Raw genomic sequence first — 54328 nt, forward strand, 5'->3', positions numbered from 1 at the left:
GAAGCGTGCCTCGGCCATCGTCACCAACCGGGGTGGCCGTACCTGCCACGCCGCCATCATCGCGCGCGAGCTCGGCATCCCGGCCGTCGTGGGCTGCGGTGAAGCCACCGACATCCTGAAAGAAGGCCAGAACGTCACGGTCTCGTGCGCCGAGGGCGACGAAGGCCGCATCTATGACGGCCTGATCGAGACCGAAGTGGAAGAAGTGCGCCGCGGCGCCATGCCCCCGATCGACGTCAAGATCATGATGAACGTCGGCAACCCGCAACTGGCCTTCGACTTCGCCCAGATCCCCAATTCGGGCGTGGGCCTGGCTCGTCTCGAGTTCATCATCAACAACAACATCGGCATTCACCCGAAGGCCGTGCTCGACTACCCGAACGTCGACGGCGAGCTCAAGAAGGCGGTCGAATCGGCCGCCCGTGGCTACGCCAGCCCGCGCGCCTTCTTCGTCGAGAAGCTGGCCGAAGGCATCGCCACCATCGGCGCCGCGTTCTATCCCAAGTCGGTGATCGTGCGCATGTCCGACTTCAAGTCGAACGAGTACCGCAAGCTGGTCGGCGGTTCGCGCTACGAGCCCGAGGAAGAGAACCCCATGCTGGGCTTCCGCGGCGCGTCGCGCTACATCGCCGAAGACTTCGCCGAGTGCTTCCGCATGGAATGCGAAGCGCTGAAGAAGGTGCGCGACGAAATGGGCCTGACCAACGTCGAGATCATGGTGCCGTTCGTGCGCACCGTGGGCCAGGCCAAGCGCGTGGTCGACCTGCTGGCCAAGCACGGCCTCAAGCGCGGCGAAAACGGCCTGAAGCTCATCATGATGTGCGAAGTGCCGTCCAACGCCATCCTGGCCGAGCAGTTCCTGGAGCACTTCGACGGCTTCTCGATCGGCTCGAACGACATGACCCAGCTCACGCTCGGCCTCGACCGTGACTCGGGCATGGAGCTGCTGGCCGCCGACTTCGACGAGCGCGACGACGCCGTCAAGTTCATGCTGCGCCGTGCGATCCAGGCCTGCCTGGCGGCCAACAAGTACGTCGGCATCTGCGGCCAGGGCCCCAGCGACCATCCCGACTTCGCCCAGTGGCTCAAGGACGAGGGCATCCTGTCGATGTCGCTCAACCCGGACACCGTGGTCGAGACCTGGCAGAACCTCGCCAAGTAAGGCATCGCCATCGGGCCCGCGCAGCGCGCGGGCCCATGAAAAAGGCCTCGCCGGCGCACTGCCGGCGAGGCCTTTTCACGTCTGCGGTTCAGGCGGCGATGGCGCTGTCGCGCGCGGCGTGCAGCGCCAGGAACTGGCGCACCAGCGTGCCGGCCTGCGGCGTGGCGTGCACGCCCTGGTGCAGGGCGGCCGTGTCGAGGCCTTCGCGGCCGTAGGGCTCGGCGTAGTGTTCGATGTGCTCGGCCACGAAGCCGGGCGCGAATTCGGGATGGAACTGGGTGCTGTAGATGCCGGGCGCGTGGCGCAGCAACTGGTTTGCGTCCAGTGCCGAGCGCGCCAGCGACACGGCGCCGGGTGGCAGGCGCAGCACGGTCTGGGCATGCATCATCTGCGCGTCGAAGCGGTCGGGCAGGGTGGCCGCCAGCGCGTCGTCCGCGGCGGCCTCGGTGAGGTCGACCGGCAGGGTGCCGAGCTCGCGGCCGGCGGGGTTGTAGGCCACTTCGCCGCCGAAGGCGTGCGCCAGCAGCTGATGGCCGTAGCAGATGCCGAACATGGGCAGGCCGGCGGCCTTCGCGCCGCGCAGCCAGTCGGCGCAGACCTCGCTCCAGGGCTCGCGATCGGTGACCATCGCGGGCGAGCCGGTGATGAGCGCGGCACGATACTGGTCCGGCGCGCGCGGCGCCTCGTCGAGCCAGACGCGCACCACCTCGACCTCGGCGGCGTCCAGGCCGGCGGCCCGGCGCAGCATCTCGCCGTAGGTGCCGTGGCGGCTCGCCAGGCCCGGCTCGGGATCGCCGGTGTGCAGGATCAGGACGGGCAGGGCAGGCGGCAGGGCGTGGACGTCGGTCATGGCAAAAAGCGGACGGATGAGCGCGGGGCGCGGTGAATCCGCATGATATACCGCGAGCCCGGAGGAGGCGGGCGCGGCGGGCCGCGCGAAAGCCCGTACAATCGGTTCAGTAACAAGTCGGGGGATCGAAAGCATGTGGTATTGGTTCGGTTTGGCGGCGCTGGCGCTGATCGGTGAGCTCAGTTCCGGCACGTTCTATCTGCTGCTCGTGGCCCTCGGCCTGGTGGGCGGCGGCCTGGCGGCCTGGGGCGGCCTCGAGCTGCCCTGGCAGATCCTGGCCAGCGCCGTCGTCGCGCTGGTGGGCCTGTTCATCCTGCGCCGCACCGGCGTCCTCAAGAAACGCGAGGTCGACGCCAACGGCAATGCCGACGTCAATCTCGACATCGGCCAGGTGGTCGAGGTGCAGAGCTGGTCGGCCGAGGGGCTGGCCCGCGTCTGGTACCGCGGCGCCCACTGGCAGGCCCAGCTGGCCGAAGGCGCGCCGCGCCAGGCCGGCACGCATCGCATCAGCGCCGTGCGCGGCTCGGTGCTGATCCTGGCGCCCCGCAACGACGCACCCGTCGCGCACTGAGACTACGCGCGCGGGCAGCGGGCCCGCGTGCTTCCACTGGAGTGAATATGCTGGATACCTCTACCGTCGTCCTGCTGGTGGTGCTGCTGCTGGCGCTGATCATCATCGTCAAGGCCATCGCCATCGTGCCGCAGCAACATGCCTGGGTGGTCGAACGCCTGGGCAAATTCGACCGCGTGCTGTCGCCCGGCGCAGGCTTCGTGATCCCGTTCATCGAGCGCGTTTCCTACAAGCACTCGCTCAAGGAAATCCCGCTCGACGTGCCCAGCCAGGTCTGCATCACGCGCGACAACACGCAGCTGCAGGTCGACGGCGTGCTGTACTTCCAGGTCACCGACCCGATGCGCGCCTCCTACGGCTCGTCGAACTACATCCTGGCCATCACGCAGCTGTCGCAGACCACGCTGCGCTCGGTGATCGGCAAGCTCGAGCTCGATCGCACCTTCGAGGAGCGCGAGTTCATCAACAGCACCATCGTCGCGTCGCTCGACGAGGCCGCGCTGAACTGGGGCGTGAAGGTGCTGCGCTACGAGATCAAGGACCTGACCCCGCCCAACGAGATCCTGCGCGCCATGCAGGCCCAGATCACGGCCGAGCGCGAGAAGCGCGCGCTGATCGCCGCGTCAGAAGGCCGCCGCCAGGAGCAGATCAACATCGCCACCGGCGAACGCGAAGCCGCCATCGCCCGCTCCGAGGGCGAGAAGCAGGCCCAGATCAACAAGGCCCAGGGCGAGGCGGCCGCCGTGGTCGCCATCGCCGAGGCCAACGCCCGCGCCATCGCGCAGGTGGGCGAGGCCATCAACCTGCCGGGCGGCGCGCAGGCGGTCAACCTCAAGGTGGCCGAGCAATATGTCGAGGCCTTCTCCAAGGTCGCCAAGGAAGGCAACACCCTCATCGTGCCGTCGACCATGTCGGACATGGGCGGACTGGTGGCGTCCGCCATGTCGATCGTGAAGGGGACGCGGACCTGATCGTCCCGATTCCGATCCTTTGAAGCGGCGGCCCGAGTGGCCGCCGTTTCGCAATCTCCGCTGCCATGCTGGCTCCCATCAATCTGCTGTTCATCACCGCGCTCGCGACCTTCATCGCATTGTGCGTGCTGGGCTCGCTCGCGCGCAGCGGCATCGCCGGCATCCGCGGCGCGCTGGCCGCCAACGGCCTGACCATCGTCGCGCTGATCGCCTTCACCGAACAGACCCGCGAGGGCGCGCTCTGGCTCTCGGTGATGCTCGCCAATTTCCTGATGAGCGGCGCGCTGATCCTGTTCTATGCCTCGTTCCGGCGCTTTCTGGGGCACAGCGTGCCGTGGCGCCGGCTCCTGGTCGCGCTCGGGCTGTTCATGGTGGTGCTGTACGTGTTCACGTACCTGCACTGGAACCTGGCGGTGCGCATCGTGGCCGCCTCGGCGCTGCACTTCGCGATCCTGGCCTCGCTGGCGCACTCGATCTGGTCGACCCAGCGCCCGCGCGGCTGGCGCTACAGCGAGGTGTTCTGCCTGGTGCTGATGCTGACGGCGGTGGCCGGCCATCTGCTGCGGATCTTCGTGTATGCCACGGGGCTCGAGCAGTCGATGGTGATGATGGCGCCCACGCTGTGGAACGTGATCTTTCTGTCGCTCGGCGTGCTGGTGATGCCCAGCCTCACGCTGGGCTTCATCATGATGATCCACGACCGCATGCTGGCCGACCGCGAGCGCGAGGCCAACATCGATTTCCTCACCGGCGTGCTGTCGCGCAAGGCCTGGTGGAGCGAGGTCGAACGGCTGGGCGCGCAGGTGCGGCGCGGCCGCACGCCGCTGGCGCTGCTGATCCTCGACATCGATCACTTCAAGCGCATCAACGACACCATCGGGCATCCCGGCGGCGACGCCGTGCTGCGCCATTTCGCCTCGCTCGCGGCCACCACGCTGCGCGCCAGCGACGTGCTGGGGCGCCTGGGGGGCGAGGAGTTCGTGGTGGCCCTGCCGGGCACCGCGCTGCAGGAGGCGCGGCTGGTGGCCGAGCGCATGCTGGCCGCGGTGGCGGCCGTGCCGTGCCGCTATGGCGACAAGGAGTGGAGCTACACCTTCAGCGCGGGGCTGACGCGCTGGGATGGCGTGCAGCCCCTGCAGGATGTGATGGAGCGCGCCGATCGCGCGCTCTACGCGGCCAAGCAGTCGGGCCGCAACCGGGTGGTGGTAGACACCAGCGTCCCGGTGTGAGCGGGCCTCAGTCGTCGCGCGACTTGCTGCGCGTGTCGTGCTTCATGATGCGCTCGTGTTCGCGCTGCCAGTCTTTCTCGCGGGCGGTGTCGCGCTTGTCGTAGAGCTTCTTGCCGCGGCCCAGCGCGAAATCGAGCTTGATGCGGCCGTTCTTATAATGCAGGTTCAGCGGCACCAGCGTGAAGCCGCGCTGCTCGACCTTGCCGATCAGCTTGCTGATTTCCTCGGCGTGCAGCAGCAGCTTGCGCGTGCGGACCGCGTCGGGGTGGATGTGGGTGGAGGCCGTGGGCAGCGGACTGACGTGCATGCCGAGCAGATACAGCTCGCCTTCGCGTACGATGACGTAGCTCTCCTTGAGTTGCACGCGACCTTCGCGAATCGCCTTGACCTCCCAGCCTTCCAGGACCAGGCCGGCCTCAAAGCGGTCTTCGATGAAATAGTCGTGCGTGGCCTTGCGGTTTTCGATGATGCTCATAGACGCAATGAATGGGGCGCGCGATACCGGTAAAATCTTGCCATTCTAGCCATTTGCGATAGCCGATGCACAAAGTCCAACGATCCGTCCTCGTTCCTTATAGCGACGCCCAGATGTTCCAGCTGGTCGCCGACGTGGACAAATACCCTGAATTCATGCCCTGGTGCGGCGGCGCCGAGATCCAGTCGCGTGACGAACATGGCATGCAGGCCTCGGTGACGATCGCGTTCGCGGGCCTGAAGCAGCGTTTTACCACGCGCAACACCCACGATTTCCCGCGCCGCATCGATCTCGAGCTGGTCGACGGCCCGTTCTCGATGCTGGTGGGCCACTGGGAGTTCCAGCCGCTGGCCGAAGACGCCTGCAAGGTGCTGTTCACGATGGAATACGCCTTCTCCAGCCGCGCCCTCGAAATGGTGGTGGGTCCGGTGTTCAACCGCATCGCCTCCAGCTTCATCGAGTCGTTCACCAAGCGGGCAGGGCAGGTGTATGGCGAGTGATGCCGGCCCGCTGCGCGTGACCGTCTGCCACGCGCAACCCGACGCGATCTGGTCGCGCGAGCTGGTGCTGGCCGCGGGCGCGACCGTGGGCGAGGCGATTGCCGCGAGCGGCTTCGCCGCGGCCTTTCCCGACACCGATCCCTACGCCCATGGCGTGGGCGTGCTGGGCCAGCTGCGCGATGCCGGCGCGGTCCTGGCAGACGGCGACCGCGTCGAGATCTACCGTCCGCTGAGCTTCGATCCGATGGAGTCGCGGCGCCGCCGTGACGCCCACCGGCGCGCGCGCGCCACCGCCGCCGCGGGCGGGCGCGAACGGCCGGCCGGGCTGCTCTGAGCGTCGGGCCGGCGGCGCCGCGCCCCGGCCTGGATCCGTCCCCTTGTGTTATCCGACGCGCACCCCGCGCGTCCGGAGGATTGTCTCTGGCGAGACAAACCTCGGCTCCCGCTCGCCGTAACATGGGCCGTCGCGCTGGCGGCTTACGTTTACGTCAACGTCATGTCAGAATGGGCATGCGAGACGGTTCATGAGACCGCAGCACAGCCATAAGACCATACCGACAACAATCAGGAGACGGGCTTTGGACCTCGAACTCACCGAAGAGCAACGGGCGTTCGCCCAGGCCGCGCGCGACTACGCGCAGGGCGAACTGGCGCCGAACGCGGCGCGCTGGGATGCCGAGGGCATCTTCCCGCGCGAGGCCTTCGCCCGCGCCGGCGAACTGGGTTTCTGCGCGATCTATGCCAGCGAAGAGATCGGCGGGCTGGGCCTGCCGCGGCTCGACGCCACGCTGGTGTTCGAGGAGATGGCCGCGGTCGATCCCTCGACCACGGCGTTCCTCACCATCCACAACATGGTGACCTGGATGGTCGGCAAGTGGGCCACGCCAGCCGTGCGCGAGCAGTGGGGCGCGGCGCTGGCCAGCGGCGAGAAGCTCGCGTCGTACTGCCTGACCGAGCCCAACGCCGGCTCCGACGCCGGCTCGCTGGCCACCCGCGCCGAGCTGGCGGGCGACCACTACGTGATCAACGGCGCCAAGGCCTTCATCTCGGGCGGCGGCGACACCGATCTGCTGCTGGTCATGGCGCGCACGGGCGGGCCCGGCCCGGGCGGCATCAGCGCCTTCGCGGTGCCGGCCGACAGCGCCGGCATCACCTATGGCCGCAAGGAAGAGAAGATGGGCTGGAACAGCCAGTCGACCCGGCCCATCACCTTCGAGAACGTGCGCGTGCCCGCCGCCAACCTGCTCGGCGCCGAGGGCGAGGGCTTCAAGTTCGCCATGAAGGGGCTGGACGGCGGCCGCATCAACATCGGCACCTGCTCGGTCGGGGCGGCGCAGGGCGCGCTCGATGCCGCGCGGCGCTACATGGACGAGCGGCGCCAGTTCAACCGCAAGCTGGCGGAGTTCCAGGCGCTGCAGTTCAAGCTGGCCGACATGGCCACCCACCTGGTGGCGGCGCGCCAGATGGTGCGCCTGGCCGCCTGCAAGCTCGACGCCGGCTCGCCCGATGCCAGCACCTACTGCGCCATGGCCAAGCGCTTCGCCACCGACATGGGGTTCCAGATCTGCCTCGATGCGCAACAGATCCATGGCGGCTATGGGTACTTGCGGGACTATCCCTTGGAGCGTCTGGTGCGCGATACTCGAGTCCATCAGATACTCGAGGGCACCAACGAGATCATGCGAGTGATCGTGGCGCGCCAGTTGCTGGAAAAAGGAGCAGATATAAGATGACTTCCCCCGTGTTGTTCGAAGAACGGATCGCCGACAACGGTTCGCGCATCGGCGTGGCGACCCTCAACGCGCCACAGACCCTCAACAGCCTGTCGCTCGAGATGGTCGACCTGCTCGACGAGCGCCTGCAGGCCTGGGCCGTCGACCCCGCCGTCGCGCTGGTGATCCTGCAGGGCGCGGGCGACCGCGCCTTCTGCGCCGGGGGCGATCTGCAGAGCCTGTACCGCAGCATGCAGGAGCACCAGGGCCAAGGCCCCTGGGCCAACACCTACGCACGCAAGTTCTTCGAACACGAGTACCGCCTCGACTACCGCATCCATGCCTACCCCAAGCCCATCCTGTGCTGGGGCACCGGCATCGTGATGGGCGGCGGCATGGGGCTGATGATGGGCGCGAGCCATCGCGTGGTGAGCGAGACCACCCGCATGGCGATGCCGGAGATCAGCATCGGCCTGTTTCCCGACGTGGGCGGCAGCTGGCTGCTCAACCGCATGCCCGGGCGTGCCGGCATGTTCCTGGCGCTCACCGGCGCCAACCTCAACGCCTCCGACGCCTTCTATGCCGGCATGGCGGACTTCCGCCTCGACACGGCCCGCTGGGACGACTTCAACGAAGCGCTGCTGCATGAGCCGTGGGCGAGCCAGCCCGGCGGCCCGGGCACTGGCAACATCGCGCCGCGCTCGATCAACGACGGGCTGCTGCGCCAGGTGCTGCTGGCCCACGAGCCGTCGGCGCCGCTGGAGCCGGGTCCGCTGCGCCACAACGCCTTTTTGGTCAACAGCGTGGCCAGCAGCAACCGCTTCGACGAGATCATCGAGGAAATCACCGACCTGAAGGATCACGCCGATCCGTGGCTCGCGCGCGCGGCCCAGACCCTGCTGGCCGGGTCGCCCGGTTCGGCGCGGCTGGCGTTCGCGCTGCAGAGCCGCCTGCGCCTGCGCTCGCTCGAAGACGTGTTCCGCGCGGAGTACGTGGCCGCGCTGGTGTGCACGGCCTACGGCGACCTGCAGGAGGGCATCCGCGCGCTCCTGATCGACAAGGACAAGCGCCCGCGCTGGCAGCCGGCCACCTTCGCCGACGCCACCGATGCGTGGGTGCAGGCGTTTTTTGCGGAGCCCTGGCCCGAAGGCACGGCGCATCCGCTCGAAGACCTGGGCCAGCACCAGCCGGGCTGAGCCCAGGCGGCCGATAACAACAGCAACGACGAGACCACGCGCGGGCCACCGTGCCGGCGCACCACCAAGGAGACGAGCATCATGAGCAGTATTGCATTCATCGGGCTGGGCAACATGGGAGCGCCGATGGCCTTGAACCTGTTGAAGGCCGGCCATGCGCTCACCGTGTTCGACCTGGTGCCCGCCTCGGTCAAGACCCTGACCGACGCCGGCGCGCGCGCGGCCGCCTCCGCCGATGCGGCGGTGGCCGGGGCCGAGATCGTGATCACCATGCTGCCGGCCAGCCGTCACGTCGAGGGCCTCTACCTCGAGCAGGACCTGCTCGGCAAGATCGGCGCCGGCACGCTGGTGATCGACTGCAGCACCATCGCGCCCGACTCGGCGCGCAAGGTCGCCGCCGCCGCCGAGGCGCGCGGCCTGCCCATGATCGATGCGCCCGTCTCGGGCGGTACCGGGGGCGCGGCCGCCGGCACGCTCACCTTCATCGTCGGCGGCCCCGACGCGGCGCTGGCGCGTGCGCGACCGGTGCTCGAGAACATGGGCAAGAACATCTTCCACGCCGGCGCGGCCGGGGCGGGGCAGGTGGCCAAGATCTGCAACAACATGCTGCTCGGCATTCTCATGGCCGGCACGTCCGAGGCGCTGGCGCTGGGCGTGGCCAATGGCCTGGATCCGAAGGTGCTGTCCGACATCGTCGCCAAGAGCTCGGGCCGCAACTGGGCCACCGAGCTCTACAACCCCTGGCCCGGCGTGATGGAACACGCGCCCGCGTCCAAGGGCTATGCGGGCGGCTTCGGGGTCGACCTGATGCTCAAGGATCTGGGCCTTGCCGCCGAGGCCGCGCTGGGCAGCCGCGCCTCGATCCCGCTGGGCGAGCTGGCGCGCAATCTCTACGCGCTGCACAGCCGCGGCGGCAGCGGCCGCCTCGATTTCTCCAGCATCGTCAATCTCTACGCCGACGACGCCTCCCGTTGATGCCCTGCGCGCGGCCGCCGGCCGCGCGCCTCTGGAACGCACCCTCATGTCCGCAGCCATCCCACAGGCCGATCCGCGCGCGCGGGTGCTGGCCAGTTTCGAGCGCCAGAGCATCATGCGCCTGATCGGCGCGGAGCTCGGCGAGGTCGAGCCCGGCCGGGTCGAGATCCTGCTGCCGTACCGCGCCGACCTGTGCCAGCAGAATGGTTTCCTGCATGCCGGCATCTCCACCACGATCGCCGACAGCGCGGGCGGCTATGCCGCGTACAGCCTGTTCGAGCCGGGCGAAGACGTGCTCACCTCGGAGTTCAAGATGAACTTCCTGGCGCCGGCCGATGGCGAGCGTTTCGTGGCGAGCGGCCGCGTGCTCAAGCCCGGCCGCCGGCTGTCGGTGTGCCAGGTCGAGATGCATGCCTGGCGCGGCGAGCGGGCCACGCTCTGCCTCGCGGGCCTCATGACCACGGTGCGCGTGACGCCGCGCTGATACCGGAGCTGGTCCTACGCTCGTATACTGCCCGCGCAGCCGACGTGGCTGCATGCAGGGGCCAGGGATGCCGCCACCCGATCACCATCGCATCAACCGCGCCGGCTGGTTGCGCGCCGCCGTGCTGGGCGCCAACGACGGCATCGTGTCCACCGCCAGCCTGATCGCCGGCGTGGCGGCGGCGCAGGCCTCGCACGAGGCCATCCTCACCTCCGGCGTGGCGGCGCTGGTGGCCGGCGCGCTGTCGATGGCGGCCGGCGAGTACGTGTCGGTGCAGTCGCAGCTCGACATCGAAGAGGCCGACCTGCGCATCGAGAGCCGCGCGCTCAAGGCCAACTCGGGCGAGGAGCTCGACGAGCTGACCCAGATCTACGCGAAGCGCGGCGTGGCGCCGGCGCTGGCCGTGGAGGTGGCGCGCCAGCTCACCGCCCACGACGCGCTGGGCGCGCATGCGCGCGACGAGCTCGGCATCTCGCCGCACAACCGCGCGCGGCCGGCGCAGGCCGCGCTGGCCTCGGCCGCGTCGTTCGCCTCGGGCGCGGCCCTGCCGCTGCTGCTGTCGCTGTTCGCCCCCTTGCCCCACATCATTCCGGTGGTGCTGGTGGGATCGGTGCTGGGGCTGGGCGCGCTCGGCGCCATCGCGGCGCGCACGGGCGGGGCGCCCATGGGCCGCGCGGCCCTGCGGGTGACGCTGCTCGGCGCCCTGGCCATCGCGCTGACGGCCGGGGTGGGCGCGCTGTTCGACGTGTCGGTGTGAAGCGGCGCGACCGCGAGATGTCGGTGTGAAGCGGCACGACCGCGCGCGCCGCCCCCGCGGCGGCGGGCCGCGTCAGGCGGCCGCGTCGGGCTCGATCGGATAGGGCAGCGCGGCCACCGTGATGGCGGGGCCGTCGGCCGCGCCCAGGTGCAACACGCCGGCCGGCAGGCTGGCCAGCGTGGTCTCGAACAGCACGGCGGTGTGCTGCCCCAGCGTGGCGGCGTCGACCACCCGGCCGCACGGCTCGTCGGCCCGACCGGCCTCGAACACGTCGGCGCCGGCCGTGGCGGCCTCGGCGCCCTCGAGCGTGCCGTAGGCCATGCGGCGCTTGACCGTGCCACGGTAGTGGCTGCGCGCCACCACTTCCTGGCCGGGATAACAGCCCTTGCGGAAATTCACGCCGCCGATCAGGTCGAGGTTGACCGTCTGCGGAATGAACACGTCCTGCGTCGACTGGGCGATCCAGGGCAGGCCCGCGGCCAGGTCGGCCGCGCGCCAGGCGGACTCGTCGCCGCGTGACAGGGCGGCGGACAGCGCCGCGCCGTGCGCCTGCAGCTGGGCGTCGTCGGCGATCCACCACCAGCGCCGCTGGCTGTCGGCCGCCGGGGCGCCGATCCAGGTGCCGCTGGGCAGGTCCACGCGTTGCCACGGGGCGTGCGGCAGCGCGCCGCCGGCGGCGGCCTCGAGCGCCTCGACCTGGGCCGGCGCGGCACTCACGCCGGCCGCCGCGAGCGGAGCGCTCGACAGCTTGGCCTTGGCGCGCAGCACGAACATGCCCAGGCGCTTGAGCAGCGCGTCGGCGAGATCGTCGCGCACCAGCGCATAGAGCTGGGGGCCGTCGGGGTTGGCGTCGGCGCCGGGCGCGCGCCAGGCCACCAGCGTGGCGAGCAGGCGGCCCTTGGCCGTGCAGTAGCCGGCCAGTGCGGCGGCGTCGGGTTTCAGGCCGGTGATGTCCTGGGTGACCTGGCCGTGCAGGAAACTGAGCGCATCGGCGCCGGCGGCCGCGATCACGCGGTAGCTGGCGAGCGGGGCGCAGGCGGGCGAACCTTCGCGCGCGGCGGGGATCGAATCAAAGAATGCGTGCATGGTCGGGGCCTGTTTCAACGAAAGTGGGCGGCTGCCGTCCATGATACCCGGCACCGCGCACGGGGGCCGGCAAGCCCGCGTCGTCACCAGGGACGGATGACACGGCGGCGGCCGGCCCGATCCATTACACTCTCGCTCACTTATGAAGAAATTCCGCATTTTCGTCCTGGTGACGCTGCTGTTGGTCGTCCTGGCCGGCGCCATCGGCGCGGGCGGGGCCTGGTACTGGGCCCACCGCCCGATGCAACTGCCCGCCGATCGCGTCGACTTCGTGGTCGAACCCGGCGCGAGCCCGCGCACCATCGCGCGCGCCCTCAACAAGGCCGGGGTGCCGGTGTGGGAGCCGGGCTTCGTCTGGATGGCGCGCCTGTCCGAGCAGGACAAGCTCATCAAGGCCGGCGGCTACCAGGCCATCAACGGCGACTCGCCCTGGCTGCTGCTGCAGCGCCTGGCGCGCGGCGACATGTCGCAGCGCCAGCTGACGCTGCTCGAAGGCTGGAACTTCCGCCAGATCCGCCAGGCGCTGCGCGACCATCCCGATATCAAGCAGACGCTCGACGGCGTGAGCGACGAGGAGCTGATGGCGCGGCTGGGCTCCGACATCAAGCACCCCGAGGGGCTGTTCTTCCCCGACACCTACGTGTTCACGCCGGGCAGCACCGACTACGACATCCTGCGCCGCGCCTATCAGGAAGGGCAGCGCGTGCTGGCCGACATCTGGGACAAGCGTTCGCCCGACATCCCGCTGGCCACGCCTTACGAGGCGCTGATCATGGCGTCCATCGTCGAGAAGGAAACCGGCCACGGGCCGGAGCGCGCGCGCGTCTCGGGCGTGTTCTCCAACCGGCTGCGGCTCGGCATGCTGCTGCAGACCGACCCGACCGTGATCTACGGCATGGGCGAGGCCTACCAGGGCCGCATCCGCAAGCGCGACCTGCAGACCGACACGCCCTGGAACACCTACACGCGCCCGGGCCTGCCGCCCACGCCGATCGCGGCCGCCGGCCGCGCCGCGCTGCTGGCCGCGGTGCAGCCCGAAAAGCACAAATTCATCTTCTTCGTATCGCGCGGCAACGGCACCAGCGAGTTCGCGGTCACCCTGGCCGACCACAACCGCAACGTGTCGCGCTACATCCTGGGACAAGGGCAGAATCAATGACCCAACGAGGACGCTTCATCACGCTCGAGGGCGTCGATGGCGCCGGCAAGAGCACGCACATCGCGTGGCTGGTCGACACGCTGCGCGGGCGCGGGCTCGATGTGGTTTCCACCCGCGAGCCGGGCGGCACGCCGCTGGGCGAGTCGCTGCGCGAGCTGGTGCTGAACCAGCCCATGAATCTCGACACCGAGACGCTGCTGATGTTCGCGGCCCGCACCGAACACCTGCGCCAGGTGATCGCGCCGGCGCTCGCGCGCGGCGCCTGGGTGGTGTGCGACCGCTACACCGACGCGACCTACGCCTACCAGGGCGGCGGCCGCGAGCTGGGCGCGGCGCGCATCGCCGTGCTGGAGCAATGGATGCAGCCGGCGCTGGCGCCCGACCGCACCTGGCTGTTCGACGTGCCGCTCGACGTCGCGCGGGCCCGCATGACCGCCGCGCGCACGCCGGACCGCTTCGAGCGCGAGCAGCAGGCCTTCTTCGAACGCACGCGTGCCGCCTACCAGGCGCGCGCCGAGGCCGACCCGGGGCGTATCCACGTGATCGATGCCAGCCAGCCGCTGGACGCCGTGCGCGCCGCGCTGGCCGCCGACGTGGCGGCCTTCCTGCAGCAGGCCGGTGTGGCGGCATGAGCCTGGCGCAATTCCTCCCCTGGCACGAAGCCACCGCGAGCGCGTGGCTGGCCCATCGCGAGCGCTTCGCCCACGCCTGGCTGATCCACGGCGCGGCGGGCATCGGCAAGCTGGATTTCGCGGCCGCGGCCGCCGCCAGCCTGCTGTGCGAATCGCCGCGCAACGGCCTGGCCTGCGGCGAGTGCATCGCCTGCGGCTGGGTGCGCAGCGGCAACCATCCCGACCTGCGCCGCATCCGGCCCGAGGCCGTGGCGGTGGAAGAGGGCAGCGACGCGGCCACGCCCGACGAGGAAGGCGGCGAGGCCGCGCCGGCCACCGGGTCGAGCAAGCGCGCGCCGTCCAAGGAAATCCGCGTCGACCAGATCCGCTCGCTGGAGCCGTGGTTCAACACGGCCACCCACCGGGGCGGCTGGCGCGTCGCCCTGATCTATCCGGCCCACACGCTCAACGTGATCTCGGCCAATGCGCTGCTCAAGGTGCTCGAGGAGCCGCCCGCCCACACCGTGTTCCTGATGGTGGTGGAGGCGCCCGACCGGCTGCTGCCCACGCTGGTGTCGCGCTGCCGCCGGCTGCCGCTGGCCACGCCGCCGCCCGAGCAGGCGCTCGCCTGGCTGCGCGAGCAGGGCGTGCGTCCGGCCGAGGGCTGGCTGGCCGCGGCCGGGGGCGCGCCGCTGGGCGCGCTGCGCCTGGCGCAGCAGGGCGACAGCCCGGTGCCGGCCTGGCTCAACCAGCTCACCGAGCCGCTGGCCGGCGGGCGCCAGCCCGACGTCGGCACCCTGGCCGAGACGCTGGAGAAGCTGCCGGCGGCCGAATGGCTCGATGCGCTGCAGCGCTTCTACACCGACCTGATGCTGGCCGCCAGCGGCGCGGCCGTGCGGTACTTTCCGGCCCTGGGCCAGGACGTGGCCGCCATCGGCAAGCGCGTGCGGCCCGCCGTGGTGGCCGACGCCGCCCGCTGGCTCACGCGCCAGCGCGGCCTGGCGTCGCACCCGCTCAACGCCAAGCTGTTCGCCCACGCGACGCTGCAGCGCGTGGTGCTATCCTGCCAGGGTTGAGTGACCCCGGCCGAGCCCCGCGCCGGCCGCCCGTTTCACGCTGATTCCATGTACGTCGATTCCCACTGTCATCTGAATTTTCCCGAGCTCGCCGGCGACCTGCCGGGCGTGCTCGACCGCATGCAGGCCAACCAGGTCACGCACGCCCTCGTGGTGAGCGTGAACATGCCCGAGTGGCCCGGCCTGATCGAGCTGGTCGAGCCGCACCGCAACCTCTGGGCCTCGGTCGGGGTGCATCCCGACTACGAAGACACGCCCGATCCCGAGCCGGCCGAGCTGGTGCGCCTGGCGCAGCACCCCAAGGTGGTGGCGATCGGCGAGACCGGGCTCGACTACTACCGGCTGAGCGAGCCGCTCGACTGGCAGCGCGAGCGCTTCCGCCGCCACATCCGCGCCGCGCGCGAGACCGGCCTGCCGCTCATCATCCACACCCGCTCCTCGGCCGCCGACACGGTGAAGATCCTGAAGGAAGAGGGCGCGGCCGAGGTCGGCGGCGTGATGCACTGTTTCACCGAGTCCTGGGAGATCGCCCAGGCCGCGATGGACCTGAACTTCCACATCTCGCTGTCGGGCATCGTCACCTTCAAGAACGCCGCGGTGATCCACGAGGTCGCCACCAACATGCCGCTCGAGCGCCTGCTGATCGAAACCGATTCGCCCTACCTGGCGCCGGTGCCGTACCGCGGCAAGCTCAACGATCCGGCCAAGGTGATCCACGTGGCCGAGAAGATCGCCGATCTCAAGGGCATCCCGGTGGCCGAGGTGGCGCAGGCATCCACCGAAAACTTCTTCAAGCTGTTCCGCAAGATCGAGCGCTGAAGCGCCGGCGCCCTGGGCGCGCCGGCACCATCGATGAACGCAGCGGACGGCTTTCGACGCGTCCGACCAGGAGGCAGGCATGAGCACGCAACGACGACTATCCCCCCTCGCACGGCTGCGCCGCGTGGCCGTGGCCGCGCCGCTGGCCTGGGCGCTGGCGGTGCCGGGCGCCACGCTCGGGCTGGCCGCGGTGAGCGCGCCGGCACAGGCCGCCGTCGACATGGGCAACTGGTGGTTCTACGTCACCAACGACCGCGCCAGCGATCTCAAGGGCCTGCTGGCGCAGGGCGCCGATCCCAACACGCGCCACAAAAACGGCCAGCCCGCGATCATGCGCGCGGTGGCCGAGGGCGCCTGGAACGTGTTCGACGTGCTGGCTGCCGATCCCCGCACCGACGTCAACATCGAAAACCCCGCCGGCGAGACGCCGTTGATGTACGTGGCCATCGCCGGCGACACGCGCCGCGCCGAGGCGCTCATCAAGCGCGGTGCGCAGGTCAATCGCCTGGGCTGGACCCCGCTGGCCTACGCGGCCTCGAAGGGGCAGGTCGAGACGGCGCGGCTGCTGCTGCGCCACAAGGCCATGGTCAACGCGCCGTCGGCCGAAGGCCGCACGCCGCTGATGATGGCGGCGCTGTCGGGCAATCGCGACATGGTGCAGTTGCTGCTCGATGCCGGCGCCGACGCCACCACCACCGATCAGCAGGGCCGTTCGGCGGCCGACTGGGCCCGGATCGGCAAGTCGGACAGCCTGGCGGAGGAGCTCAAGTCGATCTCCGAGAAGGTCTGGCGCGAGCGCGACGCGCAACGCCGCCCGGGTGCCGCCAGCGTGGCGCCCGCCGAAGCGGCCGCGCCGGTCGCCGCGCCCGCCATCGCCCCTGTCCCGGCCCCGGCCGAGCCGGCGCCCGCCAGCGCGCCGCGTCCGGCCGCGGGCAGCGGCGTGCAGGGCGTGCAGGGCGTCAATCTCAATCGCTACGACTGACCGGGCCGCCAGGCTCGGCAACCGGCGCCCGCGGGGATCTCCGCGGGCGTTGTCGTTTGCGGCGTCGGTTTTAGGACCAATTTTCGTAGGACCGCACTGCGGTTCGGCTTCCGTCCCTTTCTCAATTCCCGCGCGACGTTTCTCAAATTCACCGGGGTTTTCCCGAGCAATTCTCATAAAACGAGAAATCCAAATAGGAAAACTGGGAAAAAGCGCAGACCATGCGGGCGTTGATGACAGCCCGGATGGATGTTTCTCATGCAAGACCAAGCGATATCAGGCGGCGCCGACCGCGTGCTCTACGTGCTGGCCACGCTGGCGCGCAGCGACCAGCCGCTCTCGATCGCCGCGCTGGCCGAGCAGACCGGCCTGGCCACCAGCACGCTCTACCGCCAGATCGCATTGCTCAAGCGCTGGGGCTTCGTGCTCGAGCAGGACGGCCTCTACGGCCCGGGTCCGACCAGCGTGCAACTGGCGCGCGGCTTCGATCAGGCCTCGTTCCTGATCCAGGAATCGATGGACGACATGGCGCGCCTGGCGCATGCGTCGGGCGAGACGGTCGGCCTGTTGGTCGCGGTCAACGACCAGGCGGTCTGCCTCGACATGGTCGAGAGCAATCATCCGCTGCGCTGTTCGTTCGTGAAGGGCCGCGGCCTGCCGCTCGAGCGCGGCGCCTCCGCCAAGGCCCTGATGGCATTCATGCCGGCGCCGCGCGTCGCGGATCGCATGCGCGAGCTGGCCGCGCAGGGCGTGGACACCGAGGCGCTCACGCGCGACCTCGCCGCCATCCGCAGCACCGGTCATGCGGTCACCGACGGCGAGCTCGACGTCGGCGTCTGGGGCGTGAGCGTGCCGCTGTTCCGCCGTCCCGCGCAGGCCATCGCCGCGCTCACGCTGATGGCGCCGTCCACGCGCGCCGCCGACCGCACCGATTCCCTGATTCAGCTCACCGTTGCCGCCGCGCAGCGCATCTCCGCGCGCCTGCAACTGCACTGATTCCCGCAGCCGCCGTATCCCCTTCAATCTCCTGAGGAAGCTTCATGACGACTCGCCGCCACCTGCTCACCGCCGCCCTGACCCTGGGCCTGGCCTTCAATACCGCCGCCGTCTTCGCGCAGGACGCCCTGCGCGTCGTGACCGACGCCACCTTTCCGCCGATGGAGTTCGTGAAGGACGGCAAGCGCACCGGCTTCGACATCGAACTGGTCGAAGCGCTGGGCGCGGCCATGGGCAAGCGCATCGAATGGATCGACATCGACTTCAAGGGCCTGATTCCGGCGCTGCAGTCGAACCGCGCCGACCTGGCCGTATCGGGCATCTACATCACCGAGGAACGCCGCAAGGTGGTGGACTTCACCGATTCGTACTACGCGGGCGGCCTGGTGGTGCTGACCAAGCAGGACGGCCCCATCAAGACGCTCAAGGACCTCGACGGCCGCAAGGTGTCGGTGCAGGTCGGCACCAAGTCGGTCAACTATCTGCGCGAGCACTATCCCGAGGTCAAGCGCGTCGAGGTCGAGAAGAACCAGGAGATGTTCAACCTGGTGCAGATCGGCCGCTCGGACGCCGCCGTCACCGGCAAGCCCGCGGCCAAGCTGTTCGCGCAGAGCACCAAGGGCCTGACCGTGCTGCCCGAGCAGATCACCACCGAGGAATACGGCATCGCCGTGGCCAAGAGCAAGCCCGAGCTCACGCGCGAGCTCAACCAGGCGCTGGCCAAGCTGCGCGCCGACGGCACCTATGACCGCATCGTCAACAAGTGGTTCGAGAGCGCGGCGCAATGAACCTGGACTTCTCTCCCGTCTTCGCCGACTTCGACGCGCTGCTGCGCGGCGCCGCGGTCACGGTCGAGCTCACCGCCTGCGCGCTGTTGCTGGGCTGCCTGATCGGGCTGCTGGTGGGCATCGGCCGCCTGCACCCCGAGCGCCGCGTGGTCTACAACCTCTGCAGCCTCTACCTGCTGATGTTCCGCGGCACACCGTTGCTCGTGCAACTGTTCATCTGGTTCTTCGGCCTGCCGGAGTTCGGCATCCTGCTGCCGGCGTTCGCCTGCGGCGTGCTGGGGCTGGGCATGTATTCCGGTGCCTACGTGTCGGAGATCGTGCGCGGCGCGATCCAGTCGGTCGATCGCGGGCAGACCGAGGCCGCGCGCTCGCTCGGCATGTCGTCCGGCCAGGCCATGCGCATCATCATCCTGCCGCAGGCGGTGGTGCGCATGATCCCGCCGCTGGGCAACGAATTCATCGCGCTGATCAAGAACTCGGCGCTGGTGTCACTGCTCACCATCCACGACCTCATGCACGAGGGCCAGAAGATCATCAGCGTGTCGTACCGCTCGCTCGAAACCTATCTGGTCATCGCCCTGATCTATTTGGTGCTCACCACCGTGACCACCACGATTTTGCGCCGGATCGAACAGCGTCTGCGCGCCGGAGGAATGGTGCAATGAGCACGCAAGAGATGATCCGCATCCGCGATCTGCACAAGGCCTACGGCGATCACGAGGTGCTGCGCGGCATCGACTTCGAGGTGCAGCGCTCGCAGGTCGTGGTGGTGATCGGGCCGAGCGGCTCGGGCAAGAGCACGCTGCTGCGCTGCTGCAACGGCCTCGAAGTGGCGCAGCGCGGCTCCATCGACATCTGCGGCGAGGCCCTGCTCGCGGACGGCGAGCCCATGCCCGAGGCCGCGCTCAACCAGCTGCGCACGCGCGTCGGCATGGTGTTCCAGTCGTTCAACCTGTTTCCCCATCTGTCGGTGCTCGACAACGTGACCGTGGGGCCGCGCACGCTGCGCGGCCTGAACCGGGCCGATGCCGAGGCGCTGGGCGCCGACCTGCTGGCCAAGGTGGGCCTGTCGCAGAAGATGCAGGCCATGCCGGGCTCGCTGTCGGGCGGCCAGAAGCAGCGCGTGGCGATCGCCCGCGCCCTCGCGATGCAGCCCGAGGTGATGCTGTTCGACGAGCCGACCTCGGCGCTCGACCCCGAGCTGGTGGGCGAGGTGCTGCAGGTGATGAAGCTGCTGGCGCGCGAGGGCATGACCATGATGGTGGTCACCCACGAAATGGGCTTCGCGCGCGACGTGGCCGACGTGGTGGCGGTGATGGATGGCGGCGCCATCCTCGAGTCCGGGCCGCCCGAGGTGATCTTCAGCCAGCCGCGCGAGCCGCGCACGCGCGAGTTCCTGCAGGCCGTGCTCAACGCGTCGCCGGGGGCCGCATGAGCGCGGTCGAACGCACCGCCTTTGCGCCGGCGCTGTGGCAGGCGCGCGATGACAGCGCCGAGCGCGGCGACACGCGCCGGCTCGCCCATATCGTGCAGGGCGTGGACGCGTCCGCAGGCGCCGCCACGGCCCCTGCGGGCGCCCCTGCGGACGCCCCCGCCGTGCTCGGCTTCGCGTGCGACGCGGGGGTGCGGCGCAACCAGGGCCGCGTGGGGGCGGCGGGCGCGCCGGCCGCGATCCGGCGTGCGCTCGCCGGGCTGCCGGCCCACGACATGAGCCGGCTCTACGACGCCGGCGACGTGGTGTGTCTCGACGACGCGCTGGAGGATGCGCAGGACGCGCTCGCGGCCGCGGTCGCGGCGCTGCTGCAGCAGGGCCTGCGGCCGGTGGTGCTGGGCGGTGGCCACGAGATCGCCTGGGGCACGTTCCAGGGCCTGCACCGCTGGCTCGGCGCGGCGGGCCGCCCGGGCCCCGTGCTGGTCCTCAACCTCGACGCGCACTTCGACCTGCGCACCGGGCGGCCGGGCAGCTCCGGCACGCCGTTCGACCAGATCGCCGAACATTGCGCGGCGCACGGGCAGCCCTGGCGCTACGCCTGCCTGGGCGTCTCGCGCCTGTCCAACACCGCGGCGCTCTACGCCCGCGCGGCCGAGATCGGCGCCTGCTGGATCGAAGACGTGGACCTGCAGGAGCGCCATCTCGACGCCCGCCTGGCCCAGCTCGACACCTTGCTCGCCGAGGCCGCGCACGTCTATCTCACCATCGACATCGATGTGCTGCCGGCCGGCGTCGCGCCCGGCGTGTCGGCGCCCGCGCCCTACGGCGTGCCGATGGCGGTGATCGAGGCGCTGGTGCAGCGGGTCATCGCCAGCGGCAAGCTGCGGGTGGCGGACCTGGCCGAGTGCAATCCGGCGCTGGATCTCGACCACCGCACCGCGAAGGTCGCGGCCCGCCTGGCCTGGCGCCTGCTGGCCGGCGCGACGGCATGACGCGGCGCGGCCGCGCGCGCGGGTAGCGCCGGGCCGTCACCACGGGCCGAAACGCCAGCCCGCGTCCGTGGCCTCGAGCCGGTGGCTGAGGTCCAGCGCCTGCAACAAGGCCTCGTCGTGCGAGGCCACCATCAGTGCGCCGCGATACTGCAGGAGCGCCGACTCCAGCGCCGCCAGCGAGGGCAGGTCGAGATGGTTGCCGGGCTCGTCGAGCAGCAGCCATGCGGGCGCCGGCTCGGCGTAGAGCGCGCAGGCCAGCGCGGCCTTGAGCTGCTCGCCGCCGCTCAACTGGCCGCACGGCGCGAGCGCGCGCGCCGCATCCAGGCCGAGGTGCACCAGGCGCGTGCGCAGCGCGTCCTCGCGCGCCCCGGGGGCGCATTGCCGCAGTTGCGCCAGCGCGCTGCGCGCTGGGTCCAGGCCGCCCAATCGCTGGTCCAGATAGTGCGCCGGCGCGGCACGCGTGAGCGTGCCGGCGCGCGGCGCGAGCTGGCCGCCCAGCACTTTCATCAGCGTCGATTTGCCGCGGCCGTTGGCGCCGACCAGGCCGATGCGCTGACGCGCCCCGAACGCCAGGCTGAGCTCGCGCGTCGGCCCCTGCACATGGGGCAGCACCACCGCGTCGAGCGTGGCCAGCACGCGGTCGCCGGGTGGCGCCGCGGGCAGGGCGTGCACACTGATGCCGGCCGACCCCGCCGCCCGCCCGGCGGCGTCGCGCACCTGCGCCGCCAGGCGGGCGCGCGTCTCGGCATGCTGGCGCGCGAGGCGCCCCTCGGTCGATTCGCTGCGGCCCTTCTGGCGATCCAGCAGGATGCGGGCCTGGTTGGCCTCGTGGCCCAGCCGCCTGCCGCGGGCCGTGCGCTGCGCCTGGCGTTCCTGTTGCGCGCGCAACCGCCGCTCGGTGAGCTGGCGGTCGTGGCGCGCGCGGGCCAGGGCCTGATCGGCCTGGGCCCGCTCGTCGTCGCGTGCCGCGCGATAGAAGGTGAAATCGCCGCCGTAGGCGCGCAGGCCCTGCGGCGACAGTTCCACGATGCGTGCCATGCGGTCCAGCAGCATGCGGTCGTGGCTGATCACGAGCAGGCCGCGCGGCCAGTGCGCGAGCTGGTCCAGCAGCGCGGCCCGATGGTCGCGGTCGAGGTGATTGCTGGGCTCGTCCAGGATCAGGAAGGCGGCGTCGGCGGCGAGCGCGCCCGCCAGCGCCGCGCGCATGGCCTCGCCGCCGCTCAGCGTTGCCGCCGGGGCGAGCAGGTCGCGCCCGCCCAGGCCGGCGCGCGTCAGGGCGGCGCGCAGGCGTGCGCGCAGATCCCAATGCGGCCCGACCCGCTCGAAGTCGGCCGGCGAGCCCGTGCCGGCCTCGATGCGGAGCAGGGCATCGAGCGTGCCACCCCAGCCCATCAGGTCCGCCACGCGCTCGCCCGGCGCCGGACGCACCTGCTGCGCCAGGTAGCGCACCGGTCCGTCGCGCCGGCACAGGCCGCGGGTGGGCGCGAGTTCGCCGGCGAGCAGGCGCGCCAGCACCGTCTTGCCGACGCCATTGGCGCCGACCAGGCCGGTGGGCCGGCCGTCGAATTGGAAGTCGAGTTCGGAGAACAGCGCGCGGCCGTCGGGCAGCGCATAGGAGACGCCGGAAAGCGTCAAGTGCGTAGATGTCATCAGGGAGCGTCCAGGGATGCCGAAGGCCTGCCGCGAGCCGGGCAGGGCGGGGTTTCGGAGCCGTCTGGCGACGGCGGCATCAATGGCGCATGGGAGGAACGGCCTCGTGTAGAGAGGCTGACATTGTAGGCCGGGTCCACGCCGCCGGCCAGACCGCCGCGCCTCGTCCCCGGAGCGACTTGGGGGTGGACGGCGGTCCGCGCGCGGCTTAGCATGGCTGCCAGAACGCCCGGCCCGACCGGGCGAGGGCAGACCGCGCCGACTCAGGCCGGCATCGGGGAGGGCGCGGGCAGGGGCCCGTCGGACGGAGTGTGCTTGCATGCGTCCCCATTAAATATATTTTTATTTAAATGGGGGACGCAGTATTTTTGTTCGTAAAATGGCGCAAATTCAGTGAGGAGCGTCGCTCAAAATGTCGCAACAACCCGCCCATGCCTTGCCTTCGTATCTCGACCCCCAGCACCTCGGTCCCTGGGGCATCTACCTGCAGCAGGTCGACCGCGTAACGCCCTACCTGGGTTCGCTGGCCCGCTGGGTGGAGACGCTCAAGCGCCCGAAGCGCGCGCTGATCGTCGACGTGCCGATCGAGCTCGATAACGGCACGATCGCCCACTTCGAGGGCTACCGCGTCCAGCACAACACCTCGCGCGGCCCCGGCAAGGGCGGCGTGCGCTTCCACCAGGACGTCACCCTCTCGGAAGTGATGGCGCTGTCGGCCTGGATGTCGATCAAGAACGCCGCGGTGAACCTGCCGTACGGCGGCGCCAAGGGCGGCATCCGTGTCGATCCGCGCAACCTGTCGCAATCCGAACTCGAACGCATGACGCGCCGCTACACGTCCGAAATCGGCGTGATCATCGGCCCGTCCAAGGACATTCCCGCGCCCGACGTGAACACCAACGCCCAGACCATGGCCTGGATGATGGACACGTATTCGATGAACGAAGGCGCCACCGCCACCGGCGTGGTGACCGGCAAGCCGATCGCGCTGGGCGGCAGCCTGGGCCGTGTCGAGGCGACCGGCCGCGGCGTGTACGTGGTGGCGTGCGAAGCCGCTCGCGACCAGGGCATCGCCATCGAGGGCGCCAAGGTCGTGGTGCAGGGCTTCGGCAACGTGGGCGGCACCGCTGCCCGCCTGTTCCATGAAGCCGGCGCCAAGGTCATCGCGGCGCAGGACCACACTGGCACCATCCACAACGCCAACGGCCTCGACGTGCACCGCCTGCTGGCGCACGTGTCCAGCACCGGCGGCGTGGGCGGCTTCAAGGAAGCCGAAACGATCGACGCCGCCACCTTCTGGCACCTCGAGACCGACTTCCTGATCCCGGCCGCGCTCGAAGGCCAGATCACCAAGGCCAACGCCGCGTCGGTGCGCGCCAAGATCGTGGTGGAAGGCGCCAACGGCCCGACGACCCCGGACGCCGACGACATCCTGCGCGACAAGGGGGTGTACGTCGTGCCCGACGTGCTGGCCAACGCCGGCGGCGTGACCGTGAGCTACTTCGAATGGGTGCAGGATTTCTCGAGCTTCTTCTGGAGCGAAGACGAGATCAACCAGCGCCTCGAACGCCTGATGCGCGAAGCCTACTCGGCGGTGTCGCAGGTGGCGCGCGAGCACAACATCACGCTGCGCACGGCCGCCTTCGTGGTCGCCTGCACCCGCATCCTGCAGGCGCGCCAGGTGCGCGGTCTCTACCCCTGATATCCCGAAAGAGGATGGCGCCCCGCCCGCGGGGCGCCGGAGGCAGACAACGAAAAGCCCACGGCGTGCCGTGGGCTTTTTGCCGGGTGCGGCCGTCGCGCGGCCTCACGCGCGCGGCAGGAACTCCGGCTTGAGCACGCCACGCAGCTGATCGTAGGGAATCAGCAGCTCGGGCTCGCCGTGCGAGTACGGCGCGATCGAGTAGGCGTCGTACTTGATGACCAGGCCCTTTTCGGTGAGGGCGAAGTTCTCGCTCGGCTGGAACGGCCACATGCGGTCGTAGGCGGCGCGGTCGCGCTGCGCGTCTTCGTTGGTCGCGAGCCAGCGCTGGTGCGCGGCCTTGAGCAGCGCATCGAATTCGGCCTTGCGGCCGGCGATCAGCACCGCCTCGAGCGGCAGCACGGTGTTCGACGAGAGCTGCCAGTTGAGGAACACGGTGGCCGGGATGCCATGGGCCGCGCCGGTGAAGTTCTGCACGGTGTGCAGCTCGACCGCGATCACGCCGGCCTGCACGTCGCGCACCTGCGCCTTGAAGTAGGTGGCGTCGCGGCCCTGCGCATTGCGCCAGAAATACTGCACGTATTCCGACAGCGACTGGTACTGGCCGCGCAGGTTCTCGTCCACGCCGGTCAGGCTGGCGAGCACGCGGTCGACCAGCTTGGACAGCTGCGGGATGTCCGGGAAGGACACGCTGTCGATCTCGATCGTGGGGCATTCGCCGCTGCATTCGGGCTTGACGCCTTTCCACTCGATCCGCTCGGTGCGCAGGTTGCCGACCTGCACCGCGCGGCCATTGGCCGGCGGGCTGGCGCCGCCGCTCGCCGCGGGCGACGCGCCCGGTGCGAGCGTGATGTCGGCGGGCGGTGCGCTGGCGCAACCGGCGAGCGCGGCCAGCGCGGTGGCGGCGGCCAGCGTGCGCCACGAGGTGAGGGAAAGCGAACCAGCCATGTAACGACGACTCCTTGCGTATAGGGAACGACCTGCCAGGCGCGGCGCGAGCGCCGCGCAACCCGACCCTGGGACAGACAGCGGACGCGGCGCGAAGTTCAGGGAACCAGGCCCAGCCATTCGTCGGTGCCGAACTTCTCCCGCACCTGCTGCTCGGCACGCGCCAGGGTCTCGGCCGACAGCGTGGCGGGCGCCAGGCGGCACATGCTGCCGAAGGTCTGCAGCATGCGCTCGATGATAACGTCCCGCGCCAGGCCGGTCTGGCTGCGCAGCGGGTCGACGCGCTTCTTGGCGCTGGTCGTGCCCTTGTCGGACAGCTTTTCGCGGCCGATGCGCAGCACCTCCACCATCTTGTCGGCGTCGATGTCGTACGACATCGTGACGTGATGCAGCACGGCCTTGGCGCGGCGTGCCTGCGCGGCGCCGCCGATCTTGCCGCCTTCGGAGGTGATGTCGTTGAGCGGTTGATACCAGGCCTTGATGCCCAGATCATGCAGCGCCTTGATGACCCAGCTGTCGAGGAATTCGTAGGATGCCTGGAAGCTCATGCCGCGCACCAGCGCCTCGGGCACCGACAGCGAATAGGTGATGGTGTTGCCGGGCTCGACGAACATCGCGCCGCCGCCGCTCACGCGGCGCACCACGGTCACGCCGTGGCGCTGCGCGCCGTCGGGGTCGACTTCGTTCCTGAGCGACTGGAAGCGTCCGATCACCACGGCGGGCGCGGCCCATTCCCAGATGCGCAGCGTGGGCGGGCGCAGGCCGGCGCCCACCTCGTCGGTGATCACGGCGTCGAGCGCCATGTGCAGCGCCGGGGCCAGCGGGCCCGGGTGGATCAGCTGCCAGTCGTAGTCGCTCCAGGCGGTGTGGCTCATGCAAGTGCCCTCCGCACGACCACGGCCACCGCTTCGGCCGAGAAGCCGAACAGCTCCGCATTGGCGGGCAGGGCGCGCGTGACGGCCTGCGCGATGGCGGCATCGCTGGCGTCGGCCGGCAGGCCGTTCAGGCCGCGGTTGATGGCGTCGAGCGCCTCGGGCGGCTCGAGAAAGAAATCGCCGGAGAGGCGCACGTCGCTCAGGCGGCCGCCATCGACCGCCAGGTCCACCACCACCAGCTTGCCGCCGGGTACCTTGTATTCGCCATGCATGGCACGGGCTCCTGTTGCTGCGCGCCGGCGCGCGGGCCGGCGTTTCGTGTGTTTCGCGTGATCGTTGCGGGCGCAAGCGCCCGATGCCGGATTCTACAGTTCCAGCTTCATGCCTTCATGGGTCGCGACGAATCCCAGCGACACGTAGAAGCGCTGCGCGTCGGCGCGGCGCTTGTCGGTGGTGAGCTGGACCAGGCCGCAGCCGCGTTCGCGGCATTGCGCGATGGCCCACTCGAACAGCGCGCGGCCCGTGCCGGCGCCGCGCTGGTCGGCGGCCACGCGCACGCTTTCGATCAGGCCGCGCCACATGCCCTGGCGCGACAGGCCGGGGATGAAGCTGAGCTGCAGGCAGCCCACCACGCGGCCCTCGCGCTCGGCCACGGCCAGCAGCTGGTTGGGATCGCGCGCGATGGCGTCGAAGGCGCGCCGGTAGTGCTCGTTGGGCGGCATGCGCGCGTCCTCGCGCGTCTGGCCCAGCGTGTCGTCGGCCAGCAGGCCGATGATGGCGGGGAGGTCGGCGCCGTCGGCGCGGCGAAACTGCAGGAGCGGATCGGTCATGGTTCAGCGGGGCAGGTTGGTGGCCGTCTGGCCGAACAGGACACGGCGCGATTCCTCGGTCTGCACCGAGGGCTGGGTGTTGATCGTGCCGGCCAGGGCATAGGCGCGCTGCACCGCGGGACGGGCCGCGATGCGGTCGAACCAGCGCTTGAGATGCGGGAAGTCGGCGAGGTCCTGCCCCTGCTTCTCGTGCGGCACGATCCAGGGATAGGCCGCGATGTCGGCGATCGAATAGTCGCCCGCCACGTAGTCGCGGTCGGCCAGACGCCGGTCGAGCACGCCATAGAGGCGGTTGGTTTCGTTGACGTAGCGATCGATCGCGTAGGGAATGCGCTCCGGCGCATAACCCGAGAAATGGTGGTTCTGGCCCGCCATCGGGCCCAGCCCGCCCATCTGCCAGAACAGCCACTGCAGTACGTCGGCGCGGCCGCGCAGGTCGGCGGGCAGCAGCTGGCCCGTCTTTTCGGCCAGGTAGAGCAGGATCGCGCCGGACTCGAACAGCGGGATCGGGGCGCCGCCATCGGCCGGGTCGCGGTCGACGATGGCCGGGATGCGGTTGTTGGGCGCGATGCGCAGGAAGTCGGGCTGGAACTGCTCGCCCTTGCTGATGTTGACCGGGTGCACCGTGTACGGCAGCCCGGTCTCTTCGAGGTAGATGGTGATCTTGTGGCCGTTGGGCGTGGTCCAGTAATGAAGGTCGATCATGGGCGTCCTCGAGGGGCGGCGCCGGGGCGGGCGGCCGCGATGGCCCATCATAATCGCGCCCGCGCCTCCCGCCCGGCCATGGCCCTGCGCCGGACGCGGGCATGCGCGGGCGGGGCGCCGAAGGGGTGGCGTCGCGACGCCGCTTGCGCGGCGCCGGGCTGGCGCTCAGGCGGCCGGGCGCTGCGGCGCCGCCGTGGGCGCGGACGGCACGAGGCGGCGTGCGGGCGCCAGGCTCACGCCCGCCACCGCCACGAAGATCGCGGCCACGCCCAGCCACTGTTGCGCGTCGAGCCGCTGGCCGAACGCCGCGAAGTCGACCAGGATGGCCACGGCCGGATAGATGAACGACAGGGCGGCCACCGAGGTCGTGGGCAGCTTCTGGATGGCGCTGTACATCAGGATGTACATCAGCGTGGTGTGCACCAGGCCGAGCGCCACCAGCCAGCCCCACGGGCCGGGCGCGGCGGGCAGCGCGCCGAAATCGACCATGGGCAGCAGCAGCACCGCGCCCAGCGTCACCTGCACCAGCGCCAGCACCTGCGGCCGGATGGCGCGCAACTGCTTCACGATCAGCGCGGTGAACGAATACAGCAGCGCCGCGCCCAGGCCCAGCCCGAGGCCCAGCAGCAGTTCGTGGCGCGCCACCGGATCGCCGTGCCAGGGCAGCACCAGCAGCAGGCCGGCGAAGGCCAGCACGCTCCAGGCGACCCGCGCCAGCCCCGGCCGCTCGCCCAGCACCAGCGCGCCCAGCCCGATCAGCAGGAAGGGCTGCACGTTGTAGACGGCGGTGGCGAGCGAGATCGAGGCGTGCCGATACGCCGAGAACAGCAACACCCAGTTGAGCACCAGCGCCGCGCCCGCGGCCAGGGCCAGCAGGAGGGTGCGGCGCGTGAAGCCGGTCTGGCGCAGCAGGCCCGCGCGCCAGCCATACAGCGCCAGGCCCAGCGCGCCGAACACGCAGCGCAGCCACACGACGTTCCAGGGCGACTGGCCCGATTCGATCACGAACAGGCCGATGGTGCCCGAGATCGACATGGCGGCGGCCATCTGCCAGAGGCCGGCGCGGTCGGCGCCGGGGGCGGAAAACGAGGGGGAGAGGGTGCGCATGATGCGCCTCCGGGGAGCGGTTGGTATGGAGAAAATTATCCCAGCCGGCAGCGCCGGATTGCAGGCATAATCATCGTCATATACGGCCTTCTGGCCTCGGTTTTGGAGCTGATTATGTCTGCTGGCCTTGAAAATGAAGATCCCGTCCTGGATGGCATCGACCGCCGCCTGGTGCAGGCCCTGACCGGCCATGCGCGCACCTCGGTGGCCGACCTGGCGCGCCAGGTGGGGATGTCGGCGCCCAGCGTCGCCGACCGGCTGCGCCGGCTCGAGGAGACCGGCGTGATCCGCCGCTACACGGTGGAGCTCGATGCGGCCGCGCTGGGCTATGCGCTCACCGCCATCGTGCGCATCCGGCCCTTGCCGGGGCAGTTGCAGCGCGTCGAACGGCTCATCACGGAGATCGATTCCTTCATCGAGTGCGACAAGGTGACCGGCGACGACTGCTTCATTGCGCGCCTGGTGCTGCGCTCCATCAGCGAGCTCGACGCGATCCTCGAGCGCGTGACCGAGTTTGCCGAAACCAACACGGCCATCGTCAAGACCTCGCCGATCACGCGCCGCCTGCCGCCCCTGCGGTGAGCCCTGCGCAGCCCGGCGCGCGCGCGCCACGCACTGCCAAACCTCGTTACGAATGCGGCAGGCGCTGCGACATCGCGCCGCACGCCGCGTGACACAATCGCGCAACCTGATCAGCGGGCCTCGTGCCGTTCCGATTCCATGAAAGCTTGCATGCGTGTGTTGGCCTGCCTGGCATTGTGCGCGTTCGGCGCCGCCGCGCAGGCGCGGGAGGTGGCGTGTCCGGACGCGGCGCGCATCGTGCGGGCGGCCTATCCCGAGGCCTACGCGCCCCATGACGACAAGGTCGAGATGGTGGCCGGCTCCATGATCTCGCTCAAGGGCGACGGCGCGCTCGACGTGGTGTGCCGCGCGTGGCCGTCATACCCGGACCTGATCGTGGCGCTGGTGCCCATCGTGGCCGATTTCGCGCCCAACGGCCGGCGCGACGCCGATCTCGACGTGCTGCTGCTCGATCGCAAGGGCTTCGAGGTGCGGGCGCGACACCTCATGACCGGCGTGCTGTCGGAAGACACCATCATGATCAGCGCGCTGGCGCTCGACACGGCGGCCTACGAGGTGCGGCCCGGGGAGCGCGCCTTCGGCGTGCGCATCACGCGCCGCGCGATGTCGCGCACCAACCCGTACTCGGAAACCAGCCTGCGGCTGTTCCTGCCGCAGGGCGAGGCGCTGTTGCCGGTGCTCGACGGGCTGGTCGTGGACCAGGAACGCGGCGAATGGGACGGCCGGTGCCAGGGCTGGATCGAGGAGCACTACGTGATGCTGGCCGTGGGCCGCCGCCAGCCGGACGGCTGGAACGCGCTGGACCTGCGCGATCAGCGGAGCCGGCGCGAGATGGCGGTGACGGCGGAGGGCGAGTGCCGGGACGTGGTGGACACCACGCGGCAGGTGCCGTTCGTGATGCGCCACCAGGACGCGGGCTACGCGCGGCCCGACAGCCTGCGGTCGCGCGACAGCCTGCCGCCGGAATGAGCCGGCGGCACGGCGCGGTTCAGTCGGGGATGGGGGCGTCCAGCGCGGCTTCGATGTCGCCGCGCAGCGAGGCCGGGGTATCGGTCGGCGCGTAGCGCTTGATCACCTGCCCGTCGCGCCCGACCAGGAACTTGGTGAAGTTCCATTTGATGGCCTCGGTGCCGAGCAGGCCGGGCTTCTGTTCCTTCAGCCAGCGATACAGCGGATGCGCATCGGCGCCGTTGACGTCGATCTTGGCGAACAGCGGAAAGCCGATGCCGTATTGGGTTTCGCAGAACTGGCGGATCGCCTGTTCGTCGCCCGGCTCCTGGTGGCCGAACTGATTGCACGGGAAACCTAGCACCGCGAAGCCGCGATCCTTGTAGCTCTGGAACAGGTCGTCCAGCCCGGAGTACTGCGGCGTGAAGCCGCACTGCGAGGCCACGTTCACCACCAGCACGACCTGTCCGCGCCAGCGGTCGAGGCCCACATCGTTGCCGTCGAGGTCGCGGGCGGTGAATTCGTAAAGCGTGGCCATGGTTTCTCCTGCGTGGGGTGATGCGCCCGCCGCCTGGGGCGGGCCGGTGGACGTGCCGTATCGGGGCCCAGTGTAGCCCCGCTGGGGGCGCAGGGGGTAATGCCGGCGATCGCGCGCGCCGCGCTGCGCGGCCGGTGGGCGGGCACGGGGGGCAGGGAAGGGAACCTTGCGCGCCGCGCGGTTACTGAACCCGGGTCAGGCGCCTTGCCGGATGGGCCATGAAGCGCCGCCGGTCCGCGAGGCCGTCTCCGATCGACCCGCCTGGAGCTGCGTCATGAGCCTGCCCGTACCCACCGCGTTTTCCCGCATGATCGACCAGATCGCCGCCGCGCTGGGTCAGCCGGCGCTGCCGCTGTCCGACGACGGCATCTGCACCCTGGTGGTCGAGGATGGCCTGGTGCTCAACCTGGCCGCCGAGCCCACGGGGTCGCTGCTGGTCGTGTTCGCCCAATTGGGACGCATCCCGGCCGCCGGTCGCCTGGCGCTCTATGGCAGGCTGCTGCAAGCCAACGGCGCCGGGGCGGGACCGTGCGTGCTGGGCGTGAACCGGGCCGAAGACACCGCCCTGATAAGCGCGCGGCTGCCGCTGGAAGGCCTGACCATGGACGTGTTCGAGCCCTGGTTCACGCGCGTCATCGAGCAGGCGCTGGCCTGGCGCACCGTGGTCGCGGCGGCGGATGCGCCCGTGGCGCGCGCGCCGGCAGCGGACGCCGATGCCGTCTGGCTGCGGGCATAAGGAGCGCGACATGCCGAACATCGACCTCAATGTCTTCCAGGCCTACGCGACCGCGCACGCTGGCGAAAGCCACATCAATGTGGATACGGTGCAGCGTTGGAACGCGTCGTGGCTGGGATTCAGTTTCCGCGCGGCCGCGCCCGCCACCGCCGAGACCGACCAGGTGGCGGTGCAGACGTTTCGCGACGCGCTGGCCGCGCGCTACGGCGCGCACGTCGCCGACGCGGCGCTGAACGCGGCCCCGGCCACCGCACTCAGCGCGCAGCGCATCCTGGACGCCGTCACGTTCGCCGATGCACGTCAGGCGGAGAAGACCGCCGCGTTTGCGCGAGCCGGCGCCCCCGCTGCCTCGCCGGCGGAGATCGCGCGTGCCATGGACTTCGTGATGGCGGACGTGGCGTTGCCGCAGGGCGCGCACGGCGTGCTGTTGCAGGCACCCCTGCGCGACGCGCTGCAGCCCCTGCTTGCACACGTGCTGGCGTTGGACGCGACGCCGGCGAAGACGCTGCTCGCCTCGCTGGGCGCGGGGCTGGCGGCGCGCTTCGAGAATCATCTGCTGCGCGCGATGGCGCAATGGGACCCTGCCTTCGATGCGCGCGCCGTCTCGGACATCGTGGCCGAAATCGCCAGCTATGACGAGCTCATCGCGCGCGTCCCGGGCCTGGACGTGTGCCTGGGGCTGGAGGCAACCGGTTTTCGCGGCAGCGTCTCGACCCTCCTCGACCGGGTGCAACAGGATCTGCCCGACCTGCATGCCCGTTTCGGCAACGGGGGCCACCAGCCCGCCGGCCTGACCGCGCTGCGGCTCACCGACAGCGACCCGCACAAGGGCGGCAATCGCGTCGCGATCCTGGCGCTCGGCGATACGCGAGCGGTCTACAAGCCGCGCGACGTCCGGATCGACGAGGCGATCTCCGGCAGCGAGCTCGCGTCCGGTCGCCGCAGCCTCATGGCACAGGCCGGTGCGCAGGGCATCACTTATCGGTTCCTGCCGCGCGTGGCCGCGGACGGCACGCACTATGGCTATGTCCAGCACCTGCCGCATGGCACGGTGGCCGACCATCTCATCGACTCGACGCAGGCACCCGCGTTCCACACGCAGCTCGGCCGCGCCTTCGCGGCGCTGATGGTCGCGGGCGCGCGCGACATCCATCACGAGAACATGATCGTGAGCGGCGGCCTGCCGCACTTCAGCGACCTGGAATTCGCACTCTCGGGGCGCACGTTCACCCCGCTGGCCCAGGCGCTGGCGGCAGCGGCGCAGCCGGGCGGGGAGGCTGCCGACGCGGCCTTGCGCGACGCCCTCGACCGCCTGATGAAGGGCATGCAGCTCGAGAAGATCTTCGAGCTCTCGACCGACACGAACTCGCTGTTGCCCACGCATCACGTGCACGACAACGCCTTCATGCCGGCGCCCGGGCTCACCGACGTGGTGGAAAGCGTGCTCGCCATCCGGGACGCGACCACCGGCGTGATCACCGACAACCGCAACCTGCGGCCGCTGGATGCGCGCGTCGCCGACCCGCTGGGCCGCCACATGCAGCCGATGACGCCCGCGTTCTCGCAGACGTACGCGGCGGACGTGGCGCGCGGCATGCGCGACGGACTCGCGGCCCTGCAGAAGGCGCAGAACGCGCGCAACGAGTATCTTGACTTCGTGCAGAACGCGGGCGACTTCCAGGTGCGGCATCACCCGATCCAGACGTCCGATCAGCGCCTGGCGCTCGGGGATCTGCTGCAAACCGGCTTCTCGCAGCGCGATCTGGGCGATGCCTGCGATGCATTCGAGGGGCGACTCGGCAATGCGCAGCTCGACACCCTGGTGCAGGCGCTCGACGAGTGCGACGGGGAGGCGAAGCAGGCCCTGCAGCGCGCGATGACCCAGGCGCTGGGCGTGCTGGACGTGCCTTACTTCAGCCGTGTGGTGAACGAAACCAGCCTGCGTCCGGACGGGGCCGCGCCGCTGGCCTGGGACACGCCGGCGGGTCGCTCGACCGACTACTTTCCGCAGGATCTGACCGCCGCGCCGCAGGCGTTCGCGACCACGCTGGCCGGACTGACGCCGGCGACCCTGGCGCGGATCGAGTCGGCGGTCGAACAGTGGATGCAATTGCGGGGACCGAGCGTGTCGGAGCGCTACGCAATCGATTCGTTTGCGCAGTACATCGACTCACCCACGCTGGCGCTGATCGACGCGCTGTATGCCGATCCGCGCCAGGCGGCACGCTTTGCGCCGTAGCCCGGCCCAGTTCGACGGCCGGCCTCACACCAGTTGCAGGTCGAGCGGCTTGACGCCGGGAAAGATGCGCGCCACGCGCGCCGCGTCCAGGCCGTACAGCTTTTCGAACAGGCCGCCGAAGACCGCGCGATAGTCGTTGAGCACCGGATAGTCGCGGTCCTGGAACAGGTTTTTCTGGTTCACCTCGACCTGGCGGCCGGCGATGCGGCCGCCGCGCACGTTGCCGCCCAGCACCCAGTAGACCGAGCCATGGCCGTGGTCGGTGCCCTTGTTGCCGTTTTCGCGGAAGGTGCGGCCGAACTCGCTGATGACCACCACGGTGGTGTTCTTCCAGGCCGGCCCCATCGCGTCGGCGTAGGCCGCCAGCGCGCGGCCGAGCTGGCCCAGCTTGGTGGCGAGCACGCCCTGCGCGCCGCCCTGGCCCACGTGCGTGTCCCAGCCGCCAACGTCGACGAAGCCCACGTTGTAGCGCTCGGCCATGAAGCGGCCGATGCGGCGCGCCTCCTGTTCGAGCTTTTCGGTGGACACCGACTTGCCGTTGGCCTCCTTGAGCTCCTGCGCCAGGGCCTGGCGCGTGTCGCCCATCACCTGCATGCCCTCGCGCACCGAGGCGTCGAGCTCGGTGCCGGCATACATCTGCGCGATCGCGCGGTTGCGCTCGTCGTTCAGGCGCGACTTGCCGCCCGCGCCGCCCAGGTCGATGTTGGGCACGCGCGTGTCGCCGCGGAAAATCTGCGGCACGTCTTCGGTGAACGCCGCCGACGGCAGCTTGCCGCCCAGCTCGGTCACCAGCCGGTTGAGAAAGCCCGAGGTGGCCGCGCCGCCGGCGCCGGCACCGCGGCCCAGTTCGATGCGGTTCTGCGTCTCGAAGTGGCTGCGGCTGGTGTCGTCGGTGCCCGCGAAGGGCACGAAGGCCAGCGACTTGTCGCGAAACAGCGGCAGCAGGCTCTGCTCCAGCGCGGGATGCAGCCCCCAGCCGTCGGTCAGCGCGATGGCGCCGTGCTGTTCGCCGGGGCGCGGGATGGCGATGGTGGGACGCGATTCGTAGTAGAAGTCGCTCTTGACCGGCACCAGCAGGTTGGCCGCGTCGTAGGCGCCGCGCATGAACACCACCAACAGGCGCTGGTCGGTGGCGGGCGCGGCCAGCAGGCGCGTCGCGTGCCAGGTCAGGGGCAGGGCGGCGGCCCATTTGAGCAGTTCTCGGCGGTGCATGCGGACTCCTGTCGCGGACGCGGGGCGGATGGCCTCAGCGCCGCATGAATTCGGGCGCGGCCAGCACGTAGGTGTTGGCATCGCGCAGATTGCGGGTATCGGTGATGGCCTGGCGCGAGGCGGCGGACCAGCGCGCGTACGGGCCCGCGCCGCCTGCGCCGTAGGCGTCGGCCAGCCGCGGCAGCGGCGCGATCTCGGGCTTGGGTTCGCCCTTGCGCTGGTAGAAGGTGGCCGGCACCGCGGCGATCGCGCGCGCGGCCTCGAAGCGCGTGGTCATCTGGCCCGAGCCGGACCAGTCGCTCTGCATCATGGGCCAGCCGTCGGGGGTGAGACGCTGGAACAGCGGCTGTCCCATGCGCTTGAGCCAGTTCGCCACGGCGTCGGGATTGCGGATCGGCTCGCGTCCGGCGTAGGCCAGCCGCAGCGCCGAGTACATGTAGTGCGTCGGATCCTTGAACTTGCCCTGGTCGAGCGACTGCGCGAAGGCCGGCGCGGCGATCATGGTGCGCAGCACCTGCGCGATGTCGCCGTCGGTGCGTTGCCAGGTCTGCACCATCGCGTCGATGAGCGCCTCGGGCGGCGTGTCGGAGACGAAATACACCGCCAGCTTGGTGCTGACGTGGCGCGCGGTGGCGGGGTGGCGCGCCAGCATGTCGAGCGCCCGTTCCACCTCGTCCCAGCCGCCGCCCTTGATGGACTGGCCGAGCAGGGTCTTGTCGCCGCGGTCGTGCCGCTGCGGGTTGAACGCGAACAAACCCTGTTCGACCACCTGGTCGCGCAGCTCCGGCTTGACCTTGAGCGGCGCGTCGGTCTGGTTCAGGCCCACGCCGGTCAGGATGCGCGCCAGTTCCTGCACGTCCTTCTGGCTGTAGCCGCCGTTCACGCCCAGCGTGTGCAGCTCGAGCAGCTCGCGCGCATAGTTCTCGTTGATCCCGCCCTCGGTGTTGCGGATGTTGTCGAGGTAGATCAGCATCGCGGGCGACATCGCCGTGGCGCGCAGCAGATCGCGGAACTTGCCCAGCGCATGCTGGCGGATCGTGCGGTCCTCGTAGTCGGCCAGTACCGTGCCGACATTGGCCTTGCCGGCGTAGACGCTGAAGTGATTCATCCAGAACCAGGTCAGTTGCTCCTGCAACTGGTTGGGCGAGTACAGCGCCAGCCAGATGGCGCGGGCCTGGGTCTCCTCGGCGCGGTCGCGGCCGAAGTCGCGGTTGTCGCGCCGCGCCTGCAGCTTGTCCTTGGGATCCTGGATCTGCTTGATCTCCTCGCCGCGCGCGCGCTGGGCCAGTACCGCCTTGCGCGCGTCGGTCTGGCTGATGGAGAGCGCGGCGATCTCGTCGGCGATGGGGGCGGGCAGGGGGGGGTGTGCGGCCGGCCGGAGCTGCGCGTCGAGCCAGGCCGGGAAACCCATCTCCTGCGCGCGCGCCAGCTCGGCGGGCGTGGCGCCCCAGGTCAGACGGTCGACGCGCGCGGCGAGCTGCTGCGCGGCGTCGCGGGCGGGCGCGGCGGCGACCGGCGCGCGCTGTCCGCCGTTGCCTGCCGCGGCGGGGCGGCCGGCCTCGGCGGACAGCGCGGGCAGGGGCGCGAGCGTGGCGGCGCAGAGGGCGAGCGCGGCGGCGCGCAGTGGTAAATAGTGGCGGTTCACGGCGGGGTCATCCAGGGCATGTCGTAGCTTCTGGACCGCACTATCGCCGAAGAATTCCGCCAGATGCGTGTCGGGAAACGCACCGACACACATGGTCTTTCCCTGTCGAACGCGCGCGCCGGCCTATGATCGGGGCAAAGCGCGGCGCGCGCCCATGCGGCACGCCGTGCGCCACCCAGGAGAACAGGCATTCATGGAAGACATGATCGAGCGCATGTCGGCGCTGCTGGCGCGCGGCCAGGACAACATGTTGTTGCGTTTTACGCTGGGCAAGGCCTTGGCCGAGCACGAGCGGCACGCCGAGGCGGTGCCGCACCTGCGCGCCGCGCTGGCCTTCGATCCGAGCTACTCGGTGGCCTGGAAATGGCTGGGCCGCGCGTTGCTCGCCCAGGACGACCCGGCCGGCGCGCGCGCGGCCTGGGAGGCCGGCGTGCAGGCCGCGCAGTCGCGCGGCGACAAACAGGTGGAAAAGGAGATCGGCGTGTTTCTGCGCCGGCTCGACAAGGCCGGCGCCTGAGGCCGCACGGCGGCCGGCGCTAGCCCGGCAGGGCCCGCGGCAGCGCGGCGAAGGCCTCGATCGCGCGCACCCGGCTCGACTTCAGGTCCACGATGGCCTCGGGATAGCCGGCGGCGCGGCGCTGCGCCGCGCTGGGTTCGTGCAGGCTGTCGTTGTCGAGATCGGCGAGCTCGGGCAGCCAGCGGCGCAGGAACACGCCCTTGGCGTCGAACTTGCGTGACTGCGACACCGGGTTGAACACGCGGAAGTAGGGCGCCGCGTCGGCCCCGGTGGACGCGCTCCACTGCCAGCCGCCGTTGTTGGCGGCGAGGTCGCCGTCGATCAGATGGGCCATGAACCAGGTCTCGCCCAGGCGCCAGTCGATCAGCAGGTTCTTGGTGAGGAACATCGCGCTGACCATGCGCAGCCGGTTGTGCATCCAGCCGGTGGCGAGCAGCTGGCGCTGCGCGGCGTCGACGATGGGGATGCCGGTGCGGCCCATCTGCCAGGCCTCGAGGTCGTCGGGCGCGTCGCGCCACTGCAGATAGACGGTCTCCGGGCGCATCGGCTGGTGCATCGACAGGCCCGGCGAGGCGGCCAGCAGGTGCTGGTAGAACTCGCGCCACAGCAGCTCGGTGATCCAGGTGCGCGGGCCGAGCTTGCCGCTGTCGAGCTCGCCCTGGTTGGCCGAGAGTGCGGCGCGCAGGCACTGCGCGGCCGACACGACGCCCGCCGCGAGATAGGGCGAGAGCATGCTGGTGCCGCGTTCGGCGGGAAAGTCGCGGGCGTCGTGATACGCCTCGATCTCGCCGTCGAGAAAGTCGCGCAGCCGGTCGTGCGCCGCGGCCTCGCCCGCGGGCCACAGCGCCCGCAGCGGCTCGGGCGGGGTCTCGTAGCCGGGAAAATGCGCGGGCAGCGCGTCGCTGGCGAGTGCGGCGCGGGCCTGTGCACGCGGCGCGCGCACCGCCTGCGGCACGGCGCCCTGCAGCCGCGCACGGCAGGCGCGCGCGTAGGGCGTGAACACCTTGTAGGTGTCGCCCTTGCCGGTGAGCACGGTGCCGGGCACCAGCAGCGTGCCGCCGTGATGCAGCGTGAAGTCGATGCCGGCATCGGCGAGCGCCTCGGCCACCATCGCATCGCGGCGCTGTTCGTTGATGCCCCACTCGGCGTTGGCGTGCACCGCCCGGACCTCGTGCTGCTTGCACCAGGCCACCAGCGTGGCGGCGCTCTCGCGCCAATCCTCGACCGGCAGCAGCCGCAGCGCGATGTGGCGCTCGTCCAGCTCCTTCTTGAGCGCATGCAGGCAGCGCAGCCAGAAATCCACCTTGACCGGCGCCTCGGCGTGGGCGCGCCACTGGCCCGGCGCCGGCATGTAGAGCGCCGTGACGGTGCCATCGGCAGCGGCGGCGGACAGGGCGGGATTGTCGTGCAGGCGCAGATCGGTGCGCAGCCAGGCCAGGGTGTGCGTCATGAATGCAGGGCGTCGTTGGGGGCGGGCCGTGGGCCCGGTGCTGCATTCTACGCGGCGCGCGCGGCACCCTCACCGGCGTGCCGCCGCGCTGGCGAGGGCTGCGTATGTAAAAGCTGCGTGCAGTTGTGACCGAAAGGTGACATGACGCGCGAACGGTTGCGCGCGCAGTTTTTGCGCAGGTCTGCGCCGGCCGCCCGGGGGCGCAGCGGCCCGCCGACGGGCCCGCTGCGGGTTTTCCGGGAGGCGGGCGATACGTAACGCGTCAAACCATGAAACACCGTTGGGGACGTGCCTTATTGACGCGGACCCGTGCGCGGTCCTGTAATCCAGGTGCTAGCAAAAGGTTGGAAAGACAAGGCAATGGGACACTTGATGGATTTGCGCTCGCCCTTCAGCAAAGGGCAGGCCCACACCACTACCACGGGCAAGACGGCGATGAGCGCCTTGCAGACGATTTGGCGCGGCGCCAATCTCCCCGATGAGTCGCTCGAGCACGTCGTGCTGCGAGGGACCGAGCCGGTGCTGCCGTCTTCCTTTGCCGTGGGCACCGCGGCCCAGGCCAGCATGGCCGCCGCGGCGCTCGCCGCCGCCGAACTCTGGCACCTGCGCGGCAAACCGCGCCAGAAGGTGTCGCTCGACATGCTGCATGCGGCGCAGGAGTTCCGCAGCCACTTCACCATCAACGGCATTGCCCCCAACATCTGGGATCCGGTCACCGGCCTGTATCCCTGCGGCGACGGCGGCTGGATTCGCATCCATGCCAACTTCGCCCATCACCGCGACGGCGCGCTGGCGCTGCTGGGCTGCGCGCCCGGCGACGGCGGCACGCGCGCGGCGGTCGAACAGGCGCTCACGCGCTGGCGCGCGCTCGACTTCGAGCAGGTGGCGGCCGACGCCGGCATGGTGGTCGCCGCCATGCGCACCTTCGAGGAATGGGATGTCCACCCGCAGGCGCTGGCGCTCGCCGACGAGCCGCTGGTGTCGATCGAACGGATCGGCGATGCCGACCCGCGTCCGCTGCCCAAGTACGGCCACGAGGCGCGTCCGCTGCAGGACATCCGCGTGCTCGACCTCACCCGCATCATCGCGGGCCCGGTCTGCGGCCGTGCGCTGGCCGCCTATGGCGCCGACGTGATGCTGGTCAACTCGCCGCACCTGCCCAACATCGACAACATCATCGACACCAGCCGCGGCAAGCTGTCGGTGCATGCCGACCTCGAAACCGCCGACGGCCGCATCGCGCTGGGCAATCTGCTGCGCAGCGCCCACGTGTTCGTGCAGGGCTATCGGCCCGGCGGCATGGCCGCGCTGGGCTTCGGCCCGGAAGAGGTCGCCCGCATCCGGCCGGGCGTGGTCTACGTCTCGCTGTCGGCCTATGGCTCGCAGGGCCCATGGGCCAACCGGCGCGGCTTCGATTCGCTGGTCCAGACCGCCACCGGCTTCAACCATGCCGAGGCGCAGGCGGCCGGCCAGGCGCAGCCCAAGCCGCTGCCGGTGCAGGCGCTCGATCACGCCAGCGGCTACCTGATGGCGTTTGGCGCGCAGGCCGCGCTGGCGCGCCAGAGCACCGAGGGCGGCAGCTGGCACGTGCGCGTGTCGCTGGCGCGCACCGCGCGCTGGCTGCGCAGCCTCGGCCGGGTCGCCGACGGGCTGTCCTGTCCGATGCCGGACATCGAGGGCCTGCTCGACACCGAACCCTCGGGCTTCGGGTCGCTGCGCGCCGTGCGCCATGCCGCCCGGTTCACCGACACGCCGGCCCGCTGGACCCGCCCGTCGGTGCCCCCCGGCACCCATCCCACCGTCTGGCCCTTCAACTGATCGGACGCGCGCTCACGCGGTAGACTTGCGCTTTACCCATTGCGGCCTGCCGGTCGCGGCGCTTGCCGCGCCGCACGGCCGTCGATCGCCGCGCGCGCCGGCCGCTGCTGGACGCCGTGCGGCTTCATACGAAGGAGTGCGCCATGTCCGCCACCATCTATCACAACCCGCGTTGCGGCACCTCGCGCAACGTGCTCCAGGCCCTGCGTGACGCCGGCATCGAGCCGACGATCATCGAGTATCTCAAGACGCCGCCGTCGCGCCCCACGCTGGCCGGCCTGATCCAGCAATCCGGCCTGAGCGTGCGCGAGGCCGTGCGCGCCAAGGAGCCGCTCTACGCCGAGCTCGGGCTGGACGGCGCGGACGTCAGCGACGAGGCCCTGCTCGACGCCATGATCGAGAATCCCATCCTGATCAACCGGCCGTTCGTGGTGACCTCGCGCGGCGCTCGCCTGTGCCGGCCGGCCGAACTCGTGCAGGAAATCCTGCCCTGAGCGGTTGCACGCGCAAGCTTTGCAAAGGCGGCCGCGGCCGCCTTTTTGTTGCGCGAGCAACGGCCTGGCGCGGCGCGGCGGGTGCGGCCCGCTTCAGCCGGCCGCGGCGCCGCGCTTGCGGCGCGTGCGCGGTGCCGGGGGCGGCGGGGCGTCGCCCAGGATGTCGTCCAGGCGCGCCAGCTTCTCCTGTGCGCATGCGCGCAAGGACTCCACCAGCAGCGCGGTGGCGGCGCTGCGGCGCCGCACCTTGGGATAGACCAGGCCGTAGTGCAGGTTCACCCGGGGCGCAAAGCGCTTGATCACGATGTCGAGGTGGCGTTGCGCGAGCGCGGCCATCGGGTCGGCCAGCGCAATGCCGCAGCCCATGGCGGCGAGCTGGATCGCCATCGTGCTGAACGACACCTCGAGCTCGGTGCGCGGCCCGGCATTGGCGCTCTCGAACGCCGCCATGCAGCGCTGCTCGAGAATGCTGCGGCGGCCCAGGCTGATGTAGGGATGGGCGCGCAGGTCCTGCGCGCGCACCTCGTCCTGCGCGGCGCAGGGATGGCCGGGATGCATCACCGCCACGATCTCGCTCTGGCACAGCAGCTCGGTCTCGATGGCCGGATGGGCCAGCGGCAGCTGCACCAGCGCCAGGTCGAACTGCTGCTGCGCCAGCCACCATTGCAGCTCGGCCGGCATGCGCGCGTTGAGCGCCGCGGCAAAGCCCGGGTGCGACAGACGGCAACGGCCCAGCGCTTCGAGCGCCAGTCCGTCGATGATGTGATTGGCGGCCAGCACCCGCACCCGGTCGCGCCGGCCCTGGCGCATGTCCTCGGCATAGTCGGCCACCGCGTCCTGCGCGCGCAGCAGGCCATAGACGTGCTGGTAGAACGCGCGGCCGTCGTCGGTGAGCTCCAGGCGCCGGCCGGTCTTGCGCAGGATCTCGAAGCCGGCCTCCTCCTCGAGCTGCGCCAGCAGGCGACTGATCTGCGGCTGCGTGCGATGCAGGCGCAGCGCGGCCTGCGCGACGCTGCCGCCTTCGACGAACGCGTGCAGGGCTTCGTAGGCGCGGTAGTTCATGGCGGCGGAACCTCAGGGAAATACATGCGTAATACGCAAGTAATCGTCAAAATTTGGAATTTGAATTATATGTCTCGCGCTCCCAGAATCTGCGTTCATGAGGCGTCCGCCGGACGCAGGAAGCACGCGGGAGTACGGGGCAGTGAAGCAGCAGGAACAGAGTCAGGATCCGATCGTGGTGTGGGGCGGCGGCGCCATCGGCGGCGTGGTCGCCGCGCGCCTGGCCGACGCCGGGCAGCCGGTGGTGCTGGTGGACGTGGTGCCCGCCCACATCGAGGCGGTGCGCGCGCGCGGCCTGGAAATCGTGGGGCCCGACGGCACCCGTACGCGCTCGCCGATGCAGGCCTGCCTGGCCGAGGACTTCCGCGGCCCGGTGTCGCGCGTGATGCTGTCGGTGAAGGGCCAGCACACGGCCGCGGCGGTCTCCGCCATCCTGCCGCACCTGCGCGACGACGGCTGGATCCTCGCGCTGCAGAACGGCCTGACCGAATCCACCATCGCGGAATTGGCGGGCGCGGCGCGCACGATGGGCGCGCTGGTGAACTTCGCCTCCGATTACCTGGAGCCGGGCCGCATCCAGTTCGGCGGCCTGGGCAGCCTGAAGGTGGGCGAGATCGACGGCGGCGACACCGACCGCTCGCGCGCCGCCGCGGCGCTCCTGCGGCACGTGGATCCGGACGCGAGCTGGACCCCGTCGCTGATGGGCTACAAGTGGAGCAAGGTCGCGATCGGCGCCATGCTGTTCACCACCGCCATGTCGAACGACACCATCGTGGCGCTGCTGGCCGAGCCGCGCTACCTGCCGCTGTGGCGCGCGCTGGGCAGCGAGGTGGTGGCCGTGGCACGCGCCAGCGGCGTGGAGCCGGCGCCGTTCGATGGCTTTGCGCCGGATGCGTTCACGCCCGCGGCCGGCATCGGCGCCGCCGAGGCGCAGATGCAGCGCATCGCGGATCATTGCCGCCGCTGGGTGGGCAAGCCGCGCAGCGGCGTGTGGCGCGATCTCGCGGTGCGCAAGCGCCCGACCGAGGTCGATCCGCAGATCACCGACATCGTCAAACATGGCCGCGCCCATGGCGTGGCCACGCCCACGGTGCAGCGGCTGATCGCCATGATCCGCGAGATGGAGGCGGGGCAGCGCGGCTTCGGCAACGACAACCTCGACGCGCTGATGGCGGTGGCCGCATGAGCGACATGATCGCGGCGGACTTCGCGGGCAGTCACGTGCTGGTCACGGGCGGCGCCGGCCACTTCGGCCTGGAGCTGACGCAGGCGTTCGTGCGCGCCGGTGCGCACGTGACCCGCGCCGACCGGGCCGAGCCTGCCGCGGACGACCTGGGGCCGCAATGCCGGCTCGACGTGAGCGATGCGGCGGCGATCGACGCGCTGGTGGCGGGCTGGGACGACGCGGCGCTGCCGACCGTGCTGGTGAACAACGCCGCCATCTTTCCTTTCGTAGACGTGCTGGACGCGCCGCCGGCGCTGTGCCGCAGCATGCTCGACGTCAACCTGCTCGGCCCGCTGCACCTGACGCAGGCGCTCGCGCGCCGCTGGCTGGCCGCCGGCATCCGCGCCGCGGTGGTGAACGTGAGCTCGGCCTCGGCCGAGGTGGCGCGCACCAATGGCGCGATCTACGGCCCGTCGAAGGCGGCGCTGGAGCAGCTCACCCGCATTCTGGCGTTGCGCCTCGCGCCCCACGGCGTGCGTGTGAACGCCGTGCGCCCGGGCATCGCGCAGGGCGCGGCCAGCGCGCCCTTGCCGCAGGCGCACCTCGACAGCATCGCCCGCGCGATCCCGCTGGGCCGCACGATCGCGCCGGGCGAACTCGCCGACGCCGTGCTGTTCCTGGCCAGCGACGCGGCCGGCTTCATCACCGGCCAGGTGCTGTCGGTCGATGGCGGCGGCGGCATCAACCGGCGCGCGCAAACCTGAAATCATCTGGGAGGATCACCATGACGAACAACGACACGCGCTGCGTGACCATGCACGAAGACCGCCGCATCTCGTTCCCGGCCTACGCCTGGCCCGAAGGCAAGCGCTGCGGCGTGGCCTTCACGCTCGACCTCGACGCCGAGTCGCCGTACTTCTGGACCGCGCGCGAGCGCCCGGCCACGAGCCTGGGCGAGCTGGAGCAGCGCCGGTACGGCCCGCGCCAGGGCGTGGCGCGCATCCTCGCGCTGCTCGAGAAGTGGGGCATCAAGGGCGCGTTCTATGTGCCGGGCGTGGTGGCCGCCACCTATCCGGACCTGCTGCCCACGCTGCTGCGCGCCGGCCACGAGGTGGGCTACCACGGCTATTTCCACGAGCGCCTCGACGGGCTCGACGAGGCCGCGCTCGACGACTATCTGCAGCGTTCCATCGACGTGTTCCAGGCCCAGACGGGGCAGGCGCGGCGCGGCTATCGGGCGCCGTCGTTCGAGCATTCGCCGGCCAGTCTCGCGGCGCTGCGCCGCGCCGGCCTGGCCTACGACAGCTCGCTGATGGGCTTCGACCATCCCTATACGATCGACGGGCTGGTGCAGGTGCCGGTGACCTGGACCATCGACGATGCGCTGTACTTCCGCTATACCAACGGCCCGCGCGACAAGACCCATCCGGCCAATCCGAACGCCGTGCTGGAGAGCTGGATCGAGGAGTTCGAGGGCGTGCGCCAGTGGGGCGGGCTGTGCATGATCACCGTGCACGACTGGATCTCGGGGCGCGGCCAGCGCCTGCGCCTGCTGGATCGCTTCTTCGCGCACATCGCGGCCTGCAACGACGTCTGGTGGGCCACGCCCATGACGATCGCCGAGTATCACCGCAGCTCGCCGAACGCCGACGCGTTCGAGGTGAGCGCGCACATCGGCCGGTTCGCGCCGGCCTGACACGACACAAGGGGAAACACATCATGAACCATCGACGTCGCGCCCTGTGCGCGCAACTCGCCGGCCTGCCGCTGCTGTCGCTGGCGGGCGCCGCCGGCCTGCCGTGGCGTGCCGCGCAGGCCGCCTCGGGCTATCCGGACAAGCCCGTGTCCGTCGTGGTGCCGTTCGCGCCCGGCGGCAATACCGACATCGTTGCGCGCCTCATCGGCACCGGCCTGGCCAAGCGCCTGAACGGCAACATCGTGGTCGAGAACAAGGCCGGCGCCGGCGGCAACATCGGCGCGGCCACGGTGGCCCGCGCCAAGCCCGACGGCCAGACGCTGCTCTACAGCACGGCCAGCACCTTCGCCATCAATCCGCACGTGTATTCGAACCTGCCGTTCGATCCGATCCAGGCCTTCGAGCCGGTCGCCGTCACGATCCAGGTGCCGGTGGTGCTGGTGGTCACCGCGGCCTCGGGCATCACGTCGCTCGACCAGCTGGCCGCGCACGTCAAGGCCAGGCCCGAGGCCGCGAGCTATGGCTCCAACGGCAACGGCACCTCCAGCCACATCGCCTGCCACGTGCTGGCGCAGAAGCTGGGCGTGCCCGACCTGCTGCATGTGCCCTACAAGCAGGGACCGCAGGTGCTGACCGACCTGGCCGGCGGGCAGCTGACCTTCGCCTTCGATGCCTGGTCGGTGGTCGGCCCGCAGGTCAAGGCGGGGCGCCTGGTGGCGCTTGCCGTGTCCGGCAGGGAGCGCCTGAAGGCCGCGCCGGAGATCCCGACCGTGGCCGAGGTGCTGAAGACCGATTACGACATCGTCACGTGGAACGCGTTCTGCGTGCCGCGCGGCACGCCGGCCGCCATCGTGACCCAGCTGCGCGAGGCGGTGCAGGGCACCCTGCAGGATCCCGCCGTGCACGATCGGCTCGAAGGCGAGGGCGTGCCCCCCTATGCGCCCATGAGCGCCGCCGAGCTCGACGCGTTCTTCAAGCGGGAATACGAGAAGTGGGGCGCGCTGGTGAAACTCGTGGGTGCCACCGGCATCGCCTGAGCGCGTTGCGATGAACTTTGAAACGACATGGCGGCCCGTGGGCCGCCATGTCGTTTTTGCCGAAGCGGCGGTAAGCCTTACTTCGAGCCGCCCGTGTTCGGGTAGTTCGAGCCCGGGGAGTTGGGCGTGTTGCGGTCGCGCGGCGCAGCGGCGTTGGGCGCCGTCGTCGAGCTGGTGCCGTCATTCGAGCGCATGCCGTCGTGCTTGCCCGTGGTGCTCTTGTTGTGCTGCATGCCGTCGTTCTTGTTGTGCTGCATGCCATCACGGTTCGGCGTGCCCGGCGCCGGGGTCTGCGTGCCCTGGGGCAGCGGCCGGTTCGGCTGTGCGGCGGTCGAATCGTTCGGCGTCTTGGACGGGGCGGTGGGGGTGGCGCTCTGCGCCAGGGCCGCGCCCGAGAAGGTCAGCGCCGCGACGACGGAAAGAGCCAGCTTGCGATTGAGAGTCAGGTGCATGGTGTCACTCCAGTGGGTGCGTACAGGATGCCGCACCCATCCCATGGCAAGCGCCGTGCCCGGGATGCCCGTTTCGCTGAAAAAAGGCACCGCCGCAAGATGATGGTCGCAGGAATGCGAACGATCGCGGCCGCCGGGCCGGCGGCCCGGCGCTCCGGCGCGCCGGTTCAGGAGCGCTTCGCCTTCCAGTCCTGCAGCGCCTTCAGCGTATTGGTGACGTGGTGCTCGGGATTCATGTCGGTGTACTCGTAGAGGATCTTGCCCTCGGGCGAGATCACGTACGAGGTGCGCGTGGCGCGTTGCGGATTGCGGTCGGACACGGCGTCGTAGGCGCGCATGATGCGGCTGTCGCCATCGGCCGCCACGGCGAACTTGCCGCGGCATTCGCTCACCGAGAATTTCTTCAGGGTCTCGATGTCGTCGGCCGACACGCCGATCACGGTGGCGCCCAGCGCCTGGTATTGCTCGATGGCTTCGGCAAAGGCGCGCGCTTCGAGCGAGCATCCCTGCGTGAAGGCGGCGGGGTAGAAGTACAGCACCACCGGGCCCTTGGCCAGCGCGGCCGAGAGATCGAAGCCGAACACCTCGCCGCCTTGCGAGGCCTGGGTCTTGAAGGCCGGGGCGGCGGCGCCCACCGGCAACGCCGCCTGGGCTGCGCCGGCGACGAGCGCGCACGCCAGGGCGAGCGGGGCGGCGCGGCGCGCCAGCGCCGACACGCGGCGGGAAAACGGATCTCGAGACATGGGGTGGCGCTCCTTGCGGCCAGCGGCGACGGGGTTTCTGTCGCAATCCTGGCAGGCCTTGCGTTAATTTATAGACAGATGTTTCGCCGGTCCAGTTTCCGACCGCTCCCGTACACATTCGCTTACGCCGATGCGTTGACCGCCTTCGGCCAATCGGGGAGTCTAAAAGGGTCTCAACCGCGTCGCCACGACAAGGAGGATCTCATGACTCAGTTCAAGAAACCGCGTGTCCGTTCGGTGCTCTCGGCCACGTTGATGGCTGCCATGGTGTTCGGCGCAGGCGCCGCGCACGCCCAATCCTGGCAACCGCCGGCCCAGCCGGGTGCCGCACCCACGGGCACGCCCGCGCCCACCTATCCGGCGCCCGCCCAGCCCACCTACCAGACGCCGCAGCCGGGCTATCAGTCGCCGCCGCCCGCGCCGGCTGCGCCGCGTCCCGGCTACCAGCAGCCCGCGCCGGCCTATCAGTCGCCCCCGCCCGCACCTGGCGCGTCGACGGCGCCGTCCATGGGTACGCCGGCCCCCGCGCCCGTCGCCCTGCCTGGCGATCCGCCGCAGTGGCGCCGCGAGGACGTGACCGACAAGCAGCGCTACGAAACCGCGCGCAAGGAAGCCGTCAACGGCTACGACGAATCGCGCAAGCAGTGCCGCACGCTCGGCGCCGCCGAGCGCAAGGGTTGCGAGGCCGAAGCGCGTCGCAACTACGACAGCGACATGGCCGCGCTCAAGAGCAACTTCGGCAAGCGCTGATCACGCGGCCGGCGGCCCGTCCGCCGGCGCCGCGTGCAAGCAGAACGGCACCGGAATCCCGGTGCCGTTTTTCGTTGTGTCCGCAACCAATCGGGCGGGGTCGCGCGTGGCTCAGTTGCCGCGATCGCCGCGGTCGCCACCGCGTCCGCCGCCGTTGCCGCCGCCGTTGCCACCATTCCCGCCGCCGTGACGTTCGCCACCGCCGGCGGGCGCCTGGCGCGCTTCGCGCTGCGGCGCGGGGCGGCTTTCCTGTTGCGCGGGCCGGCTCTGCTGCTGCGGCGCGGGCCGGCTTTCACGCGGCTGCGTGCGCTCGGCTTGCGGGCGCGGCGCCGGTGCCGCCTGCGGCTGGGGCCGCGGCTGCTGGCCGCCGAATCCGTTGCCCGGGCGGTTGCCCTCGGGGCGCGCCGTGTCGGGGCGATTCTGCTGCGGCCGGCCGGCATCGGGCCGGCCATTGCCGCCGGTGCCGACGCTATTGCCCTGCGGCGGTCGACCCTGCTGCAGCTGGCCGCCGTCCGGACGGCCCGGATTGGGACGCGGCGCGGCCTGGTCGGGTCGGGTGGGTTGCAGCTGTCCGTTGTCCGGGCGGCCCGGATTCGGGCGCGGCGCGGTCTGGTCAGGGCGGCCGGGCTGGGTCTGGCCCGCGTCGGGCCGGCCCGGGTTGGGCCGGTTGCCGTTCTGCCCGCCATCCGGCCGGCCGTTCTGCGGCCGGTTGCCGGAGGGGTTGGCCGCGTTGTTGGTCCATTGCTGCGACGGATTGTTGGTCCAGTCCTGGCCGGGGCGGTTGTTGCCCGGGCGCTGGCCGTCGTCGGGCCGGCCGGGGCCCCGATCGTTGCGATCGTTGCGGTCGTTGCCCGGGCGCGGGTCGTCCCAACGCTTGCCGTCGCGCGGCCCGCCGATGGCGCGGTCGTCCACCATGCGGCCCGGCGCGTTGCCGTGGCCGAAGCGCTGGCCGCGGTCATTGCCGGCCCAGATCGCGTGATCGTGCTGGGCCCGGGTCGGCGGACGATGCTGTTCGTTGCGCGCGGCAAGCTCCTGCGGCGAGGGGCCGCGCTGGATGCCGCGCGGCCCGCCGTGGTAGCTGATGCGGTTGCGGTCGTAGTCGCGCACGTCGACCCGGCGCTCGTACACGTACTTCACGCGCGTGACGTTCACCGTGGTGATGCTGCGGTTGTAGTAGAAGCGGCTGTTGTTCCAGTAGCCGCCCACGTAGCCGAAGCCGAGGTAGCCGAAGCCGTAGTTGATGCCGCCATAGAAGCCGACGTGAGGCCCCCAATAGCCCGGGTGCCAGCGATACCAGCCGCCGTCGAAGGCCCAGTAGCCCGGCGTCCAGAGCGCGCCGGTGTAGGGCGCGATCACCCACGCGCCCGGCACCCAGTAGAAGCCGTAGACGTTGCGCGCCCAATAGCCCGGCACCCACATGTAGCCGTCGCCCGGCACGGCGGGCTGCTGATAGACCGGCAGCGGCGGGGGCGCCTCCTGCGTCGCCGTCATGGGCGCCACATTGGCGGCCGCGGGATCGACGCCCTGTTGCACGGCGCCGCTGTCGTAGGCGGGGTCGTAGCCCGGCGCGTAGGCCGGATCGGCCGTCTGCGCGTGGACACAGGCGGTGAGGGCGGGCAGGGCGGCAGCCAGCACGCCGACGGCGGTGCCGCGGCGCAGGCGCAAAGGGAGGAGACGTACGGTTTTCATGATGCTTTCCCGATGGACCGCACAGGCGGCCCCGAGTCTGGACATGTTCATTAGGCCACCGCGCCGGCGAATCGTGCGCCCTTGTAATGGCTGCGAAACACCTTTTATCGGTGACCGGGCATGACAGATGTAAAGCGGCACGCGCGGCGCACGAAAAAGCCGGCGTCCCGCGAGGGAGGCCGGCTTTCCGGAGTGCGTGCGATCAGTTGTAGCGGCCGCCCGAGCCACCCAGGCTGAACCGGCCCGCGCCGGTGAAGATCAGGGCGATGGCCGTGAACAGGAACATGCCCTGCAGCTCGAGCTGCCAGCCGCCGGTCTGCGGATTCAGCGAACCGAGCTGGCCGGTGTGGGCCAGCAGCAGCGCCACGACCATGTTGACGGCGATGATGAGCGCGCCGAGGCGAGTGTAGATGCCGAGGATGATGAGCAGGGGGCCGAGGATTTCGCCCACGTAGGCGCCGTAGGCGAGGAACCCGGGCAGGCCGTGCGAGGAGAGCATGCCGGCAATGCCGCCCACGCCGGAGCTCAGTTTGGCCAGGCCGTGCAGCAGGATCAGGATGCCCAGGGTCAGGCGCAGGATCAGCTTGCCAGTGTCGTCGGATTTAATCATGGTGGGGAACTCGACTAGAGTAAGTGTTAGGAAGCAGGTGACGGCGCCACGTGCATCGCAGGCGGGCAGTCAGAACCCTGCTGCATCAGAAAGTTCCGAAAAAGCGCGCACATTATTGCAAATTGCGGGCATGTGGAATAGCCATACAAAGGCATGAGCTCATCGCAGCGCATCGCGTTTGTCGTCCCACCATGTCGAGACGGGAATCTCACCCGTGCCTGCCAGCAGGTTGTCGCGCATGTGCGCCACGCGCGCGGTGCCGGGAATGGCGCAGGTCACGGCCGGCTGCGACAGCACGAACTTGAGCAGCACCTGGGCCCACGAGGTGGCGCCGATCTCGGCGGCCCAGCCGGGCAGCGGCCGGCCCGACAGCCGCCGCAGCAGTCCGCCGCCGCCGAACGGCCGGTTGATGAGCACGGCCACGCCGCGCTCGGCAGCCAGCGGCAACACGCGGCGCGCCGCCGCATCGTCGTCGGCCGCGTAGTTGATCTGCAGGAAGTCGAGCTTTTCCTGGCGCAGCACCGCCTCGACCTCGTCGTAGGCGCTGGAGGTGTAGTGCGTGATGCCGAGATAGCGGATGCGGCCCTGCGCCTGCCAGTCGCGCAGCTGCGGCAGGTGCGTGCGCCAGTCGAGCAGGTTGTGGATCTGCATCAGGTCGATGCGGTCGGTGCGCAGCAGGCGAAACGAATCCTCCATCTGGGCGATGCCGGCCTCGCGGCCCTGGGTCCAGACCTTGGTCGCCAGAAAGGTGCGGGGACGCGCGTCGAGCGCCTGCACCACCTCGCCCGTGACGGCCTCCGCGCGGCCGTACATGGGCGAGCTGTCGAGCACCGAGCCGCCCCCTTGCACCAGCGTGCGCACCACGCCTTCGAGCTCGGCGCGGCGCGGGTCGCCCGCCGGAATGTCGAAGCCGATGTAGGTGCCGCACCCGATCACGGGCAGGGCCGCGCCGCTGGCCGGAATCGGACGGCGCGCGAGCGCGGCGGCGGCGCCCTGCGGCGCCTGCGCGCGCGCGGGCAGCATGGCCTGGCCGCCGGCCAGCATGCAGGCGGCCAGGCCGGCGCGCAGCAGGCGCGCCCGTTGGGGATCGGCCGGCGCGTGGCCGGCGGGCGGGATCGGGTCGGGCATCGGGCCTCCGCGTGGAGCCGCCAGACGAGCGCGGCGTGCGGATCAGTAGACCACGCGTGGCGCGCCTTGCCCATCCCCCATCCATGGGGCAGATTCGGCCATGCGCGGCGACCGCCAGCCGGACGCGCGGACCGCGCCGGCCCCGCGCACGCTGCTGCCAGTTTCTGACAGCACGCGGCGGTAGGATGGCCGCCATCGCATCGGCATCCGCCGCTGCTGCACGCGGCACGGGAGGCCGTCATGATCGAACCCAGCTTCACCATTCTGTATGTCGACAGCCCGGCCGCGAGCACGGCGTTCTACCGCGCGGTGCTGCAGCGCGAGCCGGTCGAGGCCTCGCCCACCTTCGCCATGTTTGCGCTCGATTCGGGCCTGCGGCTGGGGCTCTGGGCGCGCCACGCCGTGCAGCCCACCGTGCGGGCCACGGCCGGCGCCACCGAGCTCGGCTTCGTCGTCACCAGCGCCGACGAGGTGGATCGGGCCCATGCCGCCTGGAGCGAACACGGCCTCACCATCCTGCAGGCCCCCACCGACATGGATTTCGGCCGCAGCTTCGTGGCGCTCGACCCCGACGGCCATCGTCTGCGGGTGTTCCACCCGGCCTGAGGGGGCGGGCCGGGCCGTATCCGGTGTTGGCAATGTTTTTCTGTCGGTCAGATATGGGGGATGACGAGGTGGCGCGGATACGCGACATCGTGCACCATGGGGCCGCACCCCGGGGCGCGCACGCCTGCTGCCCCGCGTTCCTCCGCCCTCCGATAGAGACCCCGCCGACAGCCCATGCCGACCCGCCGCTATCACGACGACGCCCAACGCCATCCCATCAAGCCCTATCACGCCACGGTGCTTTCGATACTGCAGGCCGAACGGGCGCAGCGCGTGCTCGACGCCCCGTGCGGGCAGGGCTGGCTGGGCCACGCGCTGCGGCGGCGCGGCGAGCCGGTGCAGGTCGAGGGGCTGTCGCTGTGGGAGTTTCCGCTCGAGGGCGATGGCTACGCCAGCGCGCGCGAGCACGATCTCGAGACGCCGCTGCCGGCGCACTGCGCGGAGTTCGATGCGGTGGTCTGCGCCGAGGCCCTGCACCTGGTGCGCAATCCGGGCCTGCTGCTCGAAGGCTTCGCGCGCGCCGTGCGGCCGGGCGGCCGCATCATCATCACCACGCCCAACACCTGGTACCTGGGCTCGCGGCTGCAGTTCCTGCTGCGCGGCTATCACGCCGGCTTCCGGCCCTCGGTCGGGCGTCAGCGCGGCGAATACATTCCGTTCTTCCCGCTGTCGTATCCGCAATTGCATCTGTTCTTCGAGAGCGTGGGCCTCGAAGACATCCGGCTGCACGAGGTCGACGAGCCCAAGCCGCGGCGCTGGACCGAGCGGATGCTGGCCTGGCCGGCCCGCATGTACCTGTCGGGCCGCCAGCGGCGTGCGCAGGATGCCACCGAACAGAATTATTGGGCCGATGCCGCGCGCGACCAGGCCCTGCACGGACGCTGGCTCGTCATGTCGGCACGCCGCCGGCAAGCCCAATGAAAAAGCGCCGGCGCGCGCCGATCCCGCGCGCGCCGGCGCGACTCACTTGATGAGCGTCACCGGCACGTCGGCAAGGTGGATGACCTTGCGCGCCACCGAGCCCAGCACCAGACCCGCCACGGCGCCCAGGCCGCGCGTGCCCATCACGATGCGGTCGCATCCTTTCTCGTTGGCATAGGCCACGATGGTCTCGCCCAGCTGGCCGGCGCGCATCTCGCTGTGGAACGGCACGCCGCTGGCCTCGACGCGCGCCAGCGCGCCTTCCAGCGCCGTCTTCGCCTCGATCTCGTAATACTCCTGCACCTCGTTGTTGCGCAGGAACATCTTGGCGTGGCCGGACACGATGGGCACCTGCACGTTGAGCAGGTAGAGCTCGGCGCCCGCGCTTTCCTTGGCCATGGTGATGGCGTTGTCGAGCGCGCGCAGGGCGCTTTCGGAGCCGTCGATGGGAACCAGGATCTTCAGCATGATGACCTTCTCCTTTTATGTCGGCGGGGGTCGGCACCGGCGCCCCGTGCGCCGGCGGTCCCCGCTCGGACCTGCCATTCCAGGATAGCAAAGCGGGCGGCACGCGCCTTGCGCGCGATCAAGTCGCACGCAGCCCGCCCGGTGCCGGTGCCAACCCTTGATGCAGATCAAGGAGTGAACCGGCTGGTCGGTTTCCAATGGGACATCCCGTTTTCCACCGGCTTCGCGCCGCTTTGCACCATGGACACTCGTCTCGCCACTCCGCCCGCCGGCAGCCGCGCCGCGCGCGGGCCCCGGCGCCGGCTCTCGCCGGCCCTGCGCATGCACCAGATCCTCGACGCGGCGCTCGATCTGTTCGCGGAGCGCGGCTACGCCGACACGCGCATGGACGACATCGCGCAGCAGGCGCTGCTGTCCAAGGGCGGTCTGTATGCGCACTTCCGCAGCAAGGAGCGGGTGTTCGAGGCCTTGCTCGAGCGCGCGCTCGCGCCGCTGCCGCTCGATGCCGCCGCGCTGGCCGACGAGGCGGCCGATCTGCCCGACCTGGTCGCGCGCTATCTCGACCAGACCTACGCCTGGATGGCCGACCCCGACCGGGTGCGCATCCTGCGCCTGCTGCTCACCGAAAACCACCGCGTGCCCACGCTCATCGCACGCTGGCGCGAGCAGGCGGTCGAGCAGCAGCTGCGCGCCATCACGGCGATGCTCACGCGGGCGCGCGAGCGCGGCCTGTGCCGCGCCACCGTGCTCGACCAGCATCCGTGGCTGGTGCTGTCGCCGCTGCTGCACGGCATCGTGATGTCGCTGCTGCAGGCGCCGCAGGCGGGGCCCGCGCTGGAACAACGCCGCGCCGCGCACGCGGCCCTGCTGATCGAACTGCTGACGCCACGCAACGGCTGAGGCCGGTTCAGGTGGCGTCCTGGTAGCCGCCGTAGGCGCCGCAATGCAGGCACCGGAACACATACGCGGTGGGCGGCTCGTCCATGCTGAGGGCCTCGAAGAAGCTTTGCCACTGCGGGCCTTCGGGCAGGCCCGTGTCGTCGCGGATCGCGGCGATGGCGTCGGGGCCGAGCGCGCGCAGCTCGGCCTGGCCGGCGTGGCCGATGAACGCGGCGGCGTCGTCGCAATGGGTCCACCAGCGTTCCTGCTGCCAGCCGCCGAAGCCCGGCGTGCGCTGCGCCA

The 54328-nt window shown here is 70.6% G+C and carries 59 protein-coding genes (2 of these 59 cut by a window edge); 37 read left to right on the top strand and 22 right to left on the bottom strand.

Features of this window, described 5'->3' with window-relative positions; all coding sequences use genetic code 11:
• On the top strand, window positions 1-1162 hold the 3' portion of the coding sequence (ppsA, locus tag CEG14_RS08720; protein ID WP_094825993.1) for a phosphoenolpyruvate synthase. The gene continues 1202 nt to the left of window position 1, outside the view; 1162 of the gene's 2364 nt are visible here — the last part of the coding sequence; its start codon lies beyond the left edge, outside the window; the stop codon is at window positions 1160-1162.
• A gap of 88 nt (window positions 1163-1250) precedes the next feature.
• On the opposite strand, the gene CEG14_RS08725 is transcribed toward ppsA, so the two are convergent.
• Window positions 1251-1994: a glutamine amidotransferase gene (locus CEG14_RS08725; RefSeq protein WP_094827459.1), complete on the bottom strand. Its 744-nt coding sequence runs from the start codon at window positions 1992-1994 to the stop codon at window positions 1251-1253.
• A 151-nt stretch (window positions 1995-2145) separates the two neighbouring features.
• On the opposite strand from CEG14_RS08725, the gene CEG14_RS08730 reads away from it, so the two are divergent.
• From CEG14_RS08730 to CEG14_RS08740, 3 genes are all read left to right on the top strand, one after another.
• Entirely contained in the window at window positions 2146-2583 is a 438-nt protein-coding gene (locus CEG14_RS08730) for an NfeD family protein (protein ID WP_094825994.1), read from the top strand.
• 47 nt (window positions 2584-2630) lie between these two features.
• Window positions 2631-3554 carry an SPFH domain-containing protein gene (locus CEG14_RS08735; RefSeq protein WP_094825995.1) on the top strand — a complete coding sequence of 308 codons (924 nt, stop codon included), beginning with the start codon at window positions 2631-2633 and terminating at the stop codon, window positions 3552-3554.
• 65 nt (window positions 3555-3619) lie between these two features.
• Entirely contained in the window at window positions 3620-4783 is a 1164-nt protein-coding gene (locus tag CEG14_RS08740) for a GGDEF domain-containing protein (protein ID WP_176461440.1), read from the top strand.
• Window positions 4784-4790: 7 nt separating this feature from the next.
• On the opposite strand, the gene smpB is transcribed toward CEG14_RS08740, so the two are convergent.
• Window positions 4791-5258, bottom strand: coding sequence for an SsrA-binding protein SmpB (gene smpB, locus CEG14_RS08745; protein ID WP_094825996.1), 468 nt, complete (start codon window positions 5256-5258; stop codon window positions 4791-4793).
• Window positions 5259-5323: 65 nt separating this feature from the next.
• Between smpB and CEG14_RS08750 the strand changes: the two genes are divergently transcribed.
• The 7 genes from CEG14_RS08750 to CEG14_RS08780 all read left to right on the top strand — a co-directional run bounded on the left by CEG14_RS08750 (window position 5324) and on the right by CEG14_RS08780 (window position 10882).
• Window positions 5324-5758 (top strand): type II toxin-antitoxin system RatA family toxin, encoded by a 435-nt coding sequence (locus CEG14_RS08750; RefSeq protein ID WP_094825997.1) that lies wholly within the window; start codon window positions 5324-5326, stop codon window positions 5756-5758.
• Window positions 5748-6092, top strand: a complete 345-nt coding sequence (locus CEG14_RS08755) for an RnfH family protein (protein WP_094825998.1) — start codon at window positions 5748-5750, stop codon at window positions 6090-6092. The genes CEG14_RS08750 and CEG14_RS08755 overlap by 11 nt, the downstream gene beginning before the upstream one ends.
• Before the next feature lie 244 nt (window positions 6093-6336).
• Window positions 6337-7491 carry an acyl-CoA dehydrogenase family protein gene (locus CEG14_RS08760; protein WP_094825999.1) on the top strand — a complete coding sequence of 385 codons (1155 nt, stop codon included), beginning with the start codon at window positions 6337-6339 and terminating at the stop codon, window positions 7489-7491.
• On the top strand, window positions 7488-8666 hold the full coding sequence (locus CEG14_RS08765) for an enoyl-CoA hydratase/isomerase family protein (protein ID WP_094826000.1): 1179 nt from the start codon (window positions 7488-7490) through the stop codon (window positions 8664-8666). The genes CEG14_RS08760 and CEG14_RS08765 overlap by 4 nt, the downstream gene beginning before the upstream one ends.
• A gap of 81 nt (window positions 8667-8747) precedes the next feature.
• Window positions 8748-9641, top strand: coding sequence for a 3-hydroxyisobutyrate dehydrogenase (gene mmsB / locus CEG14_RS08770; protein WP_094826001.1), 894 nt, complete (start codon window positions 8748-8750; stop codon window positions 9639-9641).
• A 46-nt stretch (window positions 9642-9687) separates the two neighbouring features.
• Complete coding sequence (locus CEG14_RS08775; protein WP_094826002.1) at window positions 9688-10125, top strand: PaaI family thioesterase; 438 nt, start codon at window positions 9688-9690, stop codon at window positions 10123-10125.
• Between the two features lie 67 nt (window positions 10126-10192).
• Window positions 10193-10882: a VIT1/CCC1 transporter family protein gene (locus CEG14_RS08780; protein WP_094826003.1), complete on the top strand. Its 690-nt coding sequence runs from the start codon at window positions 10193-10195 to the stop codon at window positions 10880-10882.
• 72 nt (window positions 10883-10954) lie between these two features.
• Here CEG14_RS08780 and ygfZ read toward each other — a convergent pair whose 3' ends face one another.
• Window positions 10955-11968: a CAF17-like 4Fe-4S cluster assembly/insertion protein YgfZ gene (gene ygfZ / locus CEG14_RS08785; RefSeq protein ID WP_094826004.1), complete on the bottom strand. Its 1014-nt coding sequence runs from the start codon at window positions 11966-11968 to the stop codon at window positions 10955-10957.
• 142 nt (window positions 11969-12110) lie between these two features.
• Here ygfZ and mltG point away from each other — a divergent pair, with 142 nt between their 5' ends.
• The 10 genes from mltG (at window position 12111) to hutG (ending at window position 20823) form a co-directional block, all read left to right on the top strand.
• Entirely contained in the window at window positions 12111-13127 is a 1017-nt protein-coding gene (gene mltG, locus CEG14_RS08790; RefSeq protein ID WP_094826005.1) for an endolytic transglycosylase MltG, read from the top strand.
• The gene (tmk, locus tag CEG14_RS08795) at window positions 13124-13759 is read left to right on the top strand and encodes a dTMP kinase (protein ID WP_094826006.1); all 636 of its coding nucleotides are present in this window, start codon (window positions 13124-13126) and stop codon (window positions 13757-13759) included. The genes mltG and tmk overlap by 4 nt, the downstream gene beginning before the upstream one ends.
• A complete protein-coding gene (gene holB / locus CEG14_RS08800; RefSeq protein WP_094826007.1) occupies window positions 13756-14814 on the top strand; it encodes a DNA polymerase III subunit delta' in 1059 nt (352 codons plus the stop codon). The genes tmk and holB overlap by 4 nt, the downstream gene beginning before the upstream one ends.
• Window positions 14815-14862: 48 nt before the next feature.
• Window positions 14863-15633, top strand: coding sequence for a TatD family hydrolase (locus CEG14_RS08805; protein WP_094826008.1), 771 nt, complete (start codon window positions 14863-14865; stop codon window positions 15631-15633).
• A 79-nt stretch (window positions 15634-15712) separates the two neighbouring features.
• The gene (locus CEG14_RS08810; RefSeq protein ID WP_094826009.1) at window positions 15713-16615 is read left to right on the top strand and encodes an ankyrin repeat domain-containing protein; all 903 of its coding nucleotides are present in this window, start codon (window positions 15713-15715) and stop codon (window positions 16613-16615) included.
• Window positions 16616-16873: 258 nt separating this feature from the next.
• On the top strand, window positions 16874-17611 hold the full coding sequence (locus CEG14_RS08815; protein WP_094826010.1) for an IclR family transcriptional regulator: 738 nt from the start codon (window positions 16874-16876) through the stop codon (window positions 17609-17611).
• Between the two features lie 44 nt (window positions 17612-17655).
• A complete protein-coding gene (locus CEG14_RS08820) occupies window positions 17656-18399 on the top strand; it encodes a transporter substrate-binding domain-containing protein (RefSeq protein WP_094826011.1) in 744 nt (247 codons plus the stop codon).
• Window positions 18396-19064, top strand: a complete 669-nt coding sequence (locus tag CEG14_RS08825) for an amino acid ABC transporter permease (RefSeq protein WP_094826012.1) — start codon at window positions 18396-18398, stop codon at window positions 19062-19064. The genes CEG14_RS08820 and CEG14_RS08825 overlap by 4 nt, the downstream gene beginning before the upstream one ends.
• On the top strand, window positions 19061-19834 hold the full coding sequence (locus CEG14_RS08830) for an amino acid ABC transporter ATP-binding protein (RefSeq protein WP_094826013.1): 774 nt from the start codon (window positions 19061-19063) through the stop codon (window positions 19832-19834). Before CEG14_RS08825 ends, CEG14_RS08830 begins: the two co-directional genes overlap by 4 nt.
• Window positions 19831-20823, top strand: a complete 993-nt coding sequence (gene hutG / locus CEG14_RS08835) for a formimidoylglutamase (RefSeq protein WP_094826014.1) — start codon at window positions 19831-19833, stop codon at window positions 20821-20823. The genes CEG14_RS08830 and hutG overlap by 4 nt, the downstream gene beginning before the upstream one ends.
• 36 nt (window positions 20824-20859) lie before the next feature.
• Here the strand turns inward: hutG and CEG14_RS08840 are convergent, their stop codons facing one another.
• Complete coding sequence (locus tag CEG14_RS08840) at window positions 20860-22473, bottom strand: ATP-binding cassette domain-containing protein (RefSeq protein ID WP_094826015.1); 1614 nt, start codon at window positions 22471-22473, stop codon at window positions 20860-20862.
• A gap of 412 nt (window positions 22474-22885) precedes the next feature.
• Here CEG14_RS08840 and CEG14_RS08845 point away from each other — a divergent pair, with 412 nt between their 5' ends.
• A complete protein-coding gene (locus CEG14_RS08845; RefSeq protein ID WP_094826016.1) occupies window positions 22886-24175 on the top strand; it encodes a Glu/Leu/Phe/Val family dehydrogenase in 1290 nt (429 codons plus the stop codon).
• A gap of 105 nt (window positions 24176-24280) precedes the next feature.
• On the opposite strand, the gene CEG14_RS08850 is transcribed toward CEG14_RS08845, so the two are convergent.
• The 6 genes from CEG14_RS08850 to CEG14_RS08875 form a co-directional block, all read right to left on the bottom strand.
• Entirely contained in the window at window positions 24281-25123 is an 843-nt protein-coding gene (locus CEG14_RS08850) for an RsiV family protein (RefSeq protein ID WP_094826017.1), read from the bottom strand.
• A gap of 98 nt (window positions 25124-25221) precedes the next feature.
• The gene (locus tag CEG14_RS08855) at window positions 25222-25998 is read right to left on the bottom strand and encodes a lipoate--protein ligase family protein (protein WP_094826018.1); all 777 of its coding nucleotides are present in this window, start codon (window positions 25996-25998) and stop codon (window positions 25222-25224) included.
• The gene (locus CEG14_RS08860) at window positions 25995-26270 is read right to left on the bottom strand and encodes a biotin--protein ligase (protein ID WP_094826019.1); all 276 of its coding nucleotides are present in this window, start codon (window positions 26268-26270) and stop codon (window positions 25995-25997) included. Before CEG14_RS08860 ends, CEG14_RS08855 begins: the two co-directional genes overlap by 4 nt.
• 93 nt (window positions 26271-26363) lie before the next feature.
• Window positions 26364-26828 carry a GNAT family N-acetyltransferase gene (locus tag CEG14_RS08865; protein ID WP_094826020.1) on the bottom strand — a complete coding sequence of 155 codons (465 nt, stop codon included), beginning with the start codon at window positions 26826-26828 and terminating at the stop codon, window positions 26364-26366.
• A gap of 3 nt (window positions 26829-26831) precedes the next feature.
• Window positions 26832-27533, bottom strand: a complete 702-nt coding sequence (locus tag CEG14_RS08870) for a glutathione binding-like protein (protein ID WP_094826021.1) — start codon at window positions 27531-27533, stop codon at window positions 26832-26834.
• A gap of 165 nt (window positions 27534-27698) precedes the next feature.
• On the bottom strand, window positions 27699-28640 hold the full coding sequence (locus tag CEG14_RS08875) for a DMT family transporter (RefSeq protein ID WP_094826022.1): 942 nt from the start codon (window positions 28638-28640) through the stop codon (window positions 27699-27701).
• Between the two features lie 114 nt (window positions 28641-28754).
• On the opposite strand from CEG14_RS08875, the gene CEG14_RS08880 reads away from it, so the two are divergent.
• Together CEG14_RS08880 and CEG14_RS08885 are read left to right on the top strand one after the other, a co-directional pair.
• Window positions 28755-29222, top strand: coding sequence for an Lrp/AsnC family transcriptional regulator (locus CEG14_RS08880; RefSeq protein ID WP_094826023.1), 468 nt, complete (start codon window positions 28755-28757; stop codon window positions 29220-29222).
• Between the two features lie 150 nt (window positions 29223-29372).
• Window positions 29373-30191 carry a hypothetical protein gene (locus tag CEG14_RS08885; protein ID WP_094826024.1) on the top strand — a complete coding sequence of 273 codons (819 nt, stop codon included), beginning with the start codon at window positions 29373-29375 and terminating at the stop codon, window positions 30189-30191.
• A 19-nt stretch (window positions 30192-30210) separates the two neighbouring features.
• Here the strand turns inward: CEG14_RS08885 and CEG14_RS08890 are convergent, their stop codons facing one another.
• Window positions 30211-30708, bottom strand: coding sequence for a glutathione peroxidase (locus CEG14_RS08890; RefSeq protein ID WP_094826025.1), 498 nt, complete (start codon window positions 30706-30708; stop codon window positions 30211-30213).
• 274 nt (window positions 30709-30982) lie between these two features.
• Between CEG14_RS08890 and CEG14_RS08895 the strand changes: the two genes are divergently transcribed.
• Window positions 30983-31444, top strand: a complete 462-nt coding sequence (locus CEG14_RS08895) for a type III secretion system chaperone (protein WP_179280565.1) — start codon at window positions 30983-30985, stop codon at window positions 31442-31444.
• 10 nt (window positions 31445-31454) lie between these two features.
• Entirely contained in the window at window positions 31455-33683 is a 2229-nt protein-coding gene (locus CEG14_RS08900; protein ID WP_179280566.1) for a DUF4135 domain-containing protein, read from the top strand.
• Between the two features lie 24 nt (window positions 33684-33707).
• Here the strand turns inward: CEG14_RS08900 and CEG14_RS08905 are convergent, their stop codons facing one another.
• Window positions 33708-34895: a DUF1501 domain-containing protein gene (locus CEG14_RS08905; RefSeq protein WP_094826028.1), complete on the bottom strand. Its 1188-nt coding sequence runs from the start codon at window positions 34893-34895 to the stop codon at window positions 33708-33710.
• Between the two features lie 34 nt (window positions 34896-34929).
• Window positions 34930-36540, bottom strand: coding sequence for a DUF1800 domain-containing protein (locus CEG14_RS08910; protein WP_256985617.1), 1611 nt, complete (start codon window positions 36538-36540; stop codon window positions 34930-34932).
• 193 nt (window positions 36541-36733) lie between these two features.
• On the opposite strand from CEG14_RS08910, the gene CEG14_RS08915 reads away from it, so the two are divergent.
• On the top strand, window positions 36734-37057 hold the full coding sequence (locus tag CEG14_RS08915) for a tetratricopeptide repeat protein (RefSeq protein WP_094826030.1): 324 nt from the start codon (window positions 36734-36736) through the stop codon (window positions 37055-37057).
• 19 nt (window positions 37058-37076) lie between these two features.
• Here the strand turns inward: CEG14_RS08915 and phrB are convergent, their stop codons facing one another.
• A complete protein-coding gene (gene phrB / locus CEG14_RS08920) occupies window positions 37077-38507 on the bottom strand; it encodes a deoxyribodipyrimidine photo-lyase (protein ID WP_094826031.1) in 1431 nt (476 codons plus the stop codon).
• 360 nt (window positions 38508-38867) lie between these two features.
• Between phrB and CEG14_RS08925 the strand changes: the two genes are divergently transcribed.
• The gene (locus CEG14_RS08925) at window positions 38868-40325 is read left to right on the top strand and encodes a CoA transferase (protein WP_094826032.1); all 1458 of its coding nucleotides are present in this window, start codon (window positions 38868-38870) and stop codon (window positions 40323-40325) included.
• A gap of 143 nt (window positions 40326-40468) precedes the next feature.
• Window positions 40469-40819, top strand: coding sequence for an arsenate reductase (glutaredoxin) (arsC, locus tag CEG14_RS08930; RefSeq protein ID WP_094827461.1), 351 nt, complete (start codon window positions 40469-40471; stop codon window positions 40817-40819).
• A 93-nt stretch (window positions 40820-40912) separates the two neighbouring features.
• Here the strand turns inward: arsC and CEG14_RS08935 are convergent, their stop codons facing one another.
• Window positions 40913-41881 (bottom strand): LysR family transcriptional regulator, encoded by a 969-nt coding sequence (locus CEG14_RS08935; protein ID WP_094826033.1) that lies wholly within the window; start codon window positions 41879-41881, stop codon window positions 40913-40915.
• 142 nt (window positions 41882-42023) lie between these two features.
• On the opposite strand from CEG14_RS08935, the gene CEG14_RS08940 reads away from it, so the two are divergent.
• From CEG14_RS08940 to CEG14_RS08955, 4 genes are read left to right on the top strand one after another with little or no spacing between them, the layout of a single operon-like run.
• Window positions 42024-43067, top strand: coding sequence for a ketopantoate reductase family protein (locus CEG14_RS08940; RefSeq protein WP_179280567.1), 1044 nt, complete (start codon window positions 42024-42026; stop codon window positions 43065-43067).
• A complete protein-coding gene (locus CEG14_RS08945; RefSeq protein WP_094826035.1) occupies window positions 43064-43810 on the top strand; it encodes an SDR family NAD(P)-dependent oxidoreductase in 747 nt (248 codons plus the stop codon). Before CEG14_RS08940 ends, CEG14_RS08945 begins: the two co-directional genes overlap by 4 nt.
• Before the next feature lie 20 nt (window positions 43811-43830).
• Window positions 43831-44742, top strand: a complete 912-nt coding sequence (locus tag CEG14_RS08950) for a polysaccharide deacetylase family protein (RefSeq protein ID WP_094826036.1) — start codon at window positions 43831-43833, stop codon at window positions 44740-44742.
• A gap of 23 nt (window positions 44743-44765) precedes the next feature.
• A complete protein-coding gene (locus tag CEG14_RS08955) occupies window positions 44766-45779 on the top strand; it encodes a Bug family tripartite tricarboxylate transporter substrate binding protein (protein ID WP_094826037.1) in 1014 nt (337 codons plus the stop codon).
• A 77-nt stretch (window positions 45780-45856) separates the two neighbouring features.
• Here the strand turns inward: CEG14_RS08955 and CEG14_RS08960 are convergent, their stop codons facing one another.
• A complete protein-coding gene (locus tag CEG14_RS08960; RefSeq protein WP_094826038.1) occupies window positions 45857-46231 on the bottom strand; it encodes a hypothetical protein in 375 nt (124 codons plus the stop codon).
• A 167-nt stretch (window positions 46232-46398) separates the two neighbouring features.
• Window positions 46399-46974 carry a peroxiredoxin gene (locus tag CEG14_RS08965; protein ID WP_094826039.1) on the bottom strand — a complete coding sequence of 192 codons (576 nt, stop codon included), beginning with the start codon at window positions 46972-46974 and terminating at the stop codon, window positions 46399-46401.
• A 204-nt stretch (window positions 46975-47178) separates the two neighbouring features.
• Between CEG14_RS08965 and CEG14_RS08970 the strand changes: the two genes are divergently transcribed.
• Complete coding sequence (locus tag CEG14_RS08970) at window positions 47179-47724, top strand: hypothetical protein (RefSeq protein WP_094826040.1); 546 nt, start codon at window positions 47179-47181, stop codon at window positions 47722-47724.
• A 111-nt stretch (window positions 47725-47835) separates the two neighbouring features.
• Here CEG14_RS08970 and CEG14_RS26575 read toward each other — a convergent pair whose 3' ends face one another.
• The 3 genes from CEG14_RS26575 to CEG14_RS08985 form a co-directional block, all read right to left on the bottom strand.
• Complete coding sequence (locus tag CEG14_RS26575) at window positions 47836-49413, bottom strand: adenylate cyclase (RefSeq protein WP_256985618.1); 1578 nt, start codon at window positions 49411-49413, stop codon at window positions 47836-47838.
• Between the two features lie 202 nt (window positions 49414-49615).
• On the bottom strand, window positions 49616-50023 hold the full coding sequence (locus tag CEG14_RS08980) for a DoxX family protein (RefSeq protein ID WP_094826041.1): 408 nt from the start codon (window positions 50021-50023) through the stop codon (window positions 49616-49618).
• A 159-nt stretch (window positions 50024-50182) separates the two neighbouring features.
• Complete coding sequence (locus CEG14_RS08985; RefSeq protein WP_094826042.1) at window positions 50183-51151, bottom strand: aldo/keto reductase; 969 nt, start codon at window positions 51149-51151, stop codon at window positions 50183-50185.
• A 240-nt stretch (window positions 51152-51391) separates the two neighbouring features.
• Here CEG14_RS08985 and CEG14_RS08990 point away from each other — a divergent pair, with 240 nt between their 5' ends.
• Both CEG14_RS08990 and CEG14_RS08995 read left to right on the top strand, forming a co-directional pair.
• On the top strand, window positions 51392-51757 hold the full coding sequence (locus CEG14_RS08990; RefSeq protein WP_094826043.1) for a VOC family protein: 366 nt from the start codon (window positions 51392-51394) through the stop codon (window positions 51755-51757).
• A 174-nt stretch (window positions 51758-51931) separates the two neighbouring features.
• Window positions 51932-52678 carry a class I SAM-dependent methyltransferase gene (locus CEG14_RS08995; protein ID WP_094826044.1) on the top strand — a complete coding sequence of 249 codons (747 nt, stop codon included), beginning with the start codon at window positions 51932-51934 and terminating at the stop codon, window positions 52676-52678.
• 42 nt (window positions 52679-52720) lie between these two features.
• Here CEG14_RS08995 and CEG14_RS09000 read toward each other — a convergent pair whose 3' ends face one another.
• Window positions 52721-53146, bottom strand: a complete 426-nt coding sequence (locus CEG14_RS09000; RefSeq protein ID WP_094826045.1) for a universal stress protein — start codon at window positions 53144-53146, stop codon at window positions 52721-52723.
• Window positions 53147-53320: 174 nt separating this feature from the next.
• On the opposite strand from CEG14_RS09000, the gene CEG14_RS09005 reads away from it, so the two are divergent.
• Window positions 53321-54046: a TetR/AcrR family transcriptional regulator gene (locus CEG14_RS09005; RefSeq protein ID WP_256985619.1), complete on the top strand. Its 726-nt coding sequence runs from the start codon at window positions 53321-53323 to the stop codon at window positions 54044-54046.
• Between the two features lie 7 nt (window positions 54047-54053).
• Here the strand turns inward: CEG14_RS09005 and CEG14_RS09010 are convergent, their stop codons facing one another.
• A protein-coding gene (locus CEG14_RS09010; protein WP_094826046.1) for a CbrC family protein crosses the window boundary here: on the bottom strand, window positions 54054-54328 show its 3' portion. 268 nt of this gene lie beyond the right edge of the window; only the last 275 of its 543 coding nucleotides appear in the window; its start codon lies off the right edge, out of view; the stop codon is at window positions 54054-54056.

The sequence above is a fragment of the Bordetella genomosp. 1 genome, from assembly GCF_002261335.1.
Taxonomy (GTDB): domain Bacteria; phylum Pseudomonadota; class Gammaproteobacteria; order Burkholderiales; family Burkholderiaceae_B; genus Bordetella.

Excerpts from the sequence above, each read along its gene's own strand:
- CEG14_RS08730 (WP_094825994.1), top strand. The coding sequence starts at position 2,146 with ATGTGGTATTGGTTCGGTTTGGCGGCGCTGGCGCTGATCGGTGAGCTC.
- CEG14_RS08735 (WP_094825995.1), top strand. The coding sequence starts at position 2,631 with ATGCTGGATACCTCTACCGTCGTCCTGCTGGTGGTGCTGCTGCTGGCG.
- CEG14_RS08740 (WP_176461440.1), top strand. The coding sequence starts at position 3,620 with ATGCTGGCTCCCATCAATCTGCTGTTCATCACCGCGCTCGCGACCTTC.
- smpB (WP_094825996.1), bottom strand. The coding sequence starts at position 5,258 with ATGAGCATCATCGAAAACCGCAAGGCCACGCACGACTATTTCATCGAA.
- CEG14_RS08750 (WP_094825997.1), top strand. The coding sequence starts at position 5,324 with ATGCACAAAGTCCAACGATCCGTCCTCGTTCCTTATAGCGACGCCCAG.
- CEG14_RS08755 (WP_094825998.1), top strand. The coding sequence starts at position 5,748 with ATGGCGAGTGATGCCGGCCCGCTGCGCGTGACCGTCTGCCACGCGCAA.
- CEG14_RS08765 (WP_094826000.1), top strand. The coding sequence starts at position 7,488 with ATGACTTCCCCCGTGTTGTTCGAAGAACGGATCGCCGACAACGGTTCG.
- mmsB (WP_094826001.1), top strand. The coding sequence starts at position 8,748 with ATGAGCAGTATTGCATTCATCGGGCTGGGCAACATGGGAGCGCCGATG.
- CEG14_RS08775 (WP_094826002.1), top strand. The coding sequence starts at position 9,688 with ATGTCCGCAGCCATCCCACAGGCCGATCCGCGCGCGCGGGTGCTGGCC.
- CEG14_RS08780 (WP_094826003.1), top strand. The coding sequence starts at position 10,193 with ATGCCGCCACCCGATCACCATCGCATCAACCGCGCCGGCTGGTTGCGC.
- ygfZ (WP_094826004.1), bottom strand. The coding sequence starts at position 11,968 with ATGCACGCATTCTTTGATTCGATCCCCGCCGCGCGCGAAGGTTCGCCC.
- mltG (WP_094826005.1), top strand. The coding sequence starts at position 12,111 with ATGAAGAAATTCCGCATTTTCGTCCTGGTGACGCTGCTGTTGGTCGTC.
- tmk (WP_094826006.1), top strand. The coding sequence starts at position 13,124 with ATGACCCAACGAGGACGCTTCATCACGCTCGAGGGCGTCGATGGCGCC.
- holB (WP_094826007.1), top strand. The coding sequence starts at position 13,756 with ATGAGCCTGGCGCAATTCCTCCCCTGGCACGAAGCCACCGCGAGCGCG.
- CEG14_RS08805 (WP_094826008.1), top strand. The coding sequence starts at position 14,863 with ATGTACGTCGATTCCCACTGTCATCTGAATTTTCCCGAGCTCGCCGGC.
- CEG14_RS08810 (WP_094826009.1), top strand. The coding sequence starts at position 15,713 with ATGAGCACGCAACGACGACTATCCCCCCTCGCACGGCTGCGCCGCGTG.
- CEG14_RS08815 (WP_094826010.1), top strand. The coding sequence starts at position 16,874 with ATGCAAGACCAAGCGATATCAGGCGGCGCCGACCGCGTGCTCTACGTG.
- CEG14_RS08820 (WP_094826011.1), top strand. The coding sequence starts at position 17,656 with ATGACGACTCGCCGCCACCTGCTCACCGCCGCCCTGACCCTGGGCCTG.
- CEG14_RS08825 (WP_094826012.1), top strand. The coding sequence starts at position 18,396 with ATGAACCTGGACTTCTCTCCCGTCTTCGCCGACTTCGACGCGCTGCTG.
- CEG14_RS08830 (WP_094826013.1), top strand. The coding sequence starts at position 19,061 with ATGAGCACGCAAGAGATGATCCGCATCCGCGATCTGCACAAGGCCTAC.
- hutG (WP_094826014.1), top strand. The coding sequence starts at position 19,831 with ATGAGCGCGGTCGAACGCACCGCCTTTGCGCCGGCGCTGTGGCAGGCG.
- CEG14_RS08840 (WP_094826015.1), bottom strand. The coding sequence starts at position 22,473 with ATGACATCTACGCACTTGACGCTTTCCGGCGTCTCCTATGCGCTGCCC.
- CEG14_RS08845 (WP_094826016.1), top strand. The coding sequence starts at position 22,886 with ATGTCGCAACAACCCGCCCATGCCTTGCCTTCGTATCTCGACCCCCAG.
- CEG14_RS08850 (WP_094826017.1), bottom strand. The coding sequence starts at position 25,123 with ATGGCTGGTTCGCTTTCCCTCACCTCGTGGCGCACGCTGGCCGCCGCC.
- CEG14_RS08855 (WP_094826018.1), bottom strand. The coding sequence starts at position 25,998 with ATGAGCCACACCGCCTGGAGCGACTACGACTGGCAGCTGATCCACCCG.
- CEG14_RS08860 (WP_094826019.1), bottom strand. The coding sequence starts at position 26,270 with ATGCATGGCGAATACAAGGTACCCGGCGGCAAGCTGGTGGTGGTGGAC.
- CEG14_RS08865 (WP_094826020.1), bottom strand. The coding sequence starts at position 26,828 with ATGACCGATCCGCTCCTGCAGTTTCGCCGCGCCGACGGCGCCGACCTC.
- CEG14_RS08870 (WP_094826021.1), bottom strand. The coding sequence starts at position 27,533 with ATGATCGACCTTCATTACTGGACCACGCCCAACGGCCACAAGATCACC.
- CEG14_RS08875 (WP_094826022.1), bottom strand. The coding sequence starts at position 28,640 with ATGCGCACCCTCTCCCCCTCGTTTTCCGCCCCCGGCGCCGACCGCGCC.
- CEG14_RS08880 (WP_094826023.1), top strand. The coding sequence starts at position 28,755 with ATGTCTGCTGGCCTTGAAAATGAAGATCCCGTCCTGGATGGCATCGAC.
- CEG14_RS08885 (WP_094826024.1), top strand. The coding sequence starts at position 29,373 with ATGCGTGTGTTGGCCTGCCTGGCATTGTGCGCGTTCGGCGCCGCCGCG.
- CEG14_RS08890 (WP_094826025.1), bottom strand. The coding sequence starts at position 30,708 with ATGGCCACGCTTTACGAATTCACCGCCCGCGACCTCGACGGCAACGAT.
- CEG14_RS08895 (WP_179280565.1), top strand. The coding sequence starts at position 30,983 with ATGAGCCTGCCCGTACCCACCGCGTTTTCCCGCATGATCGACCAGATC.
- CEG14_RS08900 (WP_179280566.1), top strand. The coding sequence starts at position 31,455 with ATGCCGAACATCGACCTCAATGTCTTCCAGGCCTACGCGACCGCGCAC.
- CEG14_RS08905 (WP_094826028.1), bottom strand. The coding sequence starts at position 34,895 with ATGCACCGCCGAGAACTGCTCAAATGGGCCGCCGCCCTGCCCCTGACC.
- CEG14_RS08915 (WP_094826030.1), top strand. The coding sequence starts at position 36,734 with ATGGAAGACATGATCGAGCGCATGTCGGCGCTGCTGGCGCGCGGCCAG.
- phrB (WP_094826031.1), bottom strand. The coding sequence starts at position 38,507 with ATGACGCACACCCTGGCCTGGCTGCGCACCGATCTGCGCCTGCACGAC.
- CEG14_RS08925 (WP_094826032.1), top strand. The coding sequence starts at position 38,868 with ATGGGACACTTGATGGATTTGCGCTCGCCCTTCAGCAAAGGGCAGGCC.
- arsC (WP_094827461.1), top strand. The coding sequence starts at position 40,469 with ATGTCCGCCACCATCTATCACAACCCGCGTTGCGGCACCTCGCGCAAC.
- CEG14_RS08935 (WP_094826033.1), bottom strand. The coding sequence starts at position 41,881 with ATGAACTACCGCGCCTACGAAGCCCTGCACGCGTTCGTCGAAGGCGGC.
- CEG14_RS08945 (WP_094826035.1), top strand. The coding sequence starts at position 43,064 with ATGAGCGACATGATCGCGGCGGACTTCGCGGGCAGTCACGTGCTGGTC.
- CEG14_RS08950 (WP_094826036.1), top strand. The coding sequence starts at position 43,831 with ATGACGAACAACGACACGCGCTGCGTGACCATGCACGAAGACCGCCGC.
- CEG14_RS08955 (WP_094826037.1), top strand. The coding sequence starts at position 44,766 with ATGAACCATCGACGTCGCGCCCTGTGCGCGCAACTCGCCGGCCTGCCG.
- CEG14_RS08960 (WP_094826038.1), bottom strand. The coding sequence starts at position 46,231 with ATGCACCTGACTCTCAATCGCAAGCTGGCTCTTTCCGTCGTCGCGGCG.
- CEG14_RS08965 (WP_094826039.1), bottom strand. The coding sequence starts at position 46,974 with ATGTCTCGAGATCCGTTTTCCCGCCGCGTGTCGGCGCTGGCGCGCCGC.
- CEG14_RS08970 (WP_094826040.1), top strand. The coding sequence starts at position 47,179 with ATGACTCAGTTCAAGAAACCGCGTGTCCGTTCGGTGCTCTCGGCCACG.
- CEG14_RS26575 (WP_256985618.1), bottom strand. The coding sequence starts at position 49,413 with ATGAAAACCGTACGTCTCCTCCCTTTGCGCCTGCGCCGCGGCACCGCC.
- CEG14_RS08980 (WP_094826041.1), bottom strand. The coding sequence starts at position 50,023 with ATGATTAAATCCGACGACACTGGCAAGCTGATCCTGCGCCTGACCCTG.
- CEG14_RS08985 (WP_094826042.1), bottom strand. The coding sequence starts at position 51,151 with ATGCCCGACCCGATCCCGCCCGCCGGCCACGCGCCGGCCGATCCCCAA.
- CEG14_RS08990 (WP_094826043.1), top strand. The coding sequence starts at position 51,392 with ATGATCGAACCCAGCTTCACCATTCTGTATGTCGACAGCCCGGCCGCG.
- CEG14_RS08995 (WP_094826044.1), top strand. The coding sequence starts at position 51,932 with ATGCCGACCCGCCGCTATCACGACGACGCCCAACGCCATCCCATCAAG.
- CEG14_RS09000 (WP_094826045.1), bottom strand. The coding sequence starts at position 53,146 with ATGCTGAAGATCCTGGTTCCCATCGACGGCTCCGAAAGCGCCCTGCGC.